This is a genomic window from Aminobacterium sp., assembly GCF_034926885.1.
GTDB lineage: Bacteria > Synergistota > Synergistia > Synergistales > Aminobacteriaceae > Aminobacterium.
Genome location: NZ_JAYFQR010000002.1, coordinates 173,015 through 225,618, shown reverse-complemented (window position 1 = coordinate 225,618; position 52,604 = coordinate 173,015). Strand labels below are relative to the sequence as shown.

Below are 52,604 nucleotides of genomic sequence, written 5' to 3'. Positions count from 1 at the left end.
AGAAGGCTTTGAGCTGACGGTGAGAGAAGTTCGCCTGTCGGCGGGAGCAGGTTTCATTATTCCCATAACGGGATCGATAATGACCATGCCTGGCCTTCCGAAAGTTCCAGCCGCTATGAGAATTGACGTTGACGATAACGGGAATATTACCGGCTTGTTCTAAAAACTAGAGAATCTGTAAAATAACGGTCGACTTAAACTAAGTCGGCCGTTATTTTTATTTTTGCGTCTCTATTTTTCCTTTTGTGGTATATTTTTTTAGGATTCTCTCATAGAAGAGTGTTAAAAATTAAAGCTTGTGATGGAGGTTATTTTATGTCTGTTAAACCCTGGTGGCGCGAGACCCTTGAAACTGTTCTTTGGGCAGTGGCGCTTGCGCTTGTTCTCCGTACCTTTGTAGTTCAATCTTATTGGATTCCAAGCGGATCGATGATACCGACTTTGCAAATTCGAGACCGCGTTATGGCTGCTAAATTTTGGTATTACTTCTCCGAACCTAAGCGGGGACAAATTGTGGTTTTCAAATTTCCTGACGATACAAAAAAGGATTTTGTAAAACGTATCATTGGGCTACCAGGAGAGACGATAGAAATTCGGGATGGCGTTGTCTATGTAAATGGTGAGCCTCTTCAGGAACCCTATATACAAAATCATGATTCAGTTTCAATGAATTCTATAACAGTGCCGCAAGATCACTACTTTATGTTGGGAGACAACAGGCCTAATTCATGGGATGGACGTTACTGGGAACATCAGTTTGTTTCTAAGGAAGCTTTGCGTGGCCCTGCATTTTTCCGTTTCTGGCCTCTACCGAGGGTAGGTATTCCTAAATAAAGGCATGAAAATGGCGGAGGACAGAGGATTCGAACCCCTGGAGGCTCACGCCTCAACTGATTTCAAGTCAGCCGCCATCGACCACTCGGCCAGTCCTCCGCTTATACTAAAGGGACATGTGTCCGGGCATGTATTATACACATTGGTCTGGAAGCAGACAACCCTTTTCATAGAAAAGATGGGCTATAATTTTAGAGATTTTTATTTCTTAAAGAGGAGGACTAGCGATGGAGAGAATGGAAGTGATCAAAAAATACATTTGTACCCCTTCTTCTATCGCCATAATAGGAGCTTCCCCGAAAGAAAACAGACCTGTTTATGGTGTGATGAATTATCTTCAAAAGATTGGTCACACACTTTATCCTGTAAACCCAGCATATAAAGGAAAGGAAATTCTCGGCATTCCCTGTTTTGATTCTTTGAGCGAAATACCAGATTCTATTGATGTTGTTGCTTTTTTTCTCTCACCTTCCTTGCAACAACCTGTAGCAGAAGAATTAGTGAAGAATAAAAAAAATCATCCGGTAGTTTGGTTTCAGCCGGGAGCGGAGAATCCAACAGTGGAATTATGGCTTGAGGAAAGAGGCTTTTTTGTCGTTAGTTATGAATGCATGATGGTAGCCCATCGTAAGTGGTGTTTTTAATTTATTATAGGCAAAATACGTTATACAATTTTAACGATAGCCATAAATTGTCACACTTTTGGTATCTATGGTATATAATTCTATAAAGAACGATTCCTTTTTCTTGCCTAAAATCCTTCATAGAGCTACTTTTTATTCTTTGTTTTAAGGGAGGTTTTCCCCTTTGTATCATGAAATTGCCATTTCTTTGCGAGTTCGTTATAGCGAAACAGATCAAATGGGAATTGTTTATTACGCCAATTATTTAACGTGGTTTGAGATTGGACGTACTGAATATTGTCGTGCTTTAGGTATACCCTACACTAAATGGGAAGAAGAAGGGGTGCTTTTACCGGTAGTGGAGGCATCTTGTCGATATCTATCCCCAGCACGTTACGATGATAACCTGACTGTTACAACGTGGGTTGAAGAAATAAAAGTGTCGAGTATGCGATTTGGATATCGTATTGAGAGAGAAGAAGATAAAAAAACATTGGCAGAGGGCACAACTCGTCATGCCTTTGTTGATAAAGAGGGAAAGTTGCTTCGAAGAAAACATCCTTTTTATCTCTGGATTCAAAAACTTATTGAAGAAAAATAATGGAGGTGGCGTGTACGGTGAGCACAAAGGCGATACTCTTGGGCAATGAAGCCATCGCTCGTGGTATTGTGGAAGCCGGCTGTGCTGTGGCTACTGCATATCCAGGAACTCCTTCTTCGGAGATTTTGCCAGCAGTGGCTAAGTTTGCAGATGCGCTCGGAACTTCTACAGCCGTTGAGTGGGGAGCAAATGAAAAAGTAGCTTTTGAAATGGCAACGTCAGCAGCTTTTACAGGAGTTCGATCTTGCGTCGTTATGAAGCAAGTTGGTTTGAATGTTGCTGCCGATCCATTTATGAGTGCTGCTCATTTCGATATGAAGGGTGGAATGCTATTAGTTGTAGCTGATGATCCAGGTCCCCATAGTTCTCAGACAGAACAGGATAGCCGCTTTTTTGCATATTTTGCTAAAGTGCCATGCTTTGATCCTTCGACTGCGGCGGAAGCGAAAGATATGGTTTTCGATGCATATGATCTTTCGGAGAAATACAACATCATTACAATGCTTCGACCGAGTGTACGCGTAGATCACTGTCGTCAGGACGTAGATATAAAAGATGTTCTTACTATAGACAGAGAGATACGTTTTGAAAAAGATCCGGCACGATGGGTTTGTCTTCCTGCTACTGTCAGAATCAACCATCCTAAACTCAATAAGAAAAACGATCAAATCAGAGAAGATTTCGAAACAGAATATAGCAAATATAACTATGAAATTCCTGCAAAAGGCAAAGCCAAGCTTGGCATTATTGCCTCTGGCGTCTCTTTTTCTATTGTTTATGATATTTTGAAGGCTTGGGGACGTGAAGATATCTCCATATTGAAAATCGGAACTCCAGTGCCATTACCAATAAAAATGGTGACAGATTTTATCAATCGCCATGAAAATGTTCTTGTTCTTGAAGAAACCTATCCTGTTGTTGAAATGCAGCTCTTAGACCGAACAAAGGTCAAGGGGCGCTGGAATGGATTTGTTCCAAGAGCAGGTGAGCTTTTACCTGAAGTTATTGAATCTATCATTCTTAAGGCTCTTGACGAAGAGAAAGCTGTTGGTGCTGATAGCGACCTGAAGGCAGCTCTTGAAGAGTTAAAGATAACTCCGAGAAAGCCTATGTTATGCCCTGGTTGTCCTCACCGAGCAAGCATTTTTGCAATTCGTCAGGCTATTCCGAATGCCATTAACCCATCTGATATTGGTTGTTATACCCTTTCTGTTAATCAGAAGGGAGCAGATGCCGTTATGGATATGGGTGCGTCTGTAACTATGGCTTCTGGCCTTTATTTAGCTCATAAAGTAATGGGAAAGGATCAACCCATTGTTTCCACAATAGGCGACTCTACTTTTTTCCACATGGGAATACCCGGGCTTGTTAGCGCAGTATATAACAAGCACGCTTTTGTTTTAAGCATTCTTGATAACAGAACAACGGCGATGACAGGTGCCCAGTCGAATCCTTCTGTAGGAGATAAGTTGCGCAAAGGGGATGAGGGGCGAATAGTAGAAATCGAGCAGGTTGTTCGGGGTTGTGGCGTTCACTATGTGCAAACTCTTGAAGCCTATGATGTGGAAGAAGGCAAAAGGTTGGTAAAAGAAGCCTGGGAATACGCAAAAGAACATCAGGAACCAGCTGTGCTTATATTTAAGCACCCATGCATGCTTCTTCGAGAGCAACAAGATAAGATTCAGGTAAAAGTGGATTCGGAGAAATGTATTGGTTGTAAATTCTGCATCAATTTCTTTAATTGCCCTGGGCTTGTTTTTGACGAAGCTAAGAAGAAAGCTTACATCGATGAACGATTCTGTGTATCTTGCGGCGTTTGCACTCAAGTATGTCCGCACGGGGCTATAATTCCTGTGGAGGAGGCGTAGACCCATGCAGTATGTCATAGTTGGAATTGGTGGACAGGGAATTTTATTTTCAACAAAGGTATTGGGCCATATAGCCATGTCTCGGAAAGAGAATGTAATGGGTAGCGAAGTTCATGGTATGGCGCAACGTGGAGGCTCTGTTATCAGCCATTTCAAAATAGGGGAGTATAAAAGCCCGTTGGTAAAGGCTGGGGAAGCTGATATTCTTTTGGCTTTTGATCAAAATGAAGCTATAAGAAATCTACACTTTCTTCGCGACGGAGGAAATTTGATTGTCAATATATTTGACGAAAAAGCTTTTGGTAATAGCCATCTTGACAATTACTTGAGAAAAAAGGACATAAAACTTTTTAAGATCAAAGGGTATGACCTTTTAAAAGAGCATATGGGGGGTAATTTTCTCTTCTTAAATGTTCTCATTTTAGGAGCTCTTTGTGCATCTAATGTCAGCAATGTTAAAATTGACGAAGTTCGGGAAGCTATAAATCAGTTATCTCCAGAAAAGTTTGCAGATGCAAACTTGAAAGTTCTCAACCTCGGGTACGATGCCCTTTCGTAATATTAAAAAGAGGTTATGTGGAGGGAGCTCAAAAGGGCTCCCTCTTTTTATTAGTGAAGGTTTTTCGTCCTTTGAGCTCCTTGTTGTATGTGCTATAACGATAATAATGTTGGGAGTTTTTTGTGCTGGCTTTCGGCCTCTTTTTCGAGTTAATTCTTCTTGTTATAAAGCCAGACAAGAAGCGGAACGTTTTGCTCTGTGGTTTGAATCGCAATTAACAAAGGGCAGACTAGAAAGAACTTCGTGTATTATTCGTCTCTTGCCAGGAGATCGTCCTGTCGATCAAATAAGGATTACGTGGGATACTGGAGAACGAGAGATTTATGATGCTCATGGTCGTGCATGGTTTCAGATGGGAGGATTCAATAGAGCTCCGCTATATAGTCCTTATTGGCATACGATTTCTCCTGCGTTTGTTCTTGATGTTTCAACAAGACCTCAGCAAGGGGAAAAAGTTTGTAAAGTCATTGTTTCACCACATTGTTTTGTCAGCATCGAAGAAAAAAGGTAAACTGAATACATCTCTATTGAAATCTCAAAAGTACTGGGGTATAAAAAGACAATTCCGATAATGTAGTAGAAGTGGGGGTTCGTTTAATGGCGGAAGTGAGGCCATGGTGGAGAGAATTTGTTGAAACAATATTATGGGCTCTTGTGCTTGCACTCATTTTAAGAACTTTTATTGTGCAGGCATTTTGGATCCCAAGTGGCTCTATGCTTCCTACATTAGAACCAGGGGACAGAGTTTTGGTAGCAAAATTTCTATATACTTTTCGAGAACCTAAGCGGGGAGATATTTTTGTCTTTAAATTCCCCTTAGACCCTAAAAGAGATTTTGTTAAAAGAATCATAGGTCTTCCTGGGGATACTCTTCATATTAAAGATGGAGTTGTCTATATAAATAATAATCCTCTTCATGAAGGCTATGTTAAACAAGCTGATGATTATACACTTTTGCCAAATTTGATTTTCCCGAATGTTCCCGTACATATACCTGCAAAAATGTATTTTGCCATGGGAGATAATCGTTCTCACTCTCAGGATAGCCGCTATTGGGGATTTGTCCCCCAAAAAAATATTCGAGGCCCTGTCCTTTTTCGATATTGGCCTCTCAATAGAATAGGAGTTGTTCGTTAACGTGCCACGTACAGTTTGGTTCCCAGGACATATGGCTAAAGGTAAGCGCAAACTGGAGGAATTAGCCAAAAAACTAGATATTATTTTCGAACTTCGCGATGCAAGAGCTCCGCAGCTTACGTCTTCGCCGATGACTGTTCAGCTTTCCAAGATATGCCCTGTATATATCGTTCTTACTCGAGCTGATCTCGCTGAAGAAGGGGCAACAAAAGCTTGGTTAAGTTTCTTTGCTTCTCAGAAAAGTAAAGCTTGGGCATTCAATCTCTTAGAGGGGAAAATACAATCGTTGCGTCGTGATTTAACCAAGATGAAGCCTTCCCATAGAGAACTTCGCCTTGCTGTTGTTGGAATCCCCAATGTGGGGAAATCATTGTTTTTGAATCTTCTCGTGGGTAAAAAACGAGCTCAGGTTGGAGGTATTCCCGGAGTTACTAAAGGTGTTTCATGGTATAAGGGACAAGATATTCTTGCTGTAGATTCTCCTGGAATACTTGATCCCCATTCACATAATGAAGTCCATCGCCGTTTGGCCTGGCTTGGAAGCTCAAAGGCTCAGGTTATAGGTGGGACCGATGTTGTTGCTCTTTCTCTTATTGAGTTTTTAAAAGAACGTGGATATTGGCATTTGATAGAAGAGAAGTGGAATATAGAGAATGAAGCTGAGGAATCACTGATTACTCTTGAAAAAATCGGGCGTCGCTTGGGGTGTCTGGTTAGTGGTGGACGTGTTGATTTCTCTTTAGCAGGACAGCGCTTTCTTGATACTTTTTCGACTGGAAAGCTTGGACGTATAACTTTAGAATGGCCAGGGGAGCGGTATCCATGGGAGATCGATTAATTATTGGCGTTGATGAAGCAGGTCGTGGCCCTTTAGCAGGACCAGTTGTTGCAGCTGCAGCCATTTTAACGCCATCTCAAAAGGAAAGTTTGTTGGCTTTAGGTCTCAATGATTCGAAAAAACTTACCCCTGTAAAGCGTGAGAAAATTTTTAAAGTAATGCTTAGTCTTGGTGTGGTTTGGAAGGCCCAGGCTGCTTCTCCACGGCGTATTGATAGCATGAACATTCTTCAGGCTACTCTTTGGGCCATGTATAGATCTGTTAAAAAGCTGCCCCCTGTCTTTGATGAAATTATTGTCGATGGAAATATTCGAATTCCGTATCTTGAGGGTGTTTCTCAACAGGCCATGCCGAAGGCAGATAGCCTTATCCCAGAAGTGGCAGCTGCCTCTGTTATAGCAAAAGTTTTACGAGACAGGGCTATGATAGCTTTAGACAGGGTGTATCCCCAATATGAATTTGCCAAGCATAAAGGGTATCCTACCGTGAAACATCGAACTCTTATTGCTCATTTTGGACTATCGCCCATTCATCGTAAAAGCTTTACATGGAAGGTCCCGACGCCATGATGTCTCTCAATGGCCTTTCTGGTCCGGTTGGCGGAAAAAATGTATCGGAAAGTTTACATCAGACTCTGTCTGAAAGTAATGTCTCGTCTACGAAAGCTTCATCCACTAAGGCCATTGCCAATGGGAGTCTTGTTGAAGGGCGCGTTATAGATACATGGCAGGGGGGATATCTTGTCCGAATAGGATCGCAGAATCTTAAAGCTATGGCTAATATTCCTCTCGTTGTAGGTCAGCGATTTCAGGCCATTTGGGATACGTCAGGAGACATTCCTGTTCTTCGCCTTCGTGACGTTGATGTAGCTCTCCTGGGAAGCTTGTCCGAAACTGATCGTCCTATAGCTGAAGCTCTTTTGCTTCGAGGACTCCCTATCTCGACGGAAGTATTAAAAAGTCTTCAAGTAGCATGGATTCGCGCAGGAGGGAAGCAAAACATGCTTGCCCCCCTTGTGGAGCTCTGGGCTCGAAATTTGCCTTTATCCTCCCAAAACATTAATCTTCTGGTATGGTATATAGGTCTTTCCAAAGAAGAACTTCTTGATGTGTGGAAAAAGATTCGCCAGAAGTTTCATGAGGGACTTGAAAAAGGGGAAAATCCTCACGCGGTGTTAAGACGTTTATTGTCAGATACAGACGATGTAGGTTGTTTTTTGCAAGCCCATAGTTTGCTTATGAAATCGGCGCGACAGAATCATAGCGAAGTCGTGCCCTTTTTTTCAGCATGGTGGCCTGTAGGAGAAGAAACAGAAACACTTGCCGCCAAAGTAAGAGTAGAAAAAAGAAGTTTGGAAAATTTGAAAAATTCTTTTTGGAGAGTTGCATTTGATCTGGATTGCTACAATCTAAAAACTGTGTCAGGAGAAGTTGCAACAGAAGGTCATTCGCTGGGAGTTACACTGAAGGTGGAAAATCCGACTGTGCAAAGAATTCTCCGCAGAAGAAAAACGGAGCTTTACGATTTGCTAGATGGGCTCCCTCTCCATACACAATATATTTCCGTTGCTTTGAAGGATATAGAGAGAGATATTGTGTATAGGAGGTTTGATGTAGAAATATGAACGCTTTTGATAAAAGAAAAAAAGCGGCAGCCCTTTCATATAATCCCGAAAAAGATAATGCTCCTAGAGTAGATGCTTTTGGTGAAGATTTTCTCGCCAGGCGAATCATTGAAGTTGCGAAGGAAGCAAATATTCCTATCGTAGAAGATGCTGCATTGGTTTCAGCTCTTTTAACCCTTGAGCTAGGAGAAGAAATCCCTGTAGATCTTTACGAAGCTGTAGCGCGTATCCTTGCTTTCTTATATAAACTTGACAAAGGAGATGAATAAAACCGTGGATCATGTTGCACTTGGCCGTTGGGGGGAAGAAACAGCATGTTCTTATCTCCATAAAAAGGGATGGAATATTCTGGATCGCAATGTTTATTTTCCTCGGGGAGAGCTCGACATAGTAGCCATGGATAAGGATGAACTTGTTGTAGTAGAGGTTCGAACTCGATCATTAGGATATCTTATGTCTCCTGAAGAATCGGTGGGACCTGTGAAAACGCGAAGATTGGTATATGCAGGGTCTTGCTATGTGGAAAAAGTAGATTGGAATGGTTTTTGGAGAATTGATCTCTTGGGAATTACGTGTCATAAAGATGATAGTTATTCCATAGAACATTTCAAAGATATTACGAACGGGATGTCTTTTTTGTGATCCCTATTTATGGTATTACGCTTCAAGGCGTGCAAGCTCTGAAAGTAGAAGTTGAAGTTGAAATAACAGGTGGTCTTTTTTTTATCGCAGTTGTAGGCCTTCCTGACGCTGCTGTACGAGAATCTCGGGAGAGGGTCCGTGCGGCTTTGCGCAGCCTTCTTATTCCAGTTCGCGGACGTGTTACTGTAAATCTTGCACCTGCTGACAGCCCTAAAGAAGGAGCCCTTCTTGATCTCCCTATAGCTTTAGGTATTGCACAGAAATTAGGTGTTATTTCTTTAAATAAACCGGCTCTTTTTGTGGGAGAGCTGGCTCTTGATGGTCGATTACGAAAAACAAGGGGAGTGGTTCCAGCTGCCTTCTTGGCTCGGAAGCTTAAAATTCCCCTCTTTGTTCCGCAAGAAAATGCCTTTGAGGTTTCATTAGTTCCTGATGTAGAGGCATATGCTGTTTCAAGTCTGCAACAATTATTCGATCATATAAAAGGAAGAACATTACTTTCTCCCCTTAGAAAAGAAATACTTCCATCTGAGAACATTGTCGCCGATCCTGATTTGGCTGATATTAAAGGACAGAGTGGAGCTAAAAGAGCTCTGGAAATAGCAGCAGCAGGCCATCATAATTTGATTCTTGTTGGTTCCCCTGGAAGTGGAAAAACAATGCTTGCCAGAGCAATACGAGGAATTTTACCACCACTTTCTCAAGAAGAATTATTGGAAAGCCTTCAAGTTCACAGTACTGCCAAGCTTGACTTCCAAGCGACCCTCCAGCCACCTTTTTATACAGTCCATCCTACAGCAAGTATTGTTGCGATTTGCGGGGGAGGGTCAGCTCTTCGTCCAGGAGAGATAAGCCTTGCTCACCGTGGTGTTCTCTTTCTTGATGAATTTACGGAGTTTAGGCGGGATCTTTTAGAAGCTCTCCGTCAACCGTTGGAGGATGGAAAAATAGTAGTAAGCCGAGCAGCTGGGCGTGTTGTTTTCCCATGTCGTGTTTTGCTTATAGCTGCCTGTAACCCTTGTCCTTGCGGTTGGGATGGAGACATGGTGGAACAATGTATTTGTTCGGCATATGAGAAAGAGAGATATAGAAAACGCATTTCCGGACCTATTTTAGATCGCATTGATTTACACGTGTCTGTTCCACGTCTTCTCCCGAAAGAATTAATTTCTTTCGAAAATCAAAGGGTTGAGAGCAGTAAAGTTGTTCGTAAACGTGTCTGTATGGCCAGGGAGCGACAACGAAAACGATGGGGAAAGTATGGTTTTCATTGTAATGCTGAACTTCCTGAGCGTTTTATAAAACGTTCTTTGCAATTGAGCCGAGATGTCCGTTCTTTCTTGATCCAAATGTCAGATCGACTTCGTCTTTCTGGAAGGGGAATAAGCAGAGTGTTAAAAGTTTCGCGTACAATAGCGGATCTTGCCGGTTCTTCTGAAGTAGAAGTCTCGCATGTAGCCGAAGCTCTTGCTTATAGAAAGGGGAGTGTTTCTTTATGACTCCTCGTCAGGAGGCTCTTTTACTTATAAATGCCATAGAAGCAGATCGCCGTTTATGGGATAAAATTGCTGATAGTGAAGAGAAAATTGAAACGATCCGAAACGGATTTTTAACGGATGAACAAAAGAAAAGTCTTACATCTCGAACGTATAAACGTCTTGTCTATCTGGTTCACTCCCAATGGGCAGAGAAAGAAAGATATCGTTGTGAGTCTGTTGGAGTGCAATTGCTTTTTATGGGAGAATCAGGCTATCCCAAAAAACTAGAGAAGATGGAAAATGCACCGTTGGTTCTCTACGTTCGTGGAAATTATTCTTTTAAGAAACCTATACTTTCGGTTGTTGGAACACGAAGGAGTACATATTATGGGCAACAGGTGGCTAGAGCATTAGGGCGTGTGGCAGCAGATAAAAACTGGACCTTGTTAAGCGGAGGAGCTCTTGGTATTGATGGGGCAGCACATAGTGGAAGCTTAGATGCTGGAGGAGAGACAGCAGTTGTGCTTGCCCATGGATTGGACCATGTTTACCCTAAACAGCATGAAGAATTATTTAGAAATATTCTCTCTTCTGGGGCTCTTGTTACAGAGTACGGTTTAGGCATAAGTGCAAAACCTTGGCATTTTCCTAAACGAAATCGGATAATAGCTGGTTTAGCTGATAAAATCGTCATAGTTGAAGCTCCAAAGCGAAGTGGAGCTATCGTTACAGCCCAGATTGCCTTGGATATAGGACGTGAAATATGGGTTGTGCCTGGTCGGATAGATGAAAAAATATGTAGTGGTTCCAATAAACTTCTTTATGACGGTGCCCATCCTCTTGTCGATCTAGCGGATTTTGCTGAAACGCTGTCACCGATTACACAACTTCATTTATTGAACTCAAAAAAAGAAAAGAGTAAATCGTTATGTCCGAATATAAGTGAAAAAGAGCAAAAAATTCTCAATCTTATTCAAAATCATGGAGACCAAACAGTTGACAACTTAACTGCTCAAGGTAAAATGACTGCCGCTGATGTTATCTCTTGCGTGAGTCATCTGTCTGCGTTAGATCTTATATATTCATCAGGGCCTGGCCGATTTCGGGCCTCTATTGAATCAAAGTAAAGGAGCGTATCATATTGACGCGATTAGTTCATGATCTTGAAAGAATGTTTCTTACAGAAGATGCTCTCGAACTTATTTACCAGCTTTTTCTCACTGAAGAATACGCTAGAAACGTTATAGAAATAGCTATAGAAGATGCCATGATGATCGGGCAGGTTCGTGGAGGGCATATTGATGCCATAACTTTTATGAGCATCATACAGAGAACAGCAGATTCAACAATTTCTCATTTTGACTCGACTGGTTCGCTTTATGATTCAGTAAAGGGTCAGTATTTTGTCCATTAAACATTAAACAAGGAGGATCTTATGACGAAGAAAGAAACGGGGAAAACTCTTGTTGTAGTCGAATCTCCCACAAAAGCGAAAACTCTTTCTAAAATATTAGGATCAAAATATACAGTAAAAGCGAGCATTGGCCACATCAAAGACCTTCCTAAAAGCCGGATCGCTATTGATATCGAAAACAACTTTCAACCAGAATATATTCTAGTTAAAGGAAAAGCCAAAATAAAAAATGAATTAGTTAAACTTGCTCAAGGGAGTCAGAAAATACTACTGGCATCTGACCCTGATAGGGAAGGGGAGGCTATTGCTTGGCATCTTTGCGATATTTTGAAACTTGATCCAGAATCGCAATGCCGGGTCCGTTTTTACGAAGTTACGCCAAAGGCTGTCAAAGCGGCAATTAAAAAGCCTGAGTCCGTAGATATGAATAGAGTAGATGCGCAACAAGCACGTCGTGTTCTTGACCGTCTTGTCGGCTATTCTTTAAGTCCGCTATTGTGGAAAAAGATACGCTATGGCCTTTCTGCTGGGCGAGTGCAATCTGTAGCTCTCAATCTGATATGCGATAGGGAACGAGAAATAAAAAATTTTGTTCCTTCGGAATATTGGCATGTCAATGTGGAAGCCTTATCAAACGATAATAAAAGGAAATATGATTTAAAGGTTATGAGCTTTGAAAATAAATCTTTTTGGAAGGAAGGGAAGCCCCTTCTTATATCGAGCTCAGAACAAGCAGAAAAGATCGCCAGCGATATTCAATCAGCTGCCTTAGTTGTAAAAGAATATAAAGTAAAAGAAGGTAAAAGAAAACCTTTACCTCCTTTTAAAACAAGTACATTACAACAGGAAGGTGCGCGTCGTTTAAGTTTCTCTCCTCGTAGAACAATGGCTGTTGCACAGGCGCTTTTTGAAGGCATTAATATTCCAGGGCGAGGTCCTGCCGGCCTTATTACATACATGCGAACAGATAGTCTCCGGATAGCACCGGAAGCATTAGATGCGACCAGAAATTATATTACCCAAAGTTATTCATCAGAATATCTTCCTAAAACTGCCAACCTGTTTACATCTAAAGCCAGAAGTCAGGATGCTCATGAAGCAATTCGACCGACAGATGTGACGTTGACACCAGAAAGCTTAAAAAGTGTATTAACACCTGAACAATACAAGCTGTATTCTCTTATTTGGAACCGTTTCGTTGCTTCGCAAATGGCTCCCGCCGTTGTTGCCAATGCTATTCTTGATGTGGAAGCGGGTTCTTATGGCTTAAGGCAAACAGGAGAGACTTTAATTTTTGATGGATGGGGAAAATTATGGCCATTAGAGTTAAAAGGGAGCGAATTAGCTCCAGCAGTTTCAGAAGAAGAGCTAATATGCCATGATATTTCTAAAGAACAGCGTTTTACAAAACCTGCTGCGCGCTACTCAGAAGCGACTCTTATAAAAACTTTAGAAGAAAAAGGAGTTGGACGACCTTCAACCTATGCCACTATTGTTGAAACACTTTACGACAGAGGATATGTTGAAAAGAACGAAGAAAAACGGTTGGAACCTACTTCTTTGGGAATGACAGTAGACGATTTCTTGCTTCAATATTTTGACTCTAAAAGCCCTTCTCCCATCGTCGATACGAATTTTACGGCTCAAATGGAAGGACAATTGGATCTTATTGAAGAAAATAAGCTTGAATGGGTTGATGTAGTCCGTTCTTTCTGGGGTGGTTTTGCAGAAACTCTAGAAGAAGCCAAAAAAGCATCGGCTGTTGATTTGCCTGAACCTGAGCCAATTGGTGAGGATTGTCCGGAATGTGGGAAGCCTTTAGTTAAAAAACGAGGACGTTTCGGTGATTTTATAGCCTGTTCGGGATATCCTGAATGTCGATATACTCGCCCAATTCTGAAAACTATTGGTGTGAAGTGTCCCCTATGTGGGGAAACTGAAAATGGAGAAGTTGTTCGAAGAAGAAGTAAAAAAGGAAAGTTTTTCTATGGATGTTCACGATATCCTGAATGTAAATATGTCTCATGGAACGAACCTACAGGAGAAAAGTGTCCAGAGTGTGGAACTCCACTTGTTCGCAAAAACAAAAAAAGTCTTCCAGAATGCCCCGAATGTGGTTGGAAAAAGGAGAAAAAGTAATTATGGACAGATCAAACGAAATTCTGGTTCTTGGTGGCGGATTGGCCGGGAGCGAAGCAGCTTGGCAGTTGGCACAAAGAGGATATCCTGTTTGTTTAGTAGAGATGAGACCGAAAATAACAACCCCAGCACATCAGACCGATATGATGGGGGAACTTGTATGCAGTAATTCTCTTGGTGCTGATAATATGACAAGCCCAGCTGGAATATTAAAGGCTGAGCTTCGTTATCTTGGTAGTCTCATAATGGAAGCTGCAGATCATACGAGCGTTCCTGCAGGCAAAGCACTTGCCGTTGATCGTGACGCTTTTGCTGGTTACATAACGAAAAAACTTTCAGAACATCCTTGTATAAGAATTGAAAGACGAGAGATGACATCGTTGCCGGAGGAACCTGCTATTATTGCTACAGGTCCCTTAACAAGCCCTTCTCTTGCAGAAGAATTGAAGAAAATAACAGGAGAAGAATATTTTTCTTTTTTTGATGCTATAGCTCCGGTAGTTTTTTACGATTCCATCGATATGACGAAAGCGTACAAAGCAGGACGCTACGGTCAAGAAGCAGATTATATAAATTGTCCCATGAACGAAGAAGAGTATATTCGTTTTTGGAATGCTCTTGTCTCTGCAGAGCGAGCCACACGTCATGAATTTGAAAAGGACATTCGTTATTTTGAGGGATGTTTACCAATAGAAGTTATTGCCTCCAGAGGTATCGATACTCTCCGTTTTGGTCCTTTAAGACCAGTTGGTTTGCCCAATCCCCTTACAGGAGAAGAACCCTATGCTGTTGTTCAGCTTCGACAAGATAATAAAGATGGCACTCTTTTTAATTTAGTTGGTTTTCAGACAAGCCTGAAATGGGGAGAGCAAGCTCGAGTTTTTAAACTTATCCCAGGGCTTCAAGATGCTGAGTTTGCCCGTTATGGTGTTATGCATAGGAATATATACGTCAATGCACCTACTGTACTTGATGGTTTTCTTCGTTTACGGGATCGTAAAAATCTTTTTTTAGCGGGGCAAATAACGGGAGTAGAAGGATATCTTGAGAGTACCGCTATGGGACTTGTTGCTGCTATTTATATGGCGTTTTCTTTGAGACAAACAGAAATGCCCATTTGGCCTAAAGAGACAGCGATAGGTTCTTTGCTCCGTTATTTATCAGAAACTGACACGAAGGTTTTTCACCCTATGAACGTAAACTTGGGCATATTCCCCCGTCTTGATGTAAAAATACGTAAAAAAATAGAACGATGTCAAAAAGTTGGTGAAAGAGCGATGTTGTTCTTAGAAGAATTTTACAAAAGTTACCTAAAATAGGACTCCCCCCCTATTTTTTATAATAGACCTCTGTTGTATAATGTATAATAATAAATTCCAATGATTTTAAAATTTTTTGTGTCGTTATATTTTTGCCTTTTTTCAGGCAAATCTTGTTGCAAAAATTGCAATTTTATGGCATTCTGATTGTTTAGAAAAGTATCAAGTATCTGGAAAAGAATGATAAAATATGATTATGGCTGAAAAGTTATCTTCTGCGTTGGATTATTACTTGGAACAGATGCGTTTTGCCAAAAATATGTCATTGTATACTATTGAGAATTATGCTGTAGATCTCAATCAATTTGTTAACTATTTGCTTGAGCAAGACGTTACCCTTCTTTCGGAAGTAGATACACGTTTGATTCGTGAGTATTTGAGGGTCTTGGCTTCTTTTGGATACGCTAAGTCATCTGTCTCCAGAAAACTTTCCGCTATAAAAAATTGGTTTCTTTTTTTAGTTGATAAAAAATTAGTGGAGAAAGATCCAGCTAAAAATGTTAAGGGTCCACGTTTACCTGCGCGCTTGCCACGTGCTTTAAGTGTAGAGGAAGTTACGAGGCTAATTGAAAAAGGAAGTGCGGAAAGCACAACGCCTCTTAGAGACAGGGCTGTTTTAGAGTTACTTTATGGATGTGGACTTCGTATTGGAGAGCTTGCAATTCTTCACTGGGAGGATATAGATCTTGTCGAAAGATGGCTGCGGGTTCGAGGCAAGGGAGACAAAGAGCGAATGGTTCCCGTAGGCAGAATGGCTAAAGAGGCTGTTCAGGTGTGGCAAGATACTTTTTCAGAACCAAATAATTTTATCTTCCCGGGGGAAAATGGCGATCATCTTACTGTGCGTACTGTTGGGCGTATAGTGGAGAGAGCCGCGCAGAGAGTTGGATTATTTGGGGTAACTCCCCATATGTTACGTCATAGCTTTGCAACCCATATGCTTGAAGGTGGAGCTTCTATACGAGTGATGCAAGAGCTTTTGGGACATGAAAGTTTATTGACGACACAACGGTATCTGACAGTGACGGCAGAACATCTTAAACAAAGCTACATAGATGCTTTTCCGAGAACTAGAGGAGATGATTGAACTGTTTAAGGGAACAACTATATTGTGTGTACGCCGCGGAGATACAGTGGCGATGGCTGGAGACGGTCAGGTAACCTTAGGAGATCAAATTATAAAGGCAGGGGCACGGAAGGTGCGTCGCTTATATAAGGGAAAAGTCCTTGCAGGATTTGCAGGGAGTACCGCAGATGCAATGACACTTCTTGAGCGTTTTGAAGCGCGTTTAGAGGAAAATAGCGGAGACCTTATGAGGGCAGCTGTTTCTCTCGTTAAAGAGTGGAGATTGGATCGCGCTTTGAGAAAACTTGAGGCCCTTATGCTTGTTGCAGATGAAAACCATACATTGTTACTTTCAGGTGCAGGAGATGTGCTTGAACCGGAGAACAATGTTGCTGCTATCGGATCTGGTGCTGGTTTCGCCCTGGCGGCTGCACGGGCTTTTATGGAGTCTGGTAAAGGGTCTGTTTCTGAAATCGCCCACAGATCTATAGAAATAGCTGCGGATATTTGTATCTATACGGATAAAGAGATAACGGTAGAGGTGATTGGCGAATGAGTATTGTAGCAGAAGAGAAGCTGGATTTAACACCTCGCCTTGTAGTTGAGTGTCTTGACAGGTACATCATAGGGCAGGAGAAGGCTAAAAGAGCGGTAGCCATTGCTCTTCGTAATAGAATTCGACGTCGCAATTTGTCTCACGATCTCGCCAACGAAATAGCTCCTAAAAATATACTGATGGTTGGCCCGACAGGTGTAGGAAAGACGGAGATAGCCCGTCGTTTGGCTGATCTTGTTCAAGCCCCATTTGTGAAAGTAGAAGCGACGAAATTTACTGAAGTGGGCTACGTTGGACGAGATGTGGAGTCAATGGTTCGAGATCTCGTCGAAATGGCTGTGTCCATGGTAAAAAAAGTAAAGATAGAAGAGGTTCAAGGTCCTGCAGAAGAGAGAGCTTCGTTGCGGCTTGTGGATGCTTTGCTTCCACGACCGGAGAGAAAATCGTCAATGCCCGACTTTATGAAAATGTTTTCGGGAAAAGAGGAGGAAGTGGCGCCGTCTCAGGAAGATGACTCTATTAGAGAATCTACGAGAAATAAAGTTTTAGAACTTCTTAAGACAGGCAAACTGGATGGAAGAGAAGTAGAGATTGAGGTAACTGAAAATTCTGCTGTCGGTATACCTCTTCTTGGTGGCGCAGGAATGGATTCGATGGGTATGAATATTAATGAAATGCTCAGCGGCTTTCTTCCTAAAAAAACTAAAAAACGTCGAATGAAGGTTGTGGATGCCAAAAGGCTCTTGCAGGCCGAAGAAGCTGAAAAACTTATCGATATGGAGTCGGTAGGCAAAGAGGCTTTGGAGAAGGCGCAAGAAGAAGGCATTGTCTTCATTGACGAACTTGATAAGGTTGTTGCCCGCGGATCTTCTAATGGTCCCGATGTGAGCAGGGAAGGTGTTCAGAGGGATCTTCTCCCTATTGTTGAAGGGGCATCGGTTCAAACAAAGTATGGAACGGTAAAAACAGATCACATTCTTTTTATTGCTGCGGGAGCTTTTTCAAGCGTTAAACCTTCTGATCTTGTTCCAGAACTTCAGGGACGATTCCCCATTCGTGTGGAGTTGCAGCCATTAGGAAAAGATGAGCTGGCTCGCATTCTTGTCGAACCGGAAAATAGTCTCATAAAACAGTATCAGGCTCTGTTGAGCACTGAAAATGTGGAAATACGATTTTCTCAAGAGGCTATTTACAAAATAGCGGCATTAGCTGAGAAAATGAACACCGAAATGGAAAACATAGGAGCTCGTCGTCTTCATACGATGATAGAACAGCTTCTTGAAGATATTAGTTTTACGGCACCAGAGCGGCAAGGTGATGTAATAGAGATAGATACTTTATTTGTTGAAGAGAGGCTTTCCCCTCTCATGGAAGATACTGACTTGCGAAAGTATTTGCTTTAATTATTCAGGAGGGATTCGAAATGACTAAAGGAGAAAAGAAAATAACAGATAGTAATCCTGTTATAGTGGAAGATCCAGCAATGAAAGATTTACTCGATAAAACTCGTCAAGTAGGCAGAGCGCTTCAGAACCGCAGAGAAGGAACTAAACCTGATTATAACAAGCTTGCTAAACTTCTTTGTGAATTTTCCACAGCGAATGTCTATATTATCAACAGAGAGGGCAAAATTCTTGGCTATTCATGGATTAGTGAATACCACTCGGAAGCAGTAGCTAATTTCTTGGAGAGAGGGTATATGCCCGAGAATTTTGTTGAGAAAATGAATCAGCACAGAGAGTCCATTTTGAGCGAAACAGATGGCTATCTCTTTGATGATGAAGAAAACGCTGAAGGCGCTCCAGAGAAACACATGCTGTACGTTCCTATATATAGCGCTGCTGAGCGTTTAGGAACGTTACTTCTTGTGAGATTCTTTGATCCTTTTTATATGAAAGATCTTATTTTAGCTGAGTATCTTGCAACTCTCGTTGGAATTGAAATTTTACATGACAGAACCCGCAGTATAGAAGAGCGTGCCAGAGAGCGTCTTGTCGTTCAAATGGCCATGCGTGCACTTTCCTACTCTGAAGTAGAGTCAGTAAAACATATCATAGCTGAATTAGGCGCTTATGAGGGCGTAGTTATTGCCAGTAAGGTTGCAGATCGAGTAGGCGTAACACGGAGTGTTATTGTCAATGCTCTTAGAAAACTAGAGAGCGCAGGTATTATAGAAAGTAGAAGCCTTGGCATGAAAGGAACCTTTATAAAGATTTTAAGCCCCCTCTTTATTGAGGAGTTAGGAATGGTTCTTCCTCAGAGCATGTAACTTTAAAACATTAATATTGCTGAGTAAAAGTGAAGCTGCCATGAAGGACAGCTTCACTTTTTTATATATTCTATTTAAGAAAAGAATTACTTCTACCGATATGTAACACGAAGGGGTGAAAGCAATGATTGTTGATCGAGCGTGGAAAGTTGCAGAAAAAGATTTGGAAGGTCTATCTCAGCGTTTTCAAGCGGTGGGGTCAAATCTTGCTAATGCTAACACTCCAGGATATGGGAGAAAAGAGGTCTCTTTTGAAGAAGAGCTAAGAAGCGTTGTTCTAGGACCCGATAAATTACCTTTAAAGGTTACGCAACCTTCTCATATTGTCTCTGTTCCGGCTACGGTAGATAAAGTTGTTCCATCGGAAAAAAGAATTTATGACGAGAAAGTGCGGTTTGACGGAAATAACGTAGATTTAGAGATAGAGATGGCTAAGATGATGGAGACTCGTTTAGCTTATCAGTCAATGACACGATTGATAGGCAAGAAAAGTTCCATGTACCGTCTTGTCATAGGAGGACGCTAATGCGAGTTTTTCGTACAATTGATATAGCGGGGAGTTCCCTTACCGCACACAGGCTATGGATGGATACTGTTGCATCTAATTTAGCGAATGTAAATACTACAAGAACTGATACAGGTGGTCCTTACGTTCGAAAAACTCCTGTCTTTTCAGAAATTTTAGCAACTGAAGAAGGGCGCCAGTGTGGAGGTGGGGTTAGAGTTGTTGATATTGCTGAAGACTCTCAGCCTTCCCGTCGGGTCTATCAACCCGATCATCCCGATGCAGATGCCCAGGGGTATGTTTCTTTCCCTAATGTTAATGTTGTTCGCGAGATGGCTGACATGATGACGGCTAGCCGTGCTTATGAAGCAAACCTCGCTATTGCAGATGCAGCAAGAGGTATGTGGAATGGAGCTCTTGAGATCTTACGAGGGTAATATGGCATACATTGAAATATGAGCCCTTTTGCCTATATGACTTCCTTCAGGGGACACTGTAAAGTGTCCCCTTTTTTATCATTGTTGTTACACAGATGTGTTAAAATTAAACTTATTGATAACAAATTTGATATTTGCTTTTATTACTGAAGGAGAGATAATATGGATCCTGTAAAACTTGATCTCAGTCAGCTTACTCCGAAGAATAAAATGAAACAGACGATGCAGGAGAAAACAGATCTTATACACCATAGTCCTTCTTTCGAGTCGATTCTCTCCCAATCTTTTGTTAATGTTAATAATTTACAACAAGAATCTGATATGATGGTTCAGAAATTGGCGGTCGGAGAAGTAGATGATATATCGACTGTGGTTTTGTCGGTTCAAAGAGCTGAGCTTGCACTTCGAATGATTACAGAAGTGCGTAATAAGCTTGTGGATGCATATCAGCAACTTGCGCGTATGCCTGTTTGATTTTTTTATCCTTTTCTTAATTTAATATGAATGGATTAACTCAGTTAAAAGAAAAAATTAGTGCGTTTTGGTTATCGTTGCGTCAATGGCAACGATGGTCACTTGTCGGGGCCGCTGTTTTGGTTGCAGCAGCTCTTGTTTTGCTTGTCTTATGGGGAGGAAAGCCCTCCTATGAGCCTCTTTTTGCACAGTTGGAGGTTTCTGATGAAGCCGCCATCGTTTCTTATCTGAAGGAGAATAAAATTCCCTATCGGATCGATCCTGCTGCTCACGCTGTTTTGATTCCTCGAGATCAAGTCTATGAGGTTCGTCTTACTTTAGCGCAGGAAGGACTTCCCAAAGGTGGCAATGTAGGTTTAGAACTTTTCGACGATACTAAAATGGGGATGAACGAGTTTCAACAAAAGGTGACTTTTTTAAGAGCCTTGGAGGGAGAACTTGCAAGAACAATAAGTCAGATTGAAGCTATAGATTATGCCAAGGTAAATATCGTTCTTCCCGAAAAACACCTTTTTTTAGAACAGCAGCAACCTTCTACAGCTTCTGTACTTATTCGTTTGAAGGCAGGGCAGGAGATAGGTCCCTCTCAGATAAAAGCCATTATTCATCTTGTTTCTCATAGTGTAGAAGGTCTTGCCCCTGATTATGTAACCGTCGTTGATACGAGTGGTAAGGTTCTTTCTGATATGCTTGATCAGGAGCTCTTGGTATATAGCCATGGAGATGGACAGACTGTTTCTTCTGTACAGCGAGAACTGGAAAGGCAGCAGGAACGAGAACTAGAGAGTAAGGTCAGGCAAATGCTCGAACGAGTTTATGGCCCAGGCCATGTCGTGGTTCGTGTGAAAGTAGAGCTTGATTTTGACAAGAAACAAAGTCGTTATAAGGAATATGTTCCTTTTGCGTCTGGAAAAGGTGTTTTAAGAAGTCAGCAAAATATGGAAGAGAGCTTTACTGGTAGTGGTACTCCAGTAGGGGGCGCTCCCGGAACGACGACGAATATTCCAGGGTATGCAATAGGTGCTCCTAACACTGGTATGAATGAATATAATAAGAGTGACGTTGTTAGTAACTACGAGATAACAACACGAGAAGGAGAAAAAATAGATACACCAGGTGGCATCAGACGACTGACAGCTTCTGTTTTAGTTGATGCTGACCTGGATGAGACAAGATTAAAAGAATTGAATGCCATTGTAGCGCCGGCTTTAGGTTTTAGGGCTGAGCGTGGTGACGAATTGGCAATACAGGGAATGAAATTCTCAACGACACTTGCAGATTCTCTTAAGGAACAGCTTCAGCGAGAACGTCGTACACAGCTTATTTTTCTTCTTATTGGTTTAGCGGCACTTTTGCTTCTGCTTTCTCTCGGAGCTCTATGGTGGGTTCGTCGCAGAAAAGAAGGAAAGGAAAAGAAAATTACGACTGGTACTGAAGCAGGAAAGGCAATGCCGTCTATACAGGATATTCTTAGCTCCCCTGAACTTCTTGAATCTCAGGGAGAATTGGCTATATTGGAAGAACAATTACGGGCTTATGCGAAAAGTAAGCCTGAAGAAGTTGCAAATCTTCTTCAGGAATGGATTTCAGAAGATATGTAAAAGACAGGAGATAAAATATGGCGCGTAGTTCTGGCTCTCGTGGATTGCAGGGAAAAGAAAAAGCGGCGATTTTGCTTGTTGCTTTGGGGAATGAAGTCGCAGCTGAACTTTACAAACATTTTGATGAGGCGACCATCGAAATAATAACGCTTGAGATAGCCAATCTTCAGAAAATATCTCCTGAACAAAAATTAGAAGTATTGAAGGATGCGCAAGAGATGCTTCTTGCTCGCGAGTATATGGCTCGTGGTGGAGTTGATTACGCTCGGGATATACTGGAGCGAGCTTTGGGACCTGAGCGTGCTCAAAACCTTCTTGCTCGTATAACGGCGAGTTTGCAGGTTCGTCCCTTCGATTTTATGAGACATTCAGATCCTCAGCAGTTATTAAGTTTTATTCAGGGCGAACATCCTCAGACGATAGCGTTGATTCTTTCGTATCTTGAACCAGAGCAATCGGCTCAGGTTATCGGTGGCCTTCCGGCAATTATGCAGGCTGAAGTGGCGAAACGTATTGCCAAAATGGATCGTATTACACCTGAGGTATTACGTGAGGTAGAAAGAGTTCTAGAAAGGAAGTTAAGCACTGTCATGGGGCAAGACTTTACCTTGGCTGGTGGCATCGATGCCATAGTGAACATTATTAATAATGCTGATCGTGGAACTGAGAGAAATATTATGGAACACTTAGAAGAAAATGATCCGGAATTAGCCGAGGAAATCAAGAGGAGACTCTTTGTATTCGAAGATATACTCAAAATGGACGATCGTTCTTTACAGCGTGTCTTGCGTGAAGTTGAGATGAAAGAGCTTGCTCTGGCTCTGAAGGGGGCTACAGAGGATCTTCGGTCTAAGTTCTTTAAAAATATGTCAAAGCGTGCTGCTGAGATGTTGAATGAAGATATGGAATTTATGGGGCCTGTACGTGTACGTGATGTTGAAGAATCGCAACAGAAGATTGTTAACGTTATTCGAGCCCTTGAGGATGTAGGAGAAATAGTCATATCACGCGGAGGAGAGGAAGAGCTGGTTGTCTAAGTTTGTGCGTCACAATATTATTAGAGCAGTTCGTGTTCTTCCTGAAGCTGTACGTATAGGAGCTTCAGCTAATGACGGGAAAGTTTCCCGAGAAGCTTTGGCTCAGGACGAAACAGCTGCTGTGTGCTCTTTAGACAAAGATCAGTCTGAACTTCTCCAAAAAGAATTAGCAAACCTTCAGAATTATGCTTCCCAACTAGAAGAAGAATTGAAAGAAGCCCTTCAGCGTAATCGCGTTCTCGAAAACGATTTTTTAGCCCATAAAAAACAGGTAGATGAAGAATATCAGCGGGCTGTCTGTGACTTGAACAAAGAAAAAGAATCTCTTTTTTTACAAGCTAAAAAAGAAGGATATGATGCCGGCCAAATAGAAGGGCATTCCGAAGGACTAAAAGCGGCCCGAGACGAGGTGGAGCAGGAATATTCAGAGCGCTTCTCCGGGCTTTTGGCTACGTTTGACAATATTCATGCTACTGTTGTGAAAGAAAAATCTTCTCTCGCTGAACTTAATTTGCCTTATATGATGCGTTTGTGGAAATGCCTTTTGGAGAGATTGCTTAAAAAAGAGGTTTCCATTGATCAGAATACCGTAATACGTATTTTAGAAAGTATTTTAACAAGAGTTAGTGATAAAGAAAAAATTGTTATATATCTTAACCCTGAAGATGTTGAAAGTGTGAAAAATCAAAAAAGCACCTATGCCGATCTTTTACGAGGTGTAAAGGTTTTAGATATACATGTTGATGATCATGTGGATAAGGGAAGTTGCATTGTAGAAACAAATCTTGGGGTTTACGATGCTCGTTGGAAAACTCAGTTTGAACAGATCGAAAAGGAAATAGACCAGCTTTTCTTAGAGGAGGCTTCTGCTCTTGAACTCCGAAAAGAGTAGGGAGCTTCTATGGGATGTTTTAGAGGCCCGACTTTCTAGAAATCAATTAATAAAAATTAACGGTCGAGTGGTACAAGTTGTGGGGCTCGTTGTGGAATCTCAAGGTCCTGATGTTCGAGTTGGAGATTTATGCCAGATACGCTTTCGCGGCGACTCTCCTCCGTTAAAGGCGGAAGTTGTCGGCTTCAGAGAAGATAGAGTTCTTTTAATGCCTTTAGGGAGCTTAAAAGATGTTGGGCCTGGATGTGACGTTGTCTCTATGGAACGTCCTCTGGGAGTGCATGTAGGTCGTAACCTCCTTGGTAGGGTTCTTGATGGCTTAGGGCAGCCTATGGATGATAAGGGACCTATTATTGCTTCAGATTTTTACCCTCTTTATGCAGATCCGCCTCATCCGTTACGAAGACAGATGATTTCCTCCCATCTTTCTGTAGGAGTAAAGGCAATAGATGGTATTTTAACATTGGGTACTGGGCAGCGAATCGGAATTTTTGCCGGTTCCGGCGTGGGAAAAAGTACTCTTCTGGGAATGATGGCCAGAAATACGGAAGCAGACATAAATGTTATTGCTCTTGTTGGAGAACGAGGACGAGAAGTTAGAGAGTTTATAGATCATGATCTTGGCGCGCAAGGTATGGAACGTTCAGTGCTTGTTGTTGCAACGTCAGATCAACCGCCTCTCATACGCTTAAAAGCGGCCTTGACAGCTACAGCAATAGCGGAATATTTTCGAGATCAAGGTAAAAATGTGCTTTTGATGATGGATTCTGTAACTCGAGTAGCCAGAGCTCAGCGAGAAGTAGGTTTAGCTATAGGAGAGCCGCCTACAACCCGAGGATATACTCCTTCTGTTTTTGAGGCTCTTCCTCGGTTATTGGAAAGAGCTGGCGCCGGAGAGCGTGGAAGCATTACCGGTATTTATACCGTTCTTGTTGAAGGTGACGATATGAATGAGCCTGTCGCTGATACCGTGCGGGGTATTCTTGATGGACACGTTGTGCTTTCTCGAAAGATAGCTTCGAAAAATTTTTACCCTGCTATTGATATTCTGAACAGTGTGAGTCGAGTTATGCCTTCTGTTGTTTCCAAAGAACATTTAAAGGCTGTTTCCAGAATACGAGAAGCTATAGCTGTTCATCGAGAAGCGGAAGATTTGGTCAATATTGGGGCATATAAAGAGGGCTCTAACCGTAAGATTGATTGGGCCTTAAGTCATATAGAAGATATACATGCTTTTCTTTGCCAGTCGACTGACGAAAAATATACTTTTGAAGAGACAGAATCAAGTCTTATGACATTGGCTCCATTTGCCGAAGATATATAAAGGTAGGTTAAAAGGAGGCAGAGGGGTAATTCATGATTGAACGTATAAAACGCTTCCAAAAGATTTTGTCGACACGAGAAAAGGTAAGAAATGAAGAACGCTTACTTTTAAGTGAAAAGCGTAATTATGAGCAAAATATTGTTTCCTTAATGAATGGATTGCAAGAAGAAAAACAACAAGCATTACATGTTTTCAGTACGCAGGATAACTGTCTTTTTTCCCCTCAGGATATGTGGTATAGACGAAAATCCATTGATTGTATCGAAAGAAAATTAGACGAAGCGCACGAGGCATTGTTACAGATACAGTATGCTATTCGTCAATCAGAAGAACGTCTTCTTCAGAAACATAAAGACGTAAAGGTTATGGAGACATATCTTGGTAAGATGAAAGATGAGTATAACCAAGTCGTGTCACGAATGGAGCAAGAAGAACTTGACGATATAGCTACGATACGATTCGAGAATAAGTCTGGGGAGTGAAATCTTTTGCAGGCAAAAAGAGTAGGATTGGAACGAGTTATAAAACGTATAAATGAGATTCAGGAGCGCTTCTGCCCGAATGAAGCGCCTAAACAAGAAAAAAAGAGAGAACGATTTGTTGATGTCTTGTCGCGTGTAGAAAGAGAATCTAGCCTTGATGTGAACGTTTTGCCAGAAAAAGAAAACAGCAAAATTCCTACCTCAGAAAATGTTTCTTTAAATTCGATCATAAAGCGCCATGCTAAAAATTACAATGTGGATGAAAACCTTATTCGTGCCGTAATAAAGATGGAATCTGGGGGGAAAACAGATGCTGTTTCTCCTAAGGGGGCTATGGGGCTTATGCAATTGATGCCGGGAACGGCGCGTATGTTGGGGGTTAATAATCCTTATAATCCCGACGAAAATATAGAGGGCGGTGTAAAATATCTGGCCTTTTTGTCCGATAAATATAAGGGGGATTTAGAGCAGGCTCTTGCAGCATATAATGCGGGGCCTTCTCGGGTTGATTCCTACGGAGGTATTCCGCCCTTCCCTGAAACGCAGCAATATGTTCAAAACGTTTTAGCAGAATATAAGCGAAATATAGGGAGCGAATAGAACTATGCCTGACGATAATTTATGGGCAGAGGATACAGAACGGGAGTTACAGGAAAATCAGGGCTCATCCCGGCCCGTCTCTCCACGTAAAAAGGGGAGTAGACTGAGGCGTAGATTGGGCCTTTTTTTTGTTTTGCTCATTATAGGGGCTGGCGTAGTTTTAGGACTCCATTTAGGTGGGGTTTGGGATATTCGCCCCTTTGCGGAAAAATTAGGCATAATTAAAAGCGAGACTCTCTCTCCAGCCGATCGCCGACAACAAGAGTTAGAAGAGTGGGCAAGCCGCTTGAGTAAAAAAGAAAATGAACTTAATGAAAAAGAGCATAATCTTGAAGTTCTTTCTCAAGACCTTGTCTCTAGAAAAGATGCTCTTCTTGTGAAGGAAACTGAAATCCAGGCCTTGGAAAAGGATTCTAATGATAGCAAAGTTCAAAACGAAGAGTCTTTACAAGCGTTAGTTCAGACTTTTCAGGAAATGTCGTCGCGTCGGGCTGCATCTATCATTGAGCAGTTAGATCAGAAATTGGCAGTGAAACTACTTTTGAAAATGCCTGAAGATAGTGTTGCATCTATATTAGGACGTATGGACCCAGGACGGGCAGCCTTGCTGACGGAACAGCTTGCACTTCAGAAAGATAGGTGAGATGGGGATGCAAGGTGATTTTTTTTCAGTTATTTCAATGGGGGAGCTTCTTACCGAGCCGAATAATACCCTTCAACCTGATATGAAAGTAACTACTGAGTTGGATTTTGCAACTCTTGTTGCAGCTCTGTCAGAAAACGTATCAGGAGAGACAGAAAAAGATTCTCTTTCTAACCTTAATTTGATAGCCTCAGATAAATCAGACAAATCAGATAAATCAGATAAAAAGGAGAGGGAACAATCGTTATCTTTATCTTCTTTATATGCAACGTGTCCGCCTTTAGTGAATATTTTATTAACGAAAACCGAGGCGGAAAGTGAAACAGCAACTTTTGTTGATAGCATGACAACTGAAAAAGCGAAAAAAGAGGAGAATTTGCAGCAAAATCCTTCAGAACTTTTGCCACAGAAAGAAATGGATCAATTGGAAGAAAAAGGTTCAGGGTTGCTTGAAGAAATAACAATTGATGAGGAAAAAGCTGCAGAGATTGAGGTTTTAAAAGGCAGCATTAACGTTAATAATAAGGATAAAAAAGTATCGAGTGAAAAAGAAGAGGAAAAGCCGCTTATAAAAGGTTTTGTACGTAACCACGATAAAGGAGAAGTGCAAGGTCCGAAAGAGGAGAAGTTTCCTTTAGATAAAATTTCTGTTGTTGGTGATTCTATCCCAAATATTGAAAAATCGTTTTCTCATGTAAAACGAGAGATTGAAGATAATGTGTTGCCTCCGCAGGAAATAATAACTTCAGATAAAAGCGTTTCTCAACAAACTGACATGGGAAATACGCAGAGTGATTCCTTAGATTTACATAAAGAATCACAAGATGTAGATGTTCCACATAAAGGGGGAATAGAAAAGGATAAGACAAATACTTCAGTGTCGCAGCATCCTTTTCATGAAGTGATGGCTCAAAATATAGTTAAAGAAAAATCGGATTTAAATCGTATGAATACAGTTCCTCAAGCATTTCAAAGAGGTGTATATGTTGGCACAAATCAAGGGGAACAAATACAGACAGGAATGACGCATGTATTAAGGTTCCTTCATACGAGAGGAGAAACAAAAGCCAAGGTCGTTATTGAGCCACCAGCTCTTGGCAGGGTAGACGTGGAACTGCTCTCTTCTCAACGAGGGGTTGAGGCGTTTCTTCGTGTGAGTTCCGAATCTTTAAGGCATATTGTGCAAGAACAGTTACCAGCGCTTCGAAGTGCCTTTTCGCAGCAAGGACTTGTTTTAGCCGATTGCTCTGTGGATGTTCGAAAAGAGAATGAACATAGTGGACAAAACCAACAGAATAAACGGCGAGGAATAAAAGTAGCGATGGATGCTTTAGACGAAACTGAAGAACCTCTTGCTTTTCGTCTTGACCTAGAGCAAGGCTTACTCGTTTGGATGGCATAGGATAGGAGGGAGAAAATGTTTGTACAAAGTACCGATTATTCAGTAACAGGCTCTGCTACAACAGCTTCTGCCACAAGCGCGACAGAACAGAAAAGTAAAACCGATTCGAATGGAGGATTGGATCAAGACGCTTTCTTCAAAATCTTGATCACTCAGTTGACCCACCAAGACCCCATGAATCCTTTACAAGATAGAGAATTCATTGCTCAGATGGCTCAATTTACTACAGTAGAAAAATTGACGAATATGGGCAAGGTTGTAGACGAAATGGCTACTGTAAATCGAGGGAATGCAGTTTCTTATCTTGGTAAAAACGTAAGTTTCTATGATGAGAACGGAGAAGTTATGACATCTAAAGTTCAGGCTGTTTGGTTTGACGATAAAGAGGGTGTTATTCTTCAGGTTCCCGAGGGGCAAATCAAATTGGCAGGAGTTCTTTCTGTTTCATAAAAAATTTGAGTTCTTGTAAGTATTCTCCGAAATAGTAACTATGAGAGAAAAAAGCCCACTAGGGACGGTTGGGTTTGACATGTGCAAGGGAGTGCGCATTTCTCTGTGTTGGGAGGTTAATAGAAATGCTAAGATCCCTTATGACGGGAGTAAGTGGAGTTCGGGGACATCAAACTCTGCTCGATGTTGTAGGTAACAATATTGCCAATGTGAATACAGCCGGATTTAAAAAATCGACGGTGACTTTTCAGGATTTGCTCTATCAGACGTCTCGTGGAGCTTCTTCTCCACAGGGCGATAGGGGCGGAATAAATCCTATGCAGGTGGGTCTTGGCGTTAATATTGGGGCTATTGAAACAATTCATAGCCAAGGACAGTTGCAGTATACGGGCAATAGAACTGATATGGCTATACAAGGTGACGGATATTATGTCATGGGTGATGGAAGCAGAACTCTTTATTCCAGAGCAGGTAATTTTATTCTTGATGCTAATGGGAACATTGTTCAGTCTGGAACTGGGTATATGTTGAAAGGTTATACATTAGAGACTGATCCTAACGATCCTACTCGGTATATTAAAGGTACGCAGCTAGTAGATATGAATATTCCTGTAGGGCAAAAATTGCCAGCTCAAGCGACGACTCTTACAGGATTCCGCTGTAATCTCGATAGCAGAGTTGATGCATACCTGCCCATGGGGTTCCTGACTAATGGAGTAAAAGCAACGGGACTTTTAGGAGGAGCTGAGCGTTCTATCACCTTTGGTTCTGGTACTGATGTGAATTCTTTTGTCACAGTTAAAGTCGGAGACCAAACTGTACAGATGGCAATAGATGGTGTAGATCAAGACGTAAAACGTCCTAAATTGGCAGACACAACGTTGACTCTTGATGGACAGACATACGATGTTACGTTTGATAGCGCCTCTGGTGTATTGAAAATGACGAATCAGGCAGATGCGACAGATTCATGGGAATATGAGCTTGGCGCCATGATGGATTACGATATAGTGAGCATTGCTGAAAGTAACGGAACAGAACATCATTATCTCGTGGAATATAACGATCTCGGAAGCCAGGGTGGAAACAGAGAAATGGTTCTTTGGGGAGATAATAACGCAACTCCCTCTGCTGTAACACGTTTCTCTTCAGAAATTACAACGTCTCATGATGGCATCTTTATTGACCCGGCTGGTAACGGTTATTCTTTGGGAACAACCTTCCCTGAAGGAAAGACTCTTTTTGCTGTTCCTTCAGAAAATGGACAAGGTATTGAGATTCGAAGCGATTCTGTTTCTGGGGATGTATTATCAACTGTTAATCAGCGAATTCCAAGTGTTCATACTACGAAGCTTGATGTTTTTGATAGTTTGGGGAATAGCCATACATTAGAGGTAAGTTGGGAAAAAATAGAGAATAATCAATGGCGTTGGAGAGCGTGGCTTCCTACAGAGCCTGGAATTACATTAACCAACAATACTGGAATTATTTCTTTCCAGAGTAACGGTAAAATTGATGGATCGTCAAGTAACGCCACAATGTCTTTAGGGTTTGGTTCTTTGGGAGCAGAAGATTCTTCTATAAAACTTGATTTCAGTGGTCAGTCGTTTGATAAAGAGCCTATTGAAGGTGTAACACAGTACGGATCGGCCTTTACTACAAAAGCCTACTATAGAGATGGCTATGAGATGGGCGTTTTAAACGATTTTGCAGTAGGAACTGATGGAACTGTTGTAGGTGTTTACAGTAATGGCGAAAGTCGCTCTCTTTACCGACTTGGACTCGCTCTTTTTGCGAATCCGAGCGGTCTTGAAAAAGTAGGTAATACTGCATTTGCTGAAAGTGCCAACTCTGGTATAGGTCAGGTGGTATCTCCTCTTGAAGGAGGAGCTGGCAAGATATCCGGTGGTTCTCTTGAAATGGGGAATGTAGACCTTTCCGAAGAATTTGTGCGTCTTATCATTGCCCAAAGGGGATTCCAGGCGAATGCTCGTGTCGTTACGACGAGTGATCAAGTTCTTGAAGAACTTGTGAATATGAAACGTTAGGAAACAGCTTATGATCACTCTCACACGAATTAACGGAGAGCACTTTACGTTAAATGCGGATTTGATTGAAACGGTGGAAACGACACCAGACACAGTAATAAAACTTTTTAATGGCCATCGTTATGTAGTTCGAGAAAACATGGAAGAGATTGTGGAGTTAGTTGTTCAGTATAGGAATCGTATTTGGCGCTCTTCCTGTCAATCTGAGAGCGCTATCATCACACAACAGCAGAACGACAAATAAGTTCTTTGGTGTAGTTAGGCTGTTTTAGGGAGGGGAGTTTTTGTGGATCTGGCAACAGTAATAGGTCTTTCAGTAGCACTTATTTTGGTTATTGGGGGTATTGTTGCAGGCGGTGAACCTATGTCTTTTGTTAACTTCCCGTCCCTTCTGATAACTCTTGGCGGCACCTTAGGCGCCACAATAATGGCAAACCCCGTAGAACGGATAAAAAATATAGGTAAAATTTTGGGGCGTGCCTTTTTTTCTCAAAGTCCCGATCTTGTTTCTCTCGTACAAACTATTGTAAGTTTTGCAGAAAAAGCGAGAAGAGAAGGGTTACTTGCTTTGGAAAGCGATGCAGCAGAGCTTGACAATGAATTTCTTAAAAAATCAATTCAGCTTGTTGTCGATGGTACGGACCCAGAACTTGTTAAGGCTATACTTGATACTGAAATAGGAGTTCTTGAGGAGCGACACGTCGCGAATAAGAGTATGTTCGACACAATGGCTGAACTTGCTCCTGCTTTTGGAATGTTGGGGACGTTAATAGGGCTTATCGCTATGTTGCGTAACCTTGACGACCCCGATGCTCTTGGCCCTGGAATGGCAGTAGCTCTTATAACCACATTCTATGGTTCCTTTATTGCTAATGTTTTTGCTATTCCAGTTTCTCGTAAGTTATCGACAAGGTCATCAGAAGAAGTGATGGCGAGAGAACTTATGGTAGAGGGCGTTCTTGCAATACAAGCAGGAGAAAATCCTCGTATTGTTGAGGAAAAGCTGAAAGTCTTTTTACCTCCCTTACAGCGAGAGAAATTGGAAGAAGAGGAAAAGCAAGCTAGGGAAGGTGGAGCGTAAATGGCTCGTAGAAGGAAATTGCAGGAAGAAAGTGGAGGCGGAAACTGGCTTACAACTTATGGTGACATGGTTACTCTGCTCTTGACTTTCTTTGTTTTCCTTTTTTCATTCTCCTCTATAGATGTTCAAAAGTTTCAAAAGATGCTTCTTTCTTTCCAAGGAGCTTTAGGTGTTTTACCAGGCGGCAAAACAGTACAGGAAAATGGTGGCGTTTTTGGAGGCATGGAACATCAGGATGCGGGAGAATCGAAAAGAACAACGATTAATATTCAAGAAGTTGCCCAAAGTTTAAAGCTTTATTTAAAGCAGGAAGGTCTAGAGCGTCAGACAGTTGTCAGAGTCGATCAGAGAGGTATAACAGTCTCTATTTCTGATCAGCTTCTTTTTGAGACAGGACGAACAGACATGAAACCGGAAGGGAAAAGGGTTCTTTTCAAGTTGGCCCAGCAATTGAAGGATGTTGTTCCGGCTTTATCTGTCGAGGGGCATACAGATAGTGTCCCTCTTCGCGGTGGTCCCTTAAAAAATAATTGGGGACTTGCCGCTCTTAGAGCTTCAACGGTAGCTTCGTATTTACAAGAAAGTGGTGGAATAGACCCCAGAAAAATCCAGGCTGTTTCTTACGGTGCTTTTCGCCCTATTGTTCCTAATGATACGCCAGAACACCGGGCACTTAATCGAAGGGTTGATCTAGTTATTCTTTCACAGTATCCCAAATAGACTGTGAGAACAACCTTTGGGAGGAAATCATATGTTCAGAAGAGTTCTTATCTTTATAATAGTAGGGGTTATGGCTTTTTCTGTTGGTTTTGGTGGCGGTTTGTTGGCTGGGCGGATGTGGAATCGCTCGTCGACAGTAGCATCTGCTTCCGGTGAAGCCATAGATACACCTGGACCTATCTGTAGTATGGGGGATTTTACTACAAATCTCTCAGGTCTTGATGGCGGTATAGTAAGTTTTTCCGTTGCTTTGGAAACTTCAGGAGCGAAAGCTCTCGAAATTTTACAGCAAGAGAATTGGAAAATGCGTATAACCAACGAAATTTTGCTTGTAACAAAAGGGAAAACAGCTGGAGAACTTAGAAATGCAGAAGGCGTGCTTGAGTTGGCAGAGGAAATTAAACAATCGATAAATAGCATGGTTCCCGCTTCTAAAGAGCAGGTGCCAGTAAAAAGAGTTCTTTTCCAAAGTTTTGTACTTCAATAGTTGAATTAGTGGGCTAGGGGGTGGCAGAAAATGTGCCCAGATGTACTTTCGCAGAATGAAATAGACTCTCTTCTTGACGCTCTTTCTAGTGGAAGCTTCGACATCGATTCGATGGATGCGGAGTCCGAAGAGAAGAAAATAAAAATTTACGATTTTAGAAGGCCCGATAAGTTCAGCAAAGACCAGCTTCGAGCTATACAAATGATCCATGAATCTTTTGCCAGGCAATTAACAACAACACTTTCGACGATGGTTCGTTCCATGGTTTCTGCGGAAGTGGCTTCTGTTGACCAGTTAGCTTATGATGAGTTTGTTCGTTCTCTCGTGCAACCTACCGTTATAGGTATCTTAGAGATGTATCCTTTCAGTGGGAATGCTCTTATTGAAATTAATCCTAACCTTGTTTTTGCCATAATTGATCGTATGCTTGGCGGGAAGGGTGAATTTTCAGGAAAAGCTCGAGACCTTACAGATATTGAACGGATGGTTATAGAGCGGGTTATTATGAGAATGCTTGAGCTTCTTGAAGAGAGTTGGAGTACTGTTGTGGATGTCCGGTTCCGTTTTGAAAATATGGAAAGTAACCCATTTTTTGTCCAAATATGTCCTGGTACTGATATGGTGTTGCTTGTAATTTTGAAATTGAAAGTGGCCGATGTAGAAGGAATGGTCAGTATTTGTATCCCTTACTTTCTGATGGAACCAATTATGGATAAGCTTAGCTCCCAACAGTGGTTTGCATCGACTGGACGTAAAAAAGAAGAAGGAGCTCGTGATGCCATTGTTCGTCATCTTGGGCACGTTAAAATTCCTCTTTCAATAGAACTTGGACATACCATTCTCAGTGTAGAAGATGTATTGCAGCTTCGTTCTGGGGATGTTATTAAACTAGATGAGACTGTAGAAGATAGAATAGATATTCGAGTAGGGAATATGATTAAATTCCTGGGGCGTCCCGGAACCGTTGAAGGCAATTATGCTGCGGAGATAGCAGATGTTCTCTATGACGACGAGATGATTCCCGAAAATGAGGGAGGAGTCAAAGATGATTGACGAATTGTTGAGTCAGGATGAAATTAATGCTTTGCTTCAGGGGCATTCTTTGAAAGAGGAAGAATCATCTCTTTCTGGCGTATCTTCTGAACAACAACAGATATTTAATGATATAACAAACATTTTTGCTACTGCTATTACAAATGTCTTTGGCATGCTTGCGGGCAGAGATGTAAATGTTCCTGATAAAAAGCAGGAAACGATTCCTCAGAAAGATATTGTTTTAAAACCAGGAGAATCTGCCTTTTCTTTTCATATAACGTGTCAGGGCATGAGCGATGCGCCGTTGACATTCATAACGACCCAACAAGGGGCTTTGATCTTAGCCGATCTTATGATGGGGGGAGAAGGTAAGGACTTACCAGAAGAAGCGAGTGAGCTCTACCTCAATGCGGCTCAAGAGGGACTTAGCCAGATGGTAGGGGCATCTCTAACCAATATGAGTGGCATTTTAGGAGGTCGTCGCCTATTACCAGATAATGTTCAATCTGCTTTAGAAAGCGGAGAGTGGTTGCCATTTGCGGAGATGGGGCCAGACGAAAAAATATGGTCTGTTGAGATGTCTATAAAAATTGATGATGTCGCAGTCTTTCCACTCTGGGTTGTCTTTCCTTTGGACGTTGTCAATAAAATAGCAGATGAAGCCTTGGAGATTATGAAAGCCAAATCTGCTCCAGAGCCTGAAAAGAAAGATTCCTCACCGGCTCCTTCTGCATCTAGAGCTCAAAATAAAGGCCAAGTTGAAATTCCTGTTCAGCCGATGGAGAACAATGCTAACAAACAACGAAGTGCTGCTACGCAGCCAGTTTCACAAGTAGATGTCCGACCTGCACAGTTTATGCCCTTAAGTCAATCTGGTGGATCGCAGGGGTCTGGTAATATTGATCTTATAGCAGATATCCCTGTGCGTGTTACTGTAGAGTTGGGGCGTACACGAAAAAGTATTTCTGAAATCTTAAACATGACACCGGGTTCCGTGATAGAATTAGATAAAATGGCTGGGGAGCCAGTAGATATATTAGTAAATAGTAAACTTGTAGCACGCGGAGAAGTTGTTGTTATCGATGAGAACTTCGGCGTGAGAATTACAGAGATCGTAAATTCCTCAGCAAAATTTCGTTCATAACATAGTCATTTCGAGTTTGACAAGTGAGGGGTGCAGGAATGGGAAAAAGTGTGTTAATAGTTGATGATGCCGCCTTTATGAGGATGATGTTAAAAGATATTCTTTCAAAAAATAGCTTTGAGGTTGTTGGAGAAGCAGAAAATGGTAAAGTTGCCGTGGCGGCTTATCAGAAGCTTCATCCTGACATTGTAACAATGGATATAACAATGCCCGAAATGAACGGCATTGATGCTGTAAAAGCTATTAAAGCTCTTGATTCTCAGGCTAAAATTATAATGGTTAGTGCTATGGGGCAGCAGCCTATGGTTATAGAGGCAATACAGGCCGGCGCTGTTGACTTTATAGTGAAGCCTTTTCAACCAGATAGAGTGGTGGAGGCTTTAAGCAAGGCCCTAGCCTAAATTTCAAGGTCAGAGTAATGGTTAATTTTTTAAAAATTATCCCAGGCAGTCGCTTTTCAGCGTTACTGGCTGGGTTTTTCGTTTTTGTCATTCAGACACCGTCGGAGGCTGCAACCTCTACGTCAGGACTTACGACTTACTTTATACGGGTTATGTTGGCTCTTTGCCTTTTGGTCGGTATCTCGTATATTTTAATTCGGTATATTCGTCCATCCATTGCGGTAAGAGAAAGCCACAATGTGAAAGTTATAGCTGCGTTGCGACTTGGTCGCGAAATGCTTTACATTATTCAGTGTGGTCCAGATGTTATAGCATTGTTATCTGGGGGGAATAATTCTAAGGTTGTAGGAAAATGGCGGAAAGAAGATTGGCTTCAGGGAGACGTGAATGGTGAAAAAAAATGTAACTGATTTATTGATACTTATAGTCGCTATATTTCTTTTTGCAGCATTCGTAGTTCCTTCAGCTGCATTGTGTGCAGAAGCTCCGTCTATTCCTCTTCCAGCTTTACAGTTGGGTGTTCGAGCTGCTGAATCACCTCAAGATGTGGCCCTCACATTGCAGATTTTAGCTCTTTTGACTGTATTGAGCCTAGCTCCGGCAATTATGCTCATGCTTACAAGTTTTACTCGTATTCTTGTTGTTTTGGGGTTCGTACGCCGCGCCCTTGGACTGCAACAGACTCCTCCGAATCAGGTGCTTGTTACATTAGCTCTTTTTATGACCCTTTTCATTATGACTCCTACATGGAGCCAAATTTACGACACGGCTTTGGCTCCATACATGGCAGGAGAAATACAATCTGCACAAGCTTGGCAGAATACAGTGGCTCCGGTTCGTCAATTTATGTTGAAATATACACGAGAAGAAGAGCTTTCGCTCATGGTTCGGATGGCTAAAATGGAACGTCCTCAAAATGCAGACGATGTACCGACTCGTCTTTTGTTACCCGCCTTTATGCTCAGCGAGCTTAAAACAGCTTTTCAGATGGGAGTCGTAATATTTATTCCATTCATAGTTGTCGATATGATCGTAGCAAGTGTCCTTATGAGTATGGGCATGATTATGTTGCCTCCTATGATGATCTCCCTACCCTTTAAGATACTCCTTTTTGTTATGGCTGATGGTTGGGATTTGGTTGTTATGAGTATATTTAAGAGTTTTTCGTAAGGAGGAAGGTGCGCATACATGAACACATTTAGTATGTACGACGTATTGAGTCATTGTGTTTGGGTAACTCTCCTTACCTCTCTGCCTGTTCTTCTCGTTGCCATGATTGTGGGGCTTATTATAGGTATTTTGCAAACGGCAACATCTATTCAGGAACAGACACTTATTTTCATTCCGAAGATCGTAGCTGTTCTTGTAGCTCTTGTGTTGTTTGGCCCCTGGATGTTTGGTCGTATAGGTGAATTGACACAATTTCTGTTGGGGCAACTAGAGAAATTTGTGCAATGACGGCTGATAATTTTGTTATTTCTCAAGTCCTTATAGTTTATATGGTGGTTGGACTTCGGTTTGTGGGAATGATATTTTCATCCCCTGTTTTCTTGGCTTCCTCCATGCCGTTGCCTGTTCGTTTCTGGGCAGCAATTTTAATATCGATAGCGGCTGTAGGAAGTGCTGATTTATCTGTTCCTGCCACTCTTTTTTCAGGGTGGATGCCAATTGTTTTAGCTGGTGCACGTGAATTTTTAATAGGCGTTGCTCTGGGATTTTTGTCGGCATTGCCTCTTTATGCATTGCAAGTAGCGGGTGAATTGGTTGGTAATGTAATGGGCCTAGCGATGGTAAGTCTTCTTGATCCTTTAAGTGAGGAACAAAGTTCTATTCTTGGCCAATTAAAATTTTTGGTCGGTTTATGGTTCTTTTTTTACTGGAATGGCCATCTACTTCTGGTACAATCCATTGTAGAAAGTTTAAAATTAATTCCAGTAGGAAAACTCTTTTTATTTATTCCAGCCGATATGGGAATAGCGGTTTGGATTCAACAGCTTTTTGTTATCGCTGTCAGAATGGTTTTGCCCTTTTACGGAGCTCTCCTTCTCGCCGATATCGGGTTAGGCTTCTTAGCTCGCACTGTTCCTCAGATGAATATCTTTATATTAGGACTTCCTTTGAAAATAGGTTTGGGCCTCTTCCTTTTAATGATAGTTTTGCCTTTAACAGTTGATCTAGTATCAGCGAATTTGACAAAATATATAGAATTGGCAATGAAGAGTGTCATGGTATGGAAATAGAAAAGAGTAGCTTTTACGATTTACAGTTTTTTGCAGAAGAGCGAACTGAACCTGCGAGCCCTCGTAAACGAAGACGAGAAAGGGAAGAAGGGCGTGTCGCTAAAAGTCAGGATCTTGGGGCATCTGTCGTTATTCTTGTTGGTCTTATTGCTCTTTTTCTTTTCGGTACTTTTTTTTGGGACATTCTTTTATTTTATATTCGAGATACTGTAGCTTTTATGGCAAGCCCATCCATGAAAGCACAAGGTTGGCAGCACATTTTGTGGATACGCGCTTTAAAGACACTTGCAATAGTTGTTCTTCCCTTGGGAGGAGTTGCTGCTTTGGCAGCCTTTATCGTTACTGTTGCACAGGTTGGTTTGGTTTTGACTCCGAAGCCTCTTATACCTAAGCCGGATCGCTTTAATCCTGTTTCAGGATTAAAGAAGATCGTTTCGTTGAGGTCTTTGGTGGAGCTTGTGAAGGGACTTTTCAAAGCAACCCTTTTTGGCATTGTTATTTACACTGCCTTGAAGAAGGATATTCGAGAGATTGCAGGAGTTTTGCAGTTCCCAATAGATCAGGGACTTGCTTTGGTTTTTTATAAGATATGGCGTTTATGCTTAAAATTAGCCTTTTTATTGTTTGCAATCGCTATTTTTGACTATCTTTATCAGAGATGGGAGCACGAACGTTCTATTCGTATGAGTCGTCAGGAAATAAAGGAAGAGTACAAACAAACAGAAGGGGATCCCCAGTTAAGGGGAAAAATTCGTCAGAAACAGAGAGAGTTGGCAAGGAGCAGAATGATGTCATCTGTTCCAAAAGCCGATGTGGTTATTACAAACCCAACAACGTTAGCTATAGCTCTAGAGTATGATAAATCAGTGATGGAAGCACCTGTTGTTGTTGCAAAGGGGAAGGGGTTTATAGCACAAAAGATAAGGGAGCTAGCAGAAGAAAACGAAGTTCCCATTGTAGAAAATAAACCGTTGGCGTGGGCTCTCTATGATGCTATAGATATTGGAGAAGAGGTTCCCGAAAAATTGTACAAAGCTGTGGCAGAAGTTCTTGCTTTTGTTTACAAACTCAAGAGAGGTAAATCTACAAAAAAGGAAAAAAACAGAAATTATTTGAGAGGATGAGCCTAAGTGGCAGAAACGACCTTACAACGATCTTTTTTGAAACGACTCCTTCTTTATTCCGACTTAGGGTTGGCTATTATGGTCATTATGATAGTGGCCATGATGATTATTCCTGTCCCAACATGGCTTCTCGATATCCTTCTCGCTTCTAATATAACGTTGGGAGTCGTTATGTTGCTTTCCACCTTTTATGTCAATAGAGCTCTCGATTTAGCAGCATTTCCTACGATGCTTCTTATCGTTACCTTGTTCAGATTAGCCCTCAATGTTTCCACTACTCGACTCATTCTTTTGCGGGCAGATGCGGGAAAAGTTATCAGTGCTTTCGGAAATTTTGTTGTAGGTGGTAACTATGTTGTTGGTGGAGTTGTTTTCCTTATTTTGGTTATCATCCAGTTTATAGTTATTACGAAAGGTTCTGAACGTGTTGCGGAGGTTGCTGCTCGATTTACTCTTGATGCTATGCCAGGAAAGCAGATGGCAATTGATGCAGATTTAAATGCTGGCCTTATAGATGAGAATGTTGCTCGTACGCGACGTAAAGATATTCAGCGGGAAGCAGACTTCTATGGAGCTATGGATGGAGCTTCAAAATTCGTAAAAGGTGATGCAATAGCGGGGCTTATTATTACGATAATCAATATTATTGGTGGCCTCGCCATAGGAGTTCTTCAACGAGGACTTACCTTAGGGGAAGCTGGTGCTATTTATAGCCTCCTCACTGTTGGTGATGGTCTTGTTTCCCAAATACCAGCCCTTCTGTTCTCAACAGCAACTGGAGTTATTGTAACCAGAGCTGCTGGCGAAACAAATTTGGGGAGAGATATATTTATATCTCTTACTAAATATTCACGCCCGCTTTTCATTGGCTCTGGTTTGCTTTTTGCTTTAGCGTTCATTCCGGGATTACCCACAATACCCTTTCTTGTCCTCGGAATATTTCTTGCTTTGATGGGGTATTGGGTTTACAGAGAAGGAAAAGTTCAGGAAATAGAATCATCAGAGGGAGCTGGTTCTTCTGCGGCTCACACTCCATCTGGTTCACGAGAGGGAGCAACGAAGAGTGCAGGTAGCGGAACATCTGCTCAACCTGTAGCGCCTGCTTCTCCAGAAGATGTAATGCAACTTTTGACTGTTGACCCCATGGAAATAGAGATAGGGTATGCAATAATCCCCCTTGTCGATCCTTCACAAGGAGGAGATATGCTTGATAGAATTGGCACTATTCGCAAACAGATGGCTTTGGAATTTGGTCTTGTTGTTCCACCCATTCGTATAAGAGATAATATTCAACTTAAACCTTCCGAGTATGTCATACGTGTCAGAGGCGCTGAAACAGGTAAGGGAGAACTTTTGCCGGATCAGTACCTAGCCATGAATACAGGGAACGCAGAGGAAGAAATTGTGGGGGTTCCAACAGTTGAACCTGCCTTCGGTTTACAAGCTACATGGATTTCTCCTGAACTGAGAGATAAGGCTGAATCCATGGGATATACTGTTGTCGATGCGCCATCGGTTCTTGCCACACATCTGTCTGAAATTATTAAACGTTATGGCAGCGAACTTATTACGCGACAAGAGGTTCAGAAACTTACGGATCTTGTAAAAGAAAATTCTCCTGCTGTAGTAGAAGAAATGATGGGAGTCCTTTCATTAGGTGAAGTTCAGAAAGTGTTGCAAAATCTTGTTCGTGAACAGATTCCAATTAGAGATTTGGTAACAATTTTTGAGGCCTTGGCAGATAATGGTCGAATAACGAGAAGTGTAGATTATTTAACCGAACGTGTAAGAGAGTCTCTTTCTCGCATTATATCTTTGAAAATACAGGGAGAGGAAGGTGTTGCTACAGTGTCTACACTTTCCCCTGTATGGGAGCAGAAAATCAAAGATGGCCTGGAAGGAGACCTGCTGCAGGGGTGGCAACTCAATATGAGTCCTCAAGATATTCAGGGGCTTACCGCGGCCGTAGCAAAAATGGTTGAAAAAATGGCCATGGAGGGGCATCTTCCTGTTTTATTGGTACATCCAGATGTGCGTCTTATAGTAAGAAGAATTCTCGAGGGATCATTGCCTGGACTTTATGTTGTATCCTATAATGAAATATCCCAGAGAATGCAATTAAAATCTGTGGGGATGGTGGAGTGATAAATGCGCGTAGTTCAGCAGATATCTTTTGAAGCTAAGAATGATGCAGAAGCAATACGAATTGCCAGTGAACGCTTAGGGCGGGATGCGGTAATTCTTTCCACTCGTCCTGCCAAAGCCGGAGGTTTTTTAGGGCTTTTCAGAAAAGATATTCTTGTTGTTACTGCTGGTCTTCTTGAAGAAGATGAAGCAGATCAGCGAGAAGCATCGCGAGATCGACTAGTAGCATTTCAGCGTCTTCTTGATTCTAAAAAAACATCGGCGTCTCCGACAATTTCAGAGCGGATTACTGAGGATGTAAAAGATGAAGTTTCTTTTTCATCTCAAAGTTTGGCTTTAGCAAAGCCTCAGGAGGAGAAGGGAAAAACTAAAGATTTAGAACAAGAAGTAGCGCGCATATATGAAAAACTGGATAAAGTTTTGGAACGTCTGGATGAGAAGCCTCAACATGCAGTTATTGAGTCTCATCCCAAATCAGTTGTGGCGGAGAGTGGTGTCAAGAAAAACAAAAAAACAAACATTGCTGTTTCTGTTCCTTCTGATCTAACAGGTTCTCTTATAGAAAAAGGCTTATTACCAGATATAGCTCAAAAACTTCAAGAAAAGTTTTTGGAAGAAAAACTTCCTCAGGATCAGTTTTGTCTTTGGCTTAAAGATCAGGTTCCAGTTGCAGCAAAAGTTCCGACGAAAGCAATTGGCGGGAAAAAAGTAATGTTTGTAGGCCCTACAGGCGTGGGCAAAACGACGACAATTGCCAAAATAGCTGCCATACATGCTCTTTGGGAGCGAAAAAATGTATTGTTACTAACATCAGATACCTATCGTATAGCTGCGGTAGAACAGTTACGAACATATGCGAAAATCCTTGGGGTTCCCATTGAGGTTATTTTTGAGATAGAAGAAATTGATACTGTATTGAAAAAACATAGCAAGGCTGACCTTATATTACTTGATACGGCAGGGAGAAATCAAAAAGATTCTGAACGACTCGAAGAGGCTAAAAGACTTTACGAAGCCTTTAAACCTGATGCTCTTCACCTCGTACTCGCTTCAAATATGAAAGATAAGGATATGCTTGACGTAGTAGGAAGAATGGGAAGTTTACCTTTAACCCATATGCTTTTTACAAAAATCGATGAGACAAGTTCCTATGGTGGTTTACTTAACGTGCTGCTTTCGAAAAAGCTTCCAGCATCCTTTCTTACTACAGGACAAAATGTTCCTAATGATATTGAGGTTGCAGATGCTCAGAAGATTGTAGACCTTTTTTTGACGGAAGAGGACTATTCTCGTGCGTAATGGAGAGGGGCTCCCAGTTGCCGATCAGGCAAAGACGCTTAGAAGTTTAGTAGAAAAAAATAGGAGTTTTGAGAAGAAAGTATTTAGAAATACTCGTTCTATGGCTATTGTCAGCGGTAAAGGAGGGGTAGGTAAGAGCAGCCTCTCTGTTAATCTTGCTCTTGCAATAGCCGATCTGGGCTTTTCAGTGGTTTTGTTGGATGCGGACATGGGGATGGCCAACGTTGACCTTATGCTAGGGTTAGTTCCTCGTTATTCTCTTGCTCACGTTATACGTGGGTCGAGGGAAATAAGAGAAATATTGATCGAGCTTGATGATAGGGTATGGGTTATTCCAGGCGGTAGTGGAGTCCGTGAAATGGCAGAGGCAAATGAAGACATTTTTTTGAAAATTTTAGAGCAACTTACTACTCTTGATCTTATGGCTGACTATCTCATTATTGATACGGGAGCAGGAATACATAAAGATGTACTTTCTTTCGCTCTTGCCGCTGATTCTGTTGTGGTGGTTACAACGCCAGAACCTACGTCGGTTCGTGATGCTTATGGAATAATGAAGATTTTAGCTATAGAGTCAAAGAGCAAGGCTGATATGCATCTTGTTGTAAATATGGCAGATAATGCAGTAGAAGCGGGAGAAACAGCAGAAAGAATGCAAAAAGTCTCTTCGCGTTTTTTAAGTTTAAACGTTGATTATGATGGATTTGTTCCAATAGATCGTCATTTAAAGAAAGCGATATGTTCTCAAAGGCCATTGTTGAGAGAATTCCCGAATTCGGTGGCATCTTATTCTTTCCGCGAAATAGCCTCGCGGTTAACGGGGGCAAAACAGGAGACAGCGGGGAGAGGATTAAAAGCATTTTTCTTGAGACTTGCTCGAGGATTACGCACAATGGAGATGGAGCCTTGATGGATTTAACTCATTTTCTTTCTCTTCTTGATAAAGAAATAGGGAAGAAAGTTTTTGTAGATATTAGGGCTGGATTGTATAAGGGACGTTATCCTTCCAGACTTGAAGATATTCGTAAGAATCAGATAGCTGTGGCTCATCCCATGCTAAAGGGGGCCTTGTTACCAATACATAGAAGTCTCGAAATAGTTTTACAGATAGAGATAGAGGGCTCACTATATGAAGTTGCAGCTTTTATTGTTCGAAGCTCCATTGCAGAACAAATACCGTTACTTTGGGTAGAGCCGCATGGCGAGGTAATCAAACTACAAAGAAGACGTTTTGTTCGTGTTCCTTGTATTATGAAAATGGAGATGTTTTTGCTCCAGGAAGCAGAACAATTTAAAACAGCAAGAGAGGAAAAAATCGCTGTTACCGCGAAAGATATAAGTTTGGGGGGCTGCGGTTTTTTGTTGGATATTTCTAAGAAACATCTTTTTGAAAATAAAAGACGATATCTTTGCCGTCTCTTTCTTCCCGAAACAGAGTTTTTAGTCCCTGTTTCTATAATGAGGAATCAAGAACGCGACGGTCGATGTGAGGTTGGGGTCTCTTTTGATATTTTGCCTATTTCGGCAGAAAAAAGTTTAGGAAATTTTATTCGTCAACAAGAACTTATTAATCGTTAGGTGAGCATATTATGATAAAAGTCTTAGTCGTAGATGATTCTTCTTTTATGAGAAAGATAATAAGGGATATATTGACTTCCCATCCTCAGATAGAGGTTGTAGGCGTTGCGAGAGACGGGGAGGATGCTCTGGAAAAAATTAAAGAATTGAATCCAGACGTAGTTACTCTCGATATTGAAATGCCGAAACTAGATGGATTACAAACATTAAAAATAATAATGAAACAGTTCCCAAGACCTGTTATTATGGTAAGTAGTTTAACTCAAGAAGGAGCACAAGCAACATTGCAGGCCTTATCTTTAGGTGCTTTTGATTATGTTACGAAACCTTCAGGCCATATTTCTCTTGATATGAATGTCGTTGGTGAAGAGCTTATTGCAAAAGTGGTAGCTGCAGGCTCTGTAACCCCATCGGTTTTAAAAGAACCAACAGCATATATAACGCAACAGATAGAGCAACAAATACGACCAGCGAAAATTATAAAAAGTGAGCCGCCTGTTATTGTAGCTATAGCCGCATCTACCGGCGGTCCGAGGGCGTTGCAATATGTGTTATCTCAATTGCCTGGCGATTTCCCATTACCTATAGTGGTTGTTCAGCATATGCCTAAGGATTTTACGCCTTCTTTTGCCAAACGTCTTGATTCTGTGTCGCAGCTTACAGTCATAGAGGCATATGACAAAGCTCCTCTTCATGCTGGTATGGCTGCTATTGCTCCAGGAGGGGCCCATTTAATTGTCAAAAGAGACAAAGATAAAAGATTATTTTGTGGGCTTTCCGATATGCCTCCTGTTTTATCTGTAAAGCCGTCTGCGAATGTTTTGTTTATGAGCTTAGCTGATGAAGTGGGAGGGAAGGTGCTCTCTGTTATATTAACTGGAATGGGGCGAGATGGAACAGATGGCGCAACAATGCTAAAGAAAAAGGGTGCTTATGTTATTGCTGAAGCACAAGAATCTTGCGTCGTTTATGGGATGCCCAGAGCGGCTGTAGAGGCTGGAATAGTAGATGAAACGGTACCTTTAACTTCGATATCAACAGCTATTTTAAGGTATGTGAATAATTAGGATAAAGTTTAATTAGAGTGAATTTTGAGGTTGGAGATGATGTATCATGGCTGGAATGGATCTGAGTCAATATTTAGGCGCTTTCCTTGATGAGGCTTCTGATAATCTTTTGCATCTTGATGATCTTCTACTTGCTGTAGAGAAAAATCAGGAAGACATGGAAGTTATAAACGAAATCTTTCGATCTGCTCATACGTTAAAAGGAATGTCTGCAACGATGGGATTTGAAAGAATGTCGTCTCTGACCCATGCTCTTGAAGATCGTTTAGATAAGGTTCGTAAGGGTGAAAATACGTTAAAAAGTAACGATATCGACTTACTTTTTAAATCTCTTGATACTCTTCAATCTATGGTAGACGCTATTCGGAATGATGGAAATGATACGTCTATTTCTATAGATGAACTTGTTCAGGCTTTACGAGAAGCTATTTCTGATGAACCACAAAAAGATACTTTTCTTGGCAGTGATAGCAAACCAGCTGGTTTAGAATCTCATGAAGAAGAATGGATACATGAAGCAAGTAGCCTTGGTATGGATGTTTTTAAAGTCAAGGTTTTTCTGACGCAAGAATGCCTCCTGAAGGCGGCTCGAGCATATATGGTTGTAAATCGTTTAGAAGAAATGGGAGACATTATTAAAACAACACCTCCTGTAGACGATCTTGAAAATGAAAAATTTGATAGATCTTTTGAAGTGTACATTGCTACACATAGCTCTCAGGATAAGATAGAAGAAGCTGTTTCTCGCATTAGTGAGATAGAAAAAATAGAAATAGAGCATGTTGGCGCTCCTCAAGTGGAAAGAGAAAAAAACGAAAACTCTGTGGATCAAGATCATGCCTCACAGAACGAAGTTTCTTCTGAAAATAAAGCTCTTCATTCTGAAAAGAATGGAAATAATGTTTCGAAGTCGGCTAATCATAAAAAAAGCAGTCAAACGGTTCGTGTAGATATCGGACGTCTCGATAAACTAATGAATCTTGTCGGAGAATTGGTTATTGGCCGGGCTCGTATAGAGCGTCTTGTTCAAGAGGCACGTTTGAGAGAGTTTGATGAACCTCTATCTCAGCTTGGTCGTATTTCTAGCGATATTCAAGAGATGGTTACCAAGCTTCGGATGGTGCCTGTTTCCTTCATTTTTGATCGTTTCCCAAGATTAGTAAGGGATTTATCCAAAACAATGAAAAAGAAGATAGATCTCCGAATAGAAGGTCAAGATACAGAACTTGATCGTACAGTAATAGATGAAATTGGCGACCCACTTGTTCATCTTATTCGTAATTCCATAGATCATGGTATCGAGTTGCCTGAAGAGCGACTTAAAAACGGTAAAGAGGCAACTGGAACAATCTGTATTTCTGCCTATCAGGAAGGTAGCGGTGTTATTATCGAGGTCGATGACGATGGACATGGTATCGATACTGATAAGGTACGTAAGAAGGCCCTTGAAAAAGCTCTAATTACGCCGGAACAAAGTTCTGAAATGACAGAAGAAGAGCTTGTGCAACTTGTCTTTTTGCCTGGTTTCAGCACTTCCGATGCAGTTACCGACATCTCTGGTAGTGGTGTAGGTATGGACGCAGTAAAAACAAAGGTTGAATCTCTTGGCGGTCAATTTGAGGTGGTAAGTGAGCATGGGAAGGGAACACGTGTTCTTGTACGATTACCGTTAACTCTTGCCATTGTTCTTGCTTTGCTTGTTAAAGTGGAAAATGAGATTTATGCTATCTCCCTTGAAAATGTAGAAGAGACAATTCTTGTACATAAAAATGATATCAAAACTATGCACGGAATACCTGCTACTCTTTTGCGAGGGGATGTTCTTCCACTGTCTGATCTGGCCTCAATTTTGGGGACTTCCGTTGAGGACGATGGTCAGGAAGAGTATCCCGTAGTTGTTGTTAAAGCGGGGAGAAACAAGGTCGGTATGATCGTTAGCGAATTAATAGGACAACAAGAGATTGTCATTAAATCTTTAGGAAAATTCCTATCTAAAACAAAAGGAATAGCTGGAGCGACAATATTGGGAGACGGAAATGTTGCTTTAATACTTGACGTAGCCTCTCTCTGCGCGAGGTAGAGCTAGGGGGATTAAAGGGCGATGAATTTAGACAGTTTCAGTCACTTGCAACTTGACGCTATCCGGGAAGTTGGAAATATCGGAGCTGGTAATGCCGCGACGGCCTTATCGAAACTTCTGGAAAAACCTGTGGAAATGGATGTCCCTAAAGCAGAGCTTATTTCAATTTATGAGTTGGGGGAACATTATGGGCCGGCAATGAGTCTTGTCGCCGCTGTTTTTGTCAGATCTCATGGAGATTTCCCATGCAGTCTTATTTTTATACAAGAGGAAGAGAACGCTCAGTCCCTTGTGGATTTGCTTATTACAAAACAATTTGGTGGAGGAATGGATGTATCCTCTCTTCCTGAGGAAATGAGAGACAGTGCACTATCAGAGGTTGGCAATATTATTTTGAGTTCTTTCTTGAATGCAATAAACATGTTCGTAGGCAGTACATACAACATATCGGTTCCCGGAGTAGCTCATGACATGTTGGCTGCGGTTTTGGATGTCGTCATTTCTATTTTCGGACAAACAGGAGATGTAGCCCTTGTAGTTAATACGACCCTCAGTGTTGGAGAATCAGATCTTGATGTGCAAGGAAATGTGATAATGATTCCTGACCCCGGTTCTCTAGAGGGACTGCTGGAGAAACTGGGGGTTATGTAAACAATGGCGAATACTTTTCATGTTGGCATGGCTGATCTCATTGTCATAACAGCGCCGGATACACTTGTAACCTTAGGATTAGGGTCTTGTATAGGTCTCGTGATTTTTGATTCTGTCGCAAAGGTAGCTGGAATGGCTCATATAATGCTTCCTGAAAGCAGGGAAGGTGCTCCTGTAGATAAGCCAGGGAAATTCGCCAATACGGCGGTTCCTACGCTCATTGATGCTGTATGTAAAAAAGGAGCTTTAAAGTCTAGGCTTAAAGCAAAATTTGCAGGAGGGGCTCAGATGTTTGCTATACCGGGCTCTCAGTCTGATTTTCTCGCTGTTGGAAGTCGAAATATTCAGCAAACAACGGCGTGGCTAAATAAGTATGGCATTAAGATAATGGATTCTGATACTGGAGGAAATAAAGGTAGAAGCGTGGAGTTTTCTACGGAAACATGGATGCTTAGTGTTAAAACCCTAGGGCAAGGGAAAAAAGAAATATAAAGGGGGGAGAGAGGTGGAAGCATTGGATAAGACGGGAGAAATAATGGAAGTGGATGAATCAAGAAAAATGGAAGAAACAAACGAATTGGAGAAAACAGGAGAAATTGGAATAGACGAGCCTAAACTTCCCCTTGAAATAGAAGAAGAGCTATGTTCTCTCTTTCATTGCACTTCTAAATCTTTGTCTGCTATTATGTCTACAGTTAATGAAAATCCTAAAGAGCTTTTAACCCTTCTTAAATCGCTTTCCCCTAAGTTTCTTGCTGTGAAAGTTCGTTTTGATTCTCGCAAAAGGGGAGATGTTGGCGGTGCTTTTTGCCTCTTATGTGAAGGAACATCTGGTGATATCTTTGATGAAAGTTATTGGGTTTCCAGTAAAGGATTTCCAGAAAGGTTTAGTGTAAATGCCAGTTGGGAATCTGTACGGAAAGCGTTAATAGACTTAAGAGGTCCCGATCTGCGTGCCCACTTTGAAAAAGTTCTTTGGAACAAGCTTCGCAGTATAGTACGCGATCTCATGACACCCACACAACTGAATCTTATCTTTTCACAAGATAAAGGCGAAAAACAGATAGAAGACGTATTGCATGAACAGCTCAAAGAAGCTTTCAGAACAGAAATTGAAATGCAAATATCGGTAGAGCGGTTCAATAAAGCTCGCTTGGAATTGTCCGGTTTGGGCCAAGAAGAAAAGAAAGAAGAAAAAGAAGAAAAAACAACTACGAATGTTATCGGTGAAGGTGGAATCCAGATTTCTTGTAATCCTTTTGTTGATCCAGTTCGGGGGAAAGCTGCTTCAGAACTTGTGGAGAATGATTGTATTTGGGTTTCTTTCGAAGATACCGGCCTTTCTGGATTTATCAAAAGAACCTTAGAGCAAACAAGCGAGAAGCCTGTTTTTCCCGTTCGGTCAGTAGAAAAACTTCCCACAGGCCTTGTTTTGGCAAAAATTGCAATTTCTGAAGGAGTACAAGGACTTGTACGTGTGTCTGGAGATATAAAAGTACGAGTAGAATCTGAACATTCGATGGAAAAGATTTCACCTTTCCCGTTAAGGCTTTTAGTTTGGATAGGTGGCTCTCTTTTATTGTTATGGCTTGTCTATATTTTCTTGCGATGAAAGGTTGTTGCATTTGGGGATGAAATCAAGGGACAAGGAACTTTGGAACCGTTATGTAAACAATCATACCGAAGCTATCAGGGAGGAAGTTGTTAAACGTTATCTTCCTCTCGTTAAGTATGTGGCAGGTAGAATGGCTGTGTCTCCTCCTCCCGGCCTTGATTATGAAGATTTGTTGAGTTTTGGAGTTTTCGGTCTCCTTGATGCAATTGATCGCTTTGATCTTGAAAAAGGCGTTGTTTTTGAAACATTTGCTGTTCCGAGAATCCGCGGAGCTATTTTAGACGAACTCCGCAAGTACGATTGGATTTCTAGAACGGGAAGAGAGAAGTTGCAAAAATTGAACCGTGCTATGGATAAAATTTTGCAAGAACAAGGAACCATTAAAGATAGTGTGCTCATGAATGAGCTTGAAATGGACGAAAAAACATATAGGGAAACACTTGAACTCGCAAGTCGAAGTTATATTGTATCTCTTGATGAAGTTATGGCTTTGGATGATGGAGATGTAACCCGTGAGGGGCTTCTTGCTGACGAGTCGCCATCGGCGCTCGCGTTGCTTGAAGATTCTGAGGAAGTAGATAAAGTTGCACACGCTCTACAAAAGTTGCCTGAGCGGGAGCAACAAGTTATAGCTTTTTATTATTATGAAGGATTGACGCTGAAAGAAATTGGAAGTGTCTTAGGAGTTACTGAATCAAGAGTATCCCAGTTACACGGAAAGGCTTTGGTAGCATTACGGGGGATGCTTCAGGCTAAGTGAGGGGGGCTCTAATTATGGAAGAGGTACCTTTACATCTGGAATTTCGTGAAGATGGAGTATATATATCGATGGTATCCGAAAGTGAACCATCACTTAAAGATGTTGTTGATATACTCAAAAAAAACGGCGTGAATAATTACGATGGAGATAAAATTAACACTTTCCTTAAAGAAAAATCGTTAGAACCCTTTAAAGTTGCAGAACGCGAGGCGGAAGAAGAACGCGATGCCGTTGTGGAAGTACAAATCAGTTCTGATTCTTTAACAGCCGAGATAAGAATTTTCCCACCTTCTGGGGAAAAGCCCTGGCCTACAGTGGAAGATCTGAAAAAAATACTTGAAGATAAAGGCGTTACGTTTGGAATTAAAGATTCTGCATTGCGACAAGTCATAGATTCCAAAAGAGTTGAGGATTGGATTGTCGTTGCCAAAGGGGAACCGGCAATTAATGGGAAAGATGCAGAGATAGATTTTGCCATTCAGTTTGGACAAGCTAAACCCGTGATTGCAGATGAAAAAGATCGCATTGATTATAAAAACGTGAATTCTATAACTATTGTTCTAAAAAATCAACTTCTCGCAACAAAGACTTCTCCGACAGAGGGAAAGAATGGAATGACTGTTCGAGGCATACCCCTTGTAGCAAAAGCAGGGAGAGATCGTTCTTTACCTTCTGGCAAGGGAACTGTTGTTTCGGAAGACGCGCTCTCTCTTTATTCTGCAATAGATGGTCATCTCGTTTTAGCTAATGGCAAACTGAACGTTGTTCCGGTTTTTAACGTCGAAGGTGACGTTGATTATAGTGTAGGTAATATCAATTTTATTGGAGCAGTTTCAGTTAAAGGAGCGGTGAGAGAAGGGTTTGAGATCGTTTCTTCAGGTGACGTAGACGTACAAGGAGTTGTTGAAGGAGCGTATCTTTCTAGTGGTGGTAATATTTCACTTTCTGGCGGAGTTCGGGGCATGGGAAAGGCAAAAATAGAAGCTGATGGGGATATAGCTGCTAATTTTATCGATCAATGTACAGTCATATCTAAGGGCACGGTAAGAATAAAAAATGCAATTTTGCATAGTGATGTTTCAGCGAATAATTCCGTTATAGTGCAAGAAGGATCCAAAGCTCAGATAGCAGGTGGAAAAGTTCAGGCCGGAATAGAAGTAGTTTGTTTGCATCTTGGAAGTGAGATGGGAACCAAAACAGAAGTTGTTGTTGGTGTCTTGCCTGAATATAATGAAAAAAGGCGAGAACTTCAGGCTCTTAAAGGTGAGCTTCAAGAAAAAGCCACCAAGGTAGAGACAAATTTGAATTTTCTTAAAAAAATAGAGTCGGCAGGAGAACTTGATCGACCTAAACGAGAGTTGCTCATATCTCTTACAAAAGCGAAGTTTCAAGTGCAGTCTCAACTTTCAAAGTGCATCCAAGAGCTAGAAAGTGTCGAGTCTAGCATTGAAGCAAGTCGAGCTCATGGAGCTGTTCGAGTGAAGGGAATTTGTTACCCTGGGGTTTCTGTCACTATACGAGGTGTTCGACATATAGTGCGTGAAGAACAGCGGTTTGTTGCTTTTGTCTACGAAGCTGGTGAAGTTCGAATAAAACCTTACGACTATTAAAAAAGGTCTGGGGGGAATGCCAGGATGGTTGTAAATCCAGTGCATTTACAGTTGGCCCATTGGAACGTTGAACAAAACACCCAATCTATCAGAGGAAACAATAGCCCTGCAGCCCTTGCTGGTCAGCAAGGAGAGATAGTTTCGGCTGCTATACAAAAGGAGCAAGTTGTTCAAGCAGGAGATAATGCGTCAGAAGGAGAAAAAACAGGGCGCAAAAAGGAAAAGGAAGAAAGATCTAAAAAAGAGCGTCAATCTGGTTCGAATCATAAGAAAAAGTCAGAAAGCCAAACGTCCCAGAATAAAAACTTTGATCTTTATGCGTGATTTTTTCTCACGGAAGGATGGCTGTTATGATAACAAATAATCAAATAGGTTATATTCTTATTGAAGAAAACAACGGCATTTATCGTGGAGTGGCCTTAGTTACTGATTTTCGAGGCATTCCCCTTGATTTCCGTTATACTGATCCAATAAAGCCGACCCGCATAGAACAGATTCTATATGGAGGGGCTTTAGATGTGTATCTTAAAGAGGAATTGATTTTAAGCAACTTACTTGATTCTATAGAGGTAAAACCAGGTGTGTGGATTTGTCGCAATGATTCTTTGCTTGTTCCTTTAAGAAAGTTAAGTAAAATTCCGACACTTACTTTGTCTGTCACCTCTCGCCCCTTTCTTGAACAAACAGGTGACGTTGAGCCCCAGC

60 protein-coding genes and 1 tRNA gene (1 of these 61 cut by a window edge) are annotated in these 52,604 nt (G+C 41.5%); 60 read left to right on the top strand and 1 reads right to left on the bottom strand.

What is annotated here, in order from left to right:
- Window positions 1–163, top strand: a 163-nt coding sequence (locus VB083_RS01680; RefSeq protein WP_213699255.1) for a formate--tetrahydrofolate ligase, incomplete at its 5' end; no start/stop codon positions are given.
- 152 nt (window positions 164–315) lie between these two features.
- Window positions 316–834, top strand: coding sequence for a signal peptidase I (lepB, locus tag VB083_RS01675; protein WP_213695917.1), 519 nt, complete (start codon window positions 316–318; stop codon window positions 832–834).
- Between the two features lie 11 nt (window positions 835–845).
- Here the strand turns inward: lepB (VB083_RS01675) and VB083_RS01670 are convergent.
- Window positions 846–933, bottom strand: a tRNA-Ser gene (locus VB083_RS01670).
- A gap of 128 nt (window positions 934–1,061) precedes the next feature.
- On the opposite strand from VB083_RS01670, the gene VB083_RS01665 reads away from it, so the two are divergent.
- The 58 genes from VB083_RS01665 to VB083_RS01380 form a co-directional block, all read left to right on the top strand.
- Window positions 1,062–1,478, top strand: coding sequence for a CoA-binding protein (locus tag VB083_RS01665; RefSeq protein WP_213690740.1), 417 nt, complete (start codon window positions 1,062–1,064; stop codon window positions 1,476–1,478).
- Window positions 1,479–1,641: 163 nt separating this feature from the next.
- The gene (locus VB083_RS01660; RefSeq protein ID WP_213690741.1) at window positions 1,642–2,058 is read left to right on the top strand and encodes an acyl-CoA thioesterase; all 417 of its coding nucleotides are present in this window, start codon (window positions 1,642–1,644) and stop codon (window positions 2,056–2,058) included.
- Entirely contained in the window at window positions 2,058–3,926 is a 1,869-nt protein-coding gene (gene iorA / locus VB083_RS01655) for an indolepyruvate ferredoxin oxidoreductase subunit alpha (RefSeq protein ID WP_213695919.1), read from the top strand. The genes VB083_RS01660 and iorA overlap by 1 nt, the downstream gene beginning before the upstream one ends.
- A gap of 4 nt (window positions 3,927–3,930) precedes the next feature.
- Window positions 3,931–4,485 (top strand): 2-oxoacid:acceptor oxidoreductase family protein, encoded by a 555-nt coding sequence (locus VB083_RS01650; protein ID WP_213690743.1) that lies wholly within the window; start codon window positions 3,931–3,933, stop codon window positions 4,483–4,485.
- Window positions 4,486–4,591: 106 nt separating this feature from the next.
- Entirely contained in the window at window positions 4,592–4,996 is a 405-nt protein-coding gene (locus VB083_RS01645) for a hypothetical protein (protein WP_213690744.1), read from the top strand.
- Between the two features lie 86 nt (window positions 4,997–5,082).
- Window positions 5,083–5,622, top strand: coding sequence for a signal peptidase I (lepB, locus tag VB083_RS01640; protein ID WP_213690745.1), 540 nt, complete (start codon window positions 5,083–5,085; stop codon window positions 5,620–5,622).
- Between the two features lies 1 nt (window position 5,623).
- Window positions 5,624–6,460, top strand: a complete 837-nt coding sequence (locus VB083_RS01635; protein WP_213699239.1) for a YlqF/YawG family GTPase — start codon at window positions 5,624–5,626, stop codon at window positions 6,458–6,460.
- Complete coding sequence (locus VB083_RS01630) at window positions 6,445–7,029, top strand: ribonuclease HII (RefSeq protein WP_213690747.1); 585 nt, start codon at window positions 6,445–6,447, stop codon at window positions 7,027–7,029. Before VB083_RS01635 ends, VB083_RS01630 begins: the two co-directional genes overlap by 16 nt.
- A complete protein-coding gene (locus VB083_RS01625; protein ID WP_213695921.1) occupies window positions 7,026–8,084 on the top strand; it encodes a hypothetical protein in 1,059 nt (352 codons plus the stop codon). Before VB083_RS01630 ends, VB083_RS01625 begins: the two co-directional genes overlap by 4 nt.
- Window positions 8,081–8,353, top strand: a complete 273-nt coding sequence (locus VB083_RS01620) for an EscU/YscU/HrcU family type III secretion system export apparatus switch protein (protein ID WP_213690749.1) — start codon at window positions 8,081–8,083, stop codon at window positions 8,351–8,353. Before VB083_RS01625 ends, VB083_RS01620 begins: the two co-directional genes overlap by 4 nt.
- A gap of 4 nt (window positions 8,354–8,357) precedes the next feature.
- Complete coding sequence (locus tag VB083_RS01615) at window positions 8,358–8,726, top strand: YraN family protein (RefSeq protein ID WP_307879815.1); 369 nt, start codon at window positions 8,358–8,360, stop codon at window positions 8,724–8,726.
- The gene (locus VB083_RS01610) at window positions 8,723–10,225 is read left to right on the top strand and encodes a YifB family Mg chelatase-like AAA ATPase (protein WP_213690751.1); all 1,503 of its coding nucleotides are present in this window, start codon (window positions 8,723–8,725) and stop codon (window positions 10,223–10,225) included. Before VB083_RS01615 ends, VB083_RS01610 begins: the two co-directional genes overlap by 4 nt.
- Window positions 10,222–11,331 carry a DNA-processing protein DprA gene (gene dprA / locus VB083_RS01605; RefSeq protein ID WP_213690752.1) on the top strand — a complete coding sequence of 370 codons (1,110 nt, stop codon included), beginning with the start codon at window positions 10,222–10,224 and terminating at the stop codon, window positions 11,329–11,331. The genes VB083_RS01610 and dprA overlap by 4 nt, the downstream gene beginning before the upstream one ends.
- A gap of 14 nt (window positions 11,332–11,345) precedes the next feature.
- On the top strand, window positions 11,346–11,618 hold the full coding sequence (locus VB083_RS01600) for a hypothetical protein (protein WP_213690753.1): 273 nt from the start codon (window positions 11,346–11,348) through the stop codon (window positions 11,616–11,618).
- A gap of 21 nt (window positions 11,619–11,639) precedes the next feature.
- A complete protein-coding gene (gene topA / locus VB083_RS01595; protein WP_213690754.1) occupies window positions 11,640–13,757 on the top strand; it encodes a type I DNA topoisomerase in 2,118 nt (705 codons plus the stop codon).
- Window positions 13,758–13,759: 2 nt separating this feature from the next.
- Entirely contained in the window at window positions 13,760–15,076 is a 1,317-nt protein-coding gene (trmFO, locus tag VB083_RS01590) for a methylenetetrahydrofolate--tRNA-(uracil(54)-C(5))-methyltransferase (FADH(2)-oxidizing) TrmFO (RefSeq protein ID WP_213690755.1), read from the top strand.
- Window positions 15,077–15,266: 190 nt separating this feature from the next.
- On the top strand, window positions 15,267–16,163 hold the full coding sequence (locus VB083_RS01585) for a tyrosine recombinase XerC (RefSeq protein ID WP_323401629.1): 897 nt from the start codon (window positions 15,267–15,269) through the stop codon (window positions 16,161–16,163).
- Window positions 16,156–16,698: an ATP-dependent protease subunit HslV gene (gene hslV / locus VB083_RS01580; protein WP_213690757.1), complete on the top strand. Its 543-nt coding sequence runs from the start codon at window positions 16,156–16,158 to the stop codon at window positions 16,696–16,698. The genes VB083_RS01585 and hslV overlap by 8 nt, the downstream gene beginning before the upstream one ends.
- On the top strand, window positions 16,695–18,101 hold the full coding sequence (gene hslU / locus VB083_RS01575) for an ATP-dependent protease ATPase subunit HslU (RefSeq protein WP_213696085.1): 1,407 nt from the start codon (window positions 16,695–16,697) through the stop codon (window positions 18,099–18,101). The genes hslV and hslU overlap by 4 nt, the downstream gene beginning before the upstream one ends.
- Before the next feature lie 20 nt (window positions 18,102–18,121).
- Entirely contained in the window at window positions 18,122–18,967 is an 846-nt protein-coding gene (gene codY / locus VB083_RS01570; protein ID WP_323401628.1) for a GTP-sensing pleiotropic transcriptional regulator CodY, read from the top strand.
- Between the two features lie 124 nt (window positions 18,968–19,091).
- Window positions 19,092–19,493: a flagellar basal body rod protein FlgB gene (flgB, locus tag VB083_RS01565; RefSeq protein WP_213690395.1), complete on the top strand. Its 402-nt coding sequence runs from the start codon at window positions 19,092–19,094 to the stop codon at window positions 19,491–19,493.
- Window positions 19,493–19,909: a flagellar basal body rod protein FlgC gene (flgC, locus tag VB083_RS01560; RefSeq protein ID WP_213690396.1), complete on the top strand. Its 417-nt coding sequence runs from the start codon at window positions 19,493–19,495 to the stop codon at window positions 19,907–19,909. Before flgB ends, flgC begins: the two co-directional genes overlap by 1 nt.
- Before the next feature lie 162 nt (window positions 19,910–20,071).
- The gene (gene fliE, locus VB083_RS01555) at window positions 20,072–20,383 is read left to right on the top strand and encodes a flagellar hook-basal body complex protein FliE (RefSeq protein ID WP_213690397.1); all 312 of its coding nucleotides are present in this window, start codon (window positions 20,072–20,074) and stop codon (window positions 20,381–20,383) included.
- A gap of 26 nt (window positions 20,384–20,409) precedes the next feature.
- Window positions 20,410–21,984 carry a flagellar basal-body MS-ring/collar protein FliF gene (fliF, locus tag VB083_RS01550; RefSeq protein WP_213699242.1) on the top strand — a complete coding sequence of 525 codons (1,575 nt, stop codon included), beginning with the start codon at window positions 20,410–20,412 and terminating at the stop codon, window positions 21,982–21,984.
- 17 nt (window positions 21,985–22,001) lie between these two features.
- Entirely contained in the window at window positions 22,002–23,021 is a 1,020-nt protein-coding gene (gene fliG / locus VB083_RS01545; RefSeq protein WP_213691079.1) for a flagellar motor switch protein FliG, read from the top strand.
- Complete coding sequence (locus VB083_RS01540) at window positions 23,014–23,913, top strand: FliH/SctL family protein (protein WP_323401627.1); 900 nt, start codon at window positions 23,014–23,016, stop codon at window positions 23,911–23,913. Before fliG ends, VB083_RS01540 begins: the two co-directional genes overlap by 8 nt.
- Window positions 23,894–25,237, top strand: coding sequence for a flagellar protein export ATPase FliI (gene fliI / locus VB083_RS01535; protein WP_213695753.1), 1,344 nt, complete (start codon window positions 23,894–23,896; stop codon window positions 25,235–25,237). Before VB083_RS01540 ends, fliI begins: the two co-directional genes overlap by 20 nt.
- A 32-nt stretch (window positions 25,238–25,269) precedes the next feature.
- Window positions 25,270–25,719: a flagellar export protein FliJ gene (locus VB083_RS01530; RefSeq protein ID WP_213695752.1), complete on the top strand. Its 450-nt coding sequence runs from the start codon at window positions 25,270–25,272 to the stop codon at window positions 25,717–25,719.
- A gap of 6 nt (window positions 25,720–25,725) precedes the next feature.
- Entirely contained in the window at window positions 25,726–26,319 is a 594-nt protein-coding gene (locus VB083_RS01525) for a lytic transglycosylase domain-containing protein (RefSeq protein WP_307879817.1), read from the top strand.
- A gap of 4 nt (window positions 26,320–26,323) precedes the next feature.
- Entirely contained in the window at window positions 26,324–26,962 is a 639-nt protein-coding gene (locus VB083_RS01520) for a MotE family protein (RefSeq protein ID WP_213691075.1), read from the top strand.
- 7 nt (window positions 26,963–26,969) lie between these two features.
- Complete coding sequence (locus VB083_RS01515; RefSeq protein ID WP_323401626.1) at window positions 26,970–28,364, top strand: flagellar hook-length control protein FliK; 1,395 nt, start codon at window positions 26,970–26,972, stop codon at window positions 28,362–28,364.
- Between the two features lie 15 nt (window positions 28,365–28,379).
- The gene (locus tag VB083_RS01510) at window positions 28,380–28,814 is read left to right on the top strand and encodes a flagellar hook capping FlgD N-terminal domain-containing protein (protein WP_213691073.1); all 435 of its coding nucleotides are present in this window, start codon (window positions 28,380–28,382) and stop codon (window positions 28,812–28,814) included.
- Between the two features lie 125 nt (window positions 28,815–28,939).
- On the top strand, window positions 28,940–30,862 hold the full coding sequence (locus VB083_RS01505; RefSeq protein WP_213691072.1) for a flagellar hook protein FlgE: 1,923 nt from the start codon (window positions 28,940–28,942) through the stop codon (window positions 30,860–30,862).
- A gap of 10 nt (window positions 30,863–30,872) precedes the next feature.
- A complete protein-coding gene (locus VB083_RS01500) occupies window positions 30,873–31,106 on the top strand; it encodes a flagellar FlbD family protein (protein ID WP_213695750.1) in 234 nt (77 codons plus the stop codon).
- Between the two features lie 42 nt (window positions 31,107–31,148).
- Entirely contained in the window at window positions 31,149–31,943 is a 795-nt protein-coding gene (locus tag VB083_RS01495) for a motility protein A (protein WP_213691070.1), read from the top strand.
- Entirely contained in the window at window positions 31,944–32,663 is a 720-nt protein-coding gene (locus VB083_RS01490) for an OmpA/MotB family protein (protein WP_213691069.1), read from the top strand.
- A gap of 31 nt (window positions 32,664–32,694) precedes the next feature.
- Entirely contained in the window at window positions 32,695–33,150 is a 456-nt protein-coding gene (locus tag VB083_RS01485) for a flagellar basal body-associated FliL family protein (RefSeq protein WP_213691068.1), read from the top strand.
- A gap of 30 nt (window positions 33,151–33,180) precedes the next feature.
- The gene (gene fliM, locus VB083_RS01480) at window positions 33,181–34,203 is read left to right on the top strand and encodes a flagellar motor switch protein FliM (RefSeq protein WP_213691067.1); all 1,023 of its coding nucleotides are present in this window, start codon (window positions 33,181–33,183) and stop codon (window positions 34,201–34,203) included.
- Window positions 34,196–35,329, top strand: a complete 1,134-nt coding sequence (gene fliY, locus VB083_RS01475; RefSeq protein WP_213695748.1) for a flagellar motor switch phosphatase FliY — start codon at window positions 34,196–34,198, stop codon at window positions 35,327–35,329. Before fliM ends, fliY begins: the two co-directional genes overlap by 8 nt.
- A gap of 38 nt (window positions 35,330–35,367) precedes the next feature.
- Window positions 35,368–35,730 (top strand): response regulator, encoded by a 363-nt coding sequence (locus VB083_RS01470; RefSeq protein ID WP_213691065.1) that lies wholly within the window; start codon window positions 35,368–35,370, stop codon window positions 35,728–35,730.
- 17 nt (window positions 35,731–35,747) lie between these two features.
- The gene (locus VB083_RS01465; RefSeq protein WP_213691064.1) at window positions 35,748–36,140 is read left to right on the top strand and encodes a hypothetical protein; all 393 of its coding nucleotides are present in this window, start codon (window positions 35,748–35,750) and stop codon (window positions 36,138–36,140) included.
- Window positions 36,118–36,900, top strand: a complete 783-nt coding sequence (gene fliP, locus VB083_RS01460; protein WP_213691063.1) for a flagellar type III secretion system pore protein FliP — start codon at window positions 36,118–36,120, stop codon at window positions 36,898–36,900. Before VB083_RS01465 ends, fliP begins: the two co-directional genes overlap by 23 nt.
- A gap of 18 nt (window positions 36,901–36,918) precedes the next feature.
- The gene (fliQ, locus tag VB083_RS01455; RefSeq protein WP_213691062.1) at window positions 36,919–37,188 is read left to right on the top strand and encodes a flagellar biosynthesis protein FliQ; all 270 of its coding nucleotides are present in this window, start codon (window positions 36,919–36,921) and stop codon (window positions 37,186–37,188) included.
- Window positions 37,185–37,970 carry a flagellar biosynthetic protein FliR gene (locus tag VB083_RS01450; protein WP_213691061.1) on the top strand — a complete coding sequence of 262 codons (786 nt, stop codon included), beginning with the start codon at window positions 37,185–37,187 and terminating at the stop codon, window positions 37,968–37,970. Before fliQ ends, VB083_RS01450 begins: the two co-directional genes overlap by 4 nt.
- On the top strand, window positions 37,961–39,094 hold the full coding sequence (flhB, locus tag VB083_RS01445; RefSeq protein ID WP_213695747.1) for a flagellar biosynthesis protein FlhB: 1,134 nt from the start codon (window positions 37,961–37,963) through the stop codon (window positions 39,092–39,094). Before VB083_RS01450 ends, flhB begins: the two co-directional genes overlap by 10 nt.
- 78 nt (window positions 39,095–39,172) lie before the next feature.
- The gene (gene flhA / locus VB083_RS01440) at window positions 39,173–41,239 is read left to right on the top strand and encodes a flagellar biosynthesis protein FlhA (protein WP_374047604.1); all 2,067 of its coding nucleotides are present in this window, start codon (window positions 39,173–39,175) and stop codon (window positions 41,237–41,239) included.
- A gap of 3 nt (window positions 41,240–41,242) precedes the next feature.
- On the top strand, window positions 41,243–42,538 hold the full coding sequence (flhF, locus tag VB083_RS01435) for a flagellar biosynthesis protein FlhF (RefSeq protein WP_323401625.1): 1,296 nt from the start codon (window positions 41,243–41,245) through the stop codon (window positions 42,536–42,538).
- Window positions 42,531–43,448: a MinD/ParA family protein gene (locus VB083_RS01430; protein ID WP_213691373.1), complete on the top strand. Its 918-nt coding sequence runs from the start codon at window positions 42,531–42,533 to the stop codon at window positions 43,446–43,448. Before flhF ends, VB083_RS01430 begins: the two co-directional genes overlap by 8 nt.
- Window positions 43,448–44,116 carry a flagellar brake protein gene (locus VB083_RS01425; RefSeq protein WP_213691372.1) on the top strand — a complete coding sequence of 223 codons (669 nt, stop codon included), beginning with the start codon at window positions 43,448–43,450 and terminating at the stop codon, window positions 44,114–44,116. The genes VB083_RS01430 and VB083_RS01425 overlap by 1 nt, the downstream gene beginning before the upstream one ends.
- A gap of 11 nt (window positions 44,117–44,127) precedes the next feature.
- On the top strand, window positions 44,128–45,183 hold the full coding sequence (locus VB083_RS01420) for a protein-glutamate methylesterase/protein-glutamine glutaminase (RefSeq protein ID WP_213691371.1): 1,056 nt from the start codon (window positions 44,128–44,130) through the stop codon (window positions 45,181–45,183).
- A gap of 46 nt (window positions 45,184–45,229) precedes the next feature.
- Window positions 45,230–47,263 carry a chemotaxis protein CheA gene (locus VB083_RS01415; protein ID WP_323401624.1) on the top strand — a complete coding sequence of 678 codons (2,034 nt, stop codon included), beginning with the start codon at window positions 45,230–45,232 and terminating at the stop codon, window positions 47,261–47,263.
- A 21-nt stretch (window positions 47,264–47,284) separates the two neighbouring features.
- Complete coding sequence (locus tag VB083_RS01410) at window positions 47,285–47,914, top strand: chemotaxis protein CheC (protein WP_213691369.1); 630 nt, start codon at window positions 47,285–47,287, stop codon at window positions 47,912–47,914.
- A 3-nt stretch (window positions 47,915–47,917) separates the two neighbouring features.
- On the top strand, window positions 47,918–48,406 hold the full coding sequence (locus VB083_RS01405; RefSeq protein WP_213691368.1) for a chemotaxis protein CheD: 489 nt from the start codon (window positions 47,918–47,920) through the stop codon (window positions 48,404–48,406).
- Between the two features lie 13 nt (window positions 48,407–48,419).
- A complete protein-coding gene (locus VB083_RS01400) occupies window positions 48,420–49,526 on the top strand; it encodes a hypothetical protein (RefSeq protein WP_213691367.1) in 1,107 nt (368 codons plus the stop codon).
- 19 nt (window positions 49,527–49,545) lie between these two features.
- Complete coding sequence (locus tag VB083_RS01395) at window positions 49,546–50,289, top strand: sigma-70 family RNA polymerase sigma factor (RefSeq protein WP_213691366.1); 744 nt, start codon at window positions 49,546–49,548, stop codon at window positions 50,287–50,289.
- Window positions 50,290–50,303: 14 nt separating this feature from the next.
- Window positions 50,304–51,899, top strand: a complete 1,596-nt coding sequence (locus VB083_RS01390) for a DUF342 domain-containing protein (RefSeq protein ID WP_213691365.1) — start codon at window positions 50,304–50,306, stop codon at window positions 51,897–51,899.
- A gap of 24 nt (window positions 51,900–51,923) precedes the next feature.
- Window positions 51,924–52,223 carry a hypothetical protein gene (locus VB083_RS01385; RefSeq protein WP_213691364.1) on the top strand — a complete coding sequence of 100 codons (300 nt, stop codon included), beginning with the start codon at window positions 51,924–51,926 and terminating at the stop codon, window positions 52,221–52,223.
- Window positions 52,224–52,249: 26 nt separating this feature from the next.
- A protein-coding gene (locus VB083_RS01380) for a hypothetical protein (RefSeq protein ID WP_213691363.1) crosses the window boundary here: on the top strand, window positions 52,250–52,604 show its 5' portion. Its footprint extends 197 nt past the window's final position; only the first 355 of its 552 coding nucleotides appear in the window; it begins with the start codon at window positions 52,250–52,252; its stop codon lies off the right edge, out of view.

What these genes read in the sequence shown, in the direction of transcription:
- lepB (WP_213695917.1), top strand. Translation starts at nt 316, where the DNA reads ATGTCTGTTAAACCCTGGTGGCGCGAGACCCTTGAAACTGTTCTTTGG.
- VB083_RS01665 (WP_213690740.1), top strand. Translation starts at nt 1,062, where the DNA reads ATGGAGAGAATGGAAGTGATCAAAAAATACATTTGTACCCCTTCTTCT.
- iorA (WP_213695919.1), top strand. Translation starts at nt 2,058, where the DNA reads ATGGAGGTGGCGTGTACGGTGAGCACAAAGGCGATACTCTTGGGCAAT.
- VB083_RS01650 (WP_213690743.1), top strand. Translation starts at nt 3,931, where the DNA reads ATGCAGTATGTCATAGTTGGAATTGGTGGACAGGGAATTTTATTTTCA.
- VB083_RS01645 (WP_213690744.1), top strand. Translation starts at nt 4,592, where the DNA reads ATGTTGGGAGTTTTTTGTGCTGGCTTTCGGCCTCTTTTTCGAGTTAAT.
- lepB (WP_213690745.1), top strand. Translation starts at nt 5,083, where the DNA reads ATGGCGGAAGTGAGGCCATGGTGGAGAGAATTTGTTGAAACAATATTA.
- VB083_RS01630 (WP_213690747.1), top strand. Translation starts at nt 6,445, where the DNA reads ATGGGAGATCGATTAATTATTGGCGTTGATGAAGCAGGTCGTGGCCCT.
- VB083_RS01625 (WP_213695921.1), top strand. Translation starts at nt 7,026, where the DNA reads ATGATGTCTCTCAATGGCCTTTCTGGTCCGGTTGGCGGAAAAAATGTA.
- VB083_RS01620 (WP_213690749.1), top strand. Translation starts at nt 8,081, where the DNA reads ATGAACGCTTTTGATAAAAGAAAAAAAGCGGCAGCCCTTTCATATAAT.
- dprA (WP_213690752.1), top strand. Translation starts at nt 10,222, where the DNA reads ATGACTCCTCGTCAGGAGGCTCTTTTACTTATAAATGCCATAGAAGCA.
- topA (WP_213690754.1), top strand. Translation starts at nt 11,640, where the DNA reads ATGACGAAGAAAGAAACGGGGAAAACTCTTGTTGTAGTCGAATCTCCC.
- trmFO (WP_213690755.1), top strand. Translation starts at nt 13,760, where the DNA reads ATGGACAGATCAAACGAAATTCTGGTTCTTGGTGGCGGATTGGCCGGG.
- VB083_RS01585 (WP_323401629.1), top strand. Translation starts at nt 15,267, where the DNA reads ATGATTATGGCTGAAAAGTTATCTTCTGCGTTGGATTATTACTTGGAA.
- hslV (WP_213690757.1), top strand. Translation starts at nt 16,156, where the DNA reads ATGATTGAACTGTTTAAGGGAACAACTATATTGTGTGTACGCCGCGGA.
- hslU (WP_213696085.1), top strand. Translation starts at nt 16,695, where the DNA reads ATGAGTATTGTAGCAGAAGAGAAGCTGGATTTAACACCTCGCCTTGTA.
- codY (WP_323401628.1), top strand. Translation starts at nt 18,122, where the DNA reads ATGACTAAAGGAGAAAAGAAAATAACAGATAGTAATCCTGTTATAGTG.
- flgB (WP_213690395.1), top strand. Translation starts at nt 19,092, where the DNA reads ATGATTGTTGATCGAGCGTGGAAAGTTGCAGAAAAAGATTTGGAAGGT.
- flgC (WP_213690396.1), top strand. Translation starts at nt 19,493, where the DNA reads ATGCGAGTTTTTCGTACAATTGATATAGCGGGGAGTTCCCTTACCGCA.
- fliE (WP_213690397.1), top strand. Translation starts at nt 20,072, where the DNA reads ATGGATCCTGTAAAACTTGATCTCAGTCAGCTTACTCCGAAGAATAAA.
- fliF (WP_213699242.1), top strand. Translation starts at nt 20,410, where the DNA reads ATGAATGGATTAACTCAGTTAAAAGAAAAAATTAGTGCGTTTTGGTTA.
- fliG (WP_213691079.1), top strand. Translation starts at nt 22,002, where the DNA reads ATGGCGCGTAGTTCTGGCTCTCGTGGATTGCAGGGAAAAGAAAAAGCG.
- VB083_RS01530 (WP_213695752.1), top strand. Translation starts at nt 25,270, where the DNA reads ATGATTGAACGTATAAAACGCTTCCAAAAGATTTTGTCGACACGAGAA.
- VB083_RS01520 (WP_213691075.1), top strand. Translation starts at nt 26,324, where the DNA reads ATGCCTGACGATAATTTATGGGCAGAGGATACAGAACGGGAGTTACAG.
- VB083_RS01515 (WP_323401626.1), top strand. Translation starts at nt 26,970, where the DNA reads ATGCAAGGTGATTTTTTTTCAGTTATTTCAATGGGGGAGCTTCTTACC.
- VB083_RS01510 (WP_213691073.1), top strand. Translation starts at nt 28,380, where the DNA reads ATGTTTGTACAAAGTACCGATTATTCAGTAACAGGCTCTGCTACAACA.
- VB083_RS01505 (WP_213691072.1), top strand. Translation starts at nt 28,940, where the DNA reads ATGCTAAGATCCCTTATGACGGGAGTAAGTGGAGTTCGGGGACATCAA.
- VB083_RS01500 (WP_213695750.1), top strand. Translation starts at nt 30,873, where the DNA reads ATGATCACTCTCACACGAATTAACGGAGAGCACTTTACGTTAAATGCG.
- VB083_RS01490 (WP_213691069.1), top strand. Translation starts at nt 31,944, where the DNA reads ATGGCTCGTAGAAGGAAATTGCAGGAAGAAAGTGGAGGCGGAAACTGG.
- VB083_RS01485 (WP_213691068.1), top strand. Translation starts at nt 32,695, where the DNA reads ATGTTCAGAAGAGTTCTTATCTTTATAATAGTAGGGGTTATGGCTTTT.
- fliM (WP_213691067.1), top strand. Translation starts at nt 33,181, where the DNA reads ATGTGCCCAGATGTACTTTCGCAGAATGAAATAGACTCTCTTCTTGAC.
- fliY (WP_213695748.1), top strand. Translation starts at nt 34,196, where the DNA reads ATGATTGACGAATTGTTGAGTCAGGATGAAATTAATGCTTTGCTTCAG.
- VB083_RS01470 (WP_213691065.1), top strand. Translation starts at nt 35,368, where the DNA reads ATGGGAAAAAGTGTGTTAATAGTTGATGATGCCGCCTTTATGAGGATG.
- VB083_RS01465 (WP_213691064.1), top strand. Translation starts at nt 35,748, where the DNA reads ATGGTTAATTTTTTAAAAATTATCCCAGGCAGTCGCTTTTCAGCGTTA.
- fliP (WP_213691063.1), top strand. Translation starts at nt 36,118, where the DNA reads ATGGTGAAAAAAAATGTAACTGATTTATTGATACTTATAGTCGCTATA.
- fliQ (WP_213691062.1), top strand. Translation starts at nt 36,919, where the DNA reads ATGAACACATTTAGTATGTACGACGTATTGAGTCATTGTGTTTGGGTA.
- VB083_RS01450 (WP_213691061.1), top strand. Translation starts at nt 37,185, where the DNA reads ATGACGGCTGATAATTTTGTTATTTCTCAAGTCCTTATAGTTTATATG.
- flhB (WP_213695747.1), top strand. Translation starts at nt 37,961, where the DNA reads ATGGAAATAGAAAAGAGTAGCTTTTACGATTTACAGTTTTTTGCAGAA.
- flhA (WP_374047604.1), top strand. Translation starts at nt 39,173, where the DNA reads ATGGTCATTATGATAGTGGCCATGATGATTATTCCTGTCCCAACATGG.
- flhF (WP_323401625.1), top strand. Translation starts at nt 41,243, where the DNA reads ATGCGCGTAGTTCAGCAGATATCTTTTGAAGCTAAGAATGATGCAGAA.
- VB083_RS01425 (WP_213691372.1), top strand. Translation starts at nt 43,448, where the DNA reads ATGGATTTAACTCATTTTCTTTCTCTTCTTGATAAAGAAATAGGGAAG.
- VB083_RS01420 (WP_213691371.1), top strand. Translation starts at nt 44,128, where the DNA reads ATGATAAAAGTCTTAGTCGTAGATGATTCTTCTTTTATGAGAAAGATA.
- VB083_RS01415 (WP_323401624.1), top strand. Translation starts at nt 45,230, where the DNA reads ATGGCTGGAATGGATCTGAGTCAATATTTAGGCGCTTTCCTTGATGAG.
- VB083_RS01410 (WP_213691369.1), top strand. Translation starts at nt 47,285, where the DNA reads ATGAATTTAGACAGTTTCAGTCACTTGCAACTTGACGCTATCCGGGAA.
- VB083_RS01405 (WP_213691368.1), top strand. Translation starts at nt 47,918, where the DNA reads ATGGCGAATACTTTTCATGTTGGCATGGCTGATCTCATTGTCATAACA.
- VB083_RS01395 (WP_213691366.1), top strand. Translation starts at nt 49,546, where the DNA reads ATGAAATCAAGGGACAAGGAACTTTGGAACCGTTATGTAAACAATCAT.
- VB083_RS01390 (WP_213691365.1), top strand. Translation starts at nt 50,304, where the DNA reads ATGGAAGAGGTACCTTTACATCTGGAATTTCGTGAAGATGGAGTATAT.
- VB083_RS01385 (WP_213691364.1), top strand. Translation starts at nt 51,924, where the DNA reads ATGGTTGTAAATCCAGTGCATTTACAGTTGGCCCATTGGAACGTTGAA.